Below are 54086 nucleotides of genomic sequence, written 5' to 3'. Positions count from 1 at the left end.
TCCGGCGGCATCCTGGTCGCCGGCAACATCCACGGCACGCCGCTGGTCAATTCCGGCCTGCTGCTGATCGGCGCAATCCTTGCCTCGGTCATCGGCACGACGGGCGCCTCGATGATCCTGATCCGGTGGGGAATGTTATGCCTTCGCCATGCTAGCGGCGGGCCGGATCGATCTGGCGGTTGAACCTTCCCTGCAGCCCTACGACATCGTCGCGCTGATCCCGATCATTGAGAAGGCAGGTGGTGTGATCACTCGTCTCGACGGCGGCCGAGCTGAGGAAGGAGGCCCCGTCCTTGCCGCCGCGACGCCGTCGCTGCATCGGTTGGCACTGAATGAACTCGTCCTGAACACCTAAACTGCAAGACATTCAAGCGATTGAACGGGTAGCGTGAAAGTCGGGTTCGTCAAAGCCGAATATAGGGCCGACGAGTAATGCTCTTAGTCGGTTCGCATTTCACATCTGGATCATGTCCGAACCGTCGCCCAGATATTGCAGCACTTCCCTCGGGATGCCTGGGTCGCTCCTGTCAATCACGGTAAGTTCCTTGAGGTGACTGCGTTGGAGCAGGCCCGGCCCCTTGTAGTGCAAGGCGACCTTCGTCGAATAGGGCTGTCGGAAGGCATTGGCGGCAATGCCACTGGCGATGCCGAACATGAAACGCTTCGCATTTCGCTTGACCTGGGCATAGACACCGAAGGTGAGCTCATTGCTCTGGATGCCTTCGAAATCGGCCGTAAACAGCCGGTCCGCAACTGGGAAGCTGAACCCGTAGTACTTGAAGACGTATTCCGTTCTTCCCGGCCGGTCGAAGCTCGGGAACCGCTCGATATAGTAATGCTGGAGAAAATTATTATTTCGATAGAGGCAGAATGCCGATTTTAGAATGAAACCTTTATAGATCGATGAAAACTGATATCGGTCATAGACACCCAGGATCTCCGAATCCTGCACACTACCGTCGAAGACAATATTCGAGAGGAAGTTGACAAACTCCGGCAGATGGCGCGCAGTTGACATCGCATGAAAAAAGTTGCCGTCAATCAGCGTCCTGAACTCCTCGGGGTCGGAGAAGAGGATCGGAACGCTCAATCCGAAGAAGTTAGCGATCGTACGCAGGTTGGCGCTGGACGGCACATGGGCGCCAGAAAGATATTTGTTAAATTGTTGCCGATTGACGTTTAATTTGCGACAAACAGCGGCGACAGACCCGTGGCGATCGCACAAGGTCCTCAAATTTGCCGCGAGCGCGGCGGTATCCCCCGCGATGTGGTTCACCTCGATCGCCTCCCCTATGACGCGAACAGACGCTATCTGTACGTCAGTTTAATGCAGACTTCAACGAGATGCGAAGTTGGCTGCCAGAGGCGAATGCGCCCATACTTGGGGCCAGATCAGGAGCGCCCGGCATGGCAATTCACGGCAAGACTGGGTGGTCAGTTATGGGGACCGGCACCATTGCCACGGAGCAGATGGTCGCGGGCATCAGAGCGCAGGGGCATACTCCGTTGTGGGTGGTCAGCCGCCGAAAGATGGATGCAGCTCATTTCGCTCAGGATCTCGACATTCCGCAATGGACGACCAACCTGTCGGATGCCCTCGGCGATCCTAGGGTCGAGTTCACCTATGTCAGTGCACGTCTGAGGCGGCGGGCCCATTACATCACCGCCGCGGCCAAAGCTCGCAAGAACGTCCTTTGTGACGGACCGATCTCCGAAAACAGCAAAGTGGCCGCTGAGCTTGTGCGTCTGTGCGACAGCGCCGGGATTGTGCTTGCGGTACATCAACCATTCCGTGCGTCGGCCATCCACCAGACGATGCGCAGACTGATCCTGGATGGTGACATCGGGAAGGTGCAATCGATCCTTCTTACCCGCGAAGGACCGTACAAGCCCGCAGCCAAGCGCAGAAAGGACGATCTCGACAACGAGGGCGACATCTATCTCGACATGTCCGTCGACGACATCGACCTTGCCAGGTTCCTGACGGGTGGAGAACCGCGCGAAGTCTCGGCCATTTGCACTGTTGCCGATGGCAGACCCAACCAGATTTCCTATTCCTTCCAACTCGACGATGGCAGTCTGTTTCATGCATTCGAAAGTTTTGCGATCGCCGACCTGGAAAGCACGGTTGTGGTGGCTGGAGATCGCGGCACGCTGATCGCCCACGGTACGCTGAATGGCAAGGCTTCGGGTACGCTCATGCGTCGGCACGCAGCCAAGAACGAGCTCGTGCCGGTTCGCGACGGGGACTCGCATGTTGCTGCAGTCGAGGACTTTGTCAGCGCCGGGGAGCGCAGGCTGACCTGGCTGGCACGGGGGTCAGATAATGTCGCCGCCCTGCGCGCCGCGGAGGCTTTGGCTAAGGCCGCCTCGAAGCGCCGCACCGCCACAGTTCAAGGAGGGCAGCCAACGAGGGGCCTTCAATCTGCACAGGATGCTGCGGGCCAGTGACCCGCACCAGAAAGCGAGGAGCAAGAGCGGCCTAGACGCGCCTGGTGTCACGGGATGGCTTCCCCGAATACCCCATTGCACGGGAGATCTGCCCTGCGATCTCTGCAATTCGCCCTCCAGTCGAGGGGACATCCTCGTCGGTAACACGCGCGATTGGCCCACTGATGCTGATGGCGCCGAGCGGGCGTCCCGATTGATCGAAAACAGGCGCGCCGATGCAGCGACCTCCTATGGCGGACTCCTCGTTGTCGATCGCATAGCCCCGCTCCCGGATAAGTGGGAATTCGGCACGCAATTGGTCCACGGTGGTGAGGGTGTTATGCGTGTAGCGGGGCAGCCCCGGCTGCTTCAGCAGCACGTCCACTTCATGCGGATCAAGCCAGGCGAGAATGGACTTTCCGAGAGAAGTGGCGTGCCATGGATTGACTACGCCCACGGACGCTCCCTGACGCAACGTCTGCATGGCCTCGATACAGTCCACGACAATGACCTCGTGACGCAGCCAAAGGGCGAAGCTGACCGTCTCGTTGAACTGTTCATGCAAGGTTTCCAGATAGGGATGGGCTACCGTTCGAACATCTCTGCGATGCAGTGATTTCTGCCCAAGAATATAAAGCCCAATGCCCAGCACATAGCGATTTCCATTCACCTTTTCGATCAGCCCATGCCCGACGAGACTGGCCACATAACGTGACGTGGTTGGCTGTCCCAGCCCGACCTCGCGCGCGATCATCGACAGCGACATGGGCTGATCAGAGCGCTCAAGAACGCGCAAGACTGCAACCGCCCGATCGACAGCGTCGAAGCGGGCACTTTTTTCCTCGTCGGTGAACAGGTCGTTTGGCAAGATCGTTCCAGCGAATCCCGTAGCAATCGCCCCTTGGTGCTCCAAGTCGAGCCGGTCGTCAATTAAGTCGCGGCGCGGCGTCCAACAACATTCTTGTGTAAGAGTGCTTTGGCGAACGCAGGACGTCATTCGTTCGTCCCGCCTCAACGATGCTCCCATCCTTCATGATTATGATGGATTGTGCAATTTCGGAGACCAGCGGCAAGTTGTGGGTTATGAAAAGCATCGCAAGGCCGTCCTTCTTCAGATCGAGCAGAAGCTCGACCACGGCCGCCTGCACAGACACGTCGAGAGCCGAAGTGATTTCGTCGCACACCAGAAGCTTAGGTTTGACCGCGAGCGCGCGGGCCACGGCCACGCGTTGACGCTCACCTCCCGATAGATCGCCCGGGTAAAGATTGCCAACCCGTTGCGGTAATCGAACCCGGTCAAGAAGCGACCGCACTTCGGCACCGACCCTTGCTTTGTCAGCCAGCCCCGTCAGGCGAACGGCGCGGGCGATGCTTTGCGCGATCGATTCCTTTGGGTTGAGCGAGCGGTCAGGATTTTGGAAGACGATCTGCATGGCGCTCAAATCTGCCTTGGAGCGACTTGAGACGGCGAACGGCATCAAATGCCCCTCGAACAACAAGCCGCCCGAAGCGTTGCTGTGCAAACCGGTCACGCATCGGCCCGTAGTGGTTTTGCCGCTGCCGCTGCCGCCGACAAGGCCGACGCACTCGCCTTTGCCGACCGAGAATGAAACGCCGTGCACGACCTCGACGTGGCCATGAGCCGCGCGCAGGTTCTTCACCTCGAGGACGCTCTGGATTTTGGCACCGTCGGCCTCGGACGCCCCCGCAGGACCATCGGTTACCAGTCGTGGAATAGCGTCGAGCAGCATGCGCGTATAGTCGTCGCTCGGTGCTGCGAAGACCTGCCTGCGGCTCCCCTGCTCGACGATCCTTCCAGAAAGCATGACGGCCACCCTGTCGGCCACGACGTTCACGACCGCAAGGTCATGGGTGACGTAGACCACGCTGGCGCTGCTGGACTTGACCAGCCTCGCTATCAACTCAAGGATCGTTTGCTGGGTGGATACGTCCAGGCCCGTGGTGGGCTCATCCATCACGATGACCTGCGGAGCCGTGACGAAGGCCATGGCAATTGCGATGCGTTGCAGTTGACCGCCGCTGAGCTCGAAGGGATAGCGTCTCAAAAACTTTTCATCGTCTGGGAGATCGACGCTCCGCAACGCGTCACGCATCAGTTGCTTCATGCCGGTGCCCGAATGGCCGTGCGCCGCAAGAAGCTCGGCCATTTGCTTGCCGACTGACATGCGGGGGCTGAAGCTCGTGGTCGGATTCTGTGGAACCAGCGATACTTTGCCGCCCTGGAAGGCACGTTTCCTCCGGCCCGAGAGTGAGAGGATGTCGGTGCCGCCAATCAAAATGTTGCCGGAGGAAATGCGCATTCCCGGCCGCGCAAAGCCTAGCAAACTCAAGGCGACTGACGTCTTTCCAGATCCCGATTCACCGATGATGGCCAGGACTTCACCCCGCTTCACATGAAGGGAGACGTCGCTGACGATTTCGCGGCCGTTGAGGTCATGCATGAAAAGCGATTGCACAACGAGCGGGATTGCTTCGGTCATTTCAAATCTCTTTCGACCGACCGACCGAGCGCGCAAAGCTGTCGGCAAGTACGTTGACGGCAACGGAGAAGGCAGCAATTGCCAGAGCTGGCGCGATTGCGATCCATGGCGAGATCGTGATGCCAATCCGGTTTTCGCTGATTATCAGACCCCAGTCGGCCGCCGGCGGTGGCAGGCCCAGGCCCAGGTAGCTTAGCGAAGCGTAGAGGATGATCGACCCGCAAAGTCGGACCCCGAAGTCGGCCAGGACCGGTGTCAGCACGTTGGGCAGGATGTCAAGGAAGCAGATTGCGGCCCAGCTTTCCCCGCGCGCGAAGGCAGCTTCGACGTACTCGTTCTTTGATATGTCCATCGTGATCAGTCGCACGATACGGAAGATGCGGGGTGAATGCAGGATCACAATCCCTATGATGACTGTGGGCAGGCTTGGCCCGGTCGAGGCGAGAAGGACGAGAAGAAAGATGGCCGGCGGGAGCGCGTAGATCACGTCGGAAATGGCAATCAGAAAAATATCCAGCGGGCCTCGCCGCAGGCCCGAGTAGATGCCAAGCGGCACCGCGACTACATAGGCCGCCACGGTCGCGCAAAGCGCGACGACGAGCACAGTCCTCCCGCCATAGAGAAAGCGACTGAAAGTGTCGCGCCCCAGGAAGTCGGTTCCGAGCCAATGCGCGTGGGTTATGGGCGCGAAGGGAGCCCCGACGATTTCATCGAAGGCGTACGGACTGAACAATGGTCCGAACGAGGCGAGGGCAACGATGATGATGACCAGGACCAGAGCGATGCGAGCTGCTGGGCTCGCCAGGGTCAGGCGCAGGACGGAGCGGCGCATACGGTCAATCTCTCCGGCTAGGTCGTGCCGCGCGCCACGCGCAGCCTTGGATTAAGAAGAAGGATCAGCGCTTCGGACACCAGGTTGATAAGCACATAGGTCGCCGTGATGATCAGCGTGATGGCCAGCACTGTCGGCATGTCTCGGTTGATAACCGCTTCCGAGAGCGCGCTGCCGATGCCCGGCAGTTGAAAGACGGACTCGGTGACCACCACTCCGCCGGCCAACCAGGCCGCATTCAACGCGATCGTCTGGATGCTGGGTGTGATGGTGTTGGGAAGAACATGACGTAATAGCACCCGCGCGGGGCTTATGCCCCTCAGCCGTACCATATAGATGTATTCGGCGTTCAACACTTCGAGTGCCACCGCCCGCACCATGCGTACGACCTGGGCCAGCGTTGTGCCGAGCAGGGTCAGGACCGGCAAAATGAAAAGGGTCGATTGAGATGAAAGCGGAAGGCTGTCGTTGATCAGCGAAACCGGCGGCAACCAACGAAGATAAACCGCGAAAAGCACAATCAATACCGTGCCGATTACGAACTCAGGCAGGGCAACGGTCACGATTGTCGGAACTGATATCAGGTGGTCGGCCAATCTGTCTTTGTAGATCGCCGCGGCAACGCCGAGCACGAAGGAGAGCGGTATCAGCAGGAGCAGCGATGTGACCGTCAGTATCAGGGTGTTGACGGCCCTCGGCCCAATCGTCTCCCAGACTGGCCGGCCGGACGGAATTGACCGGCCGAAGTCGCCGGTGAGCGCGCCCCCGATCCAGCTGGCATATTGCACGACGGCCGGCCGATCCATGCCAAACTCGCGCCTGAGCGCCTCCACCGCCGAAGGGTCCGCCTTGGCACCGAGCGCTGCCCGGGCCGGATCTCCCGGCAGATATTGGGTCGCGGCAAAGACGACAATGGAGACGGCAAAAAGAGTGACGACAGCCAGGACTATTCTTGTCAACAGAAGCTGCAGCAAGGGTTTATTCAAGGGGTCTCACCTTCAGAGAAAGGGAGCCGCCGCGGCTTGGCTGGCCACGGCGGCTGCAGTTTACCCGAGATAGACGCTTTCGAACTGATAATAGCCGAGATTTCTCTGGGTGGAGGGAACGATATTCTTGACTTTGGCGCTGGCGGCGTCGAGAAGATCACGGAAGCCCCAGATGATGTAAGCTCCCTCGTTCCACAGGACCTTCTGAGCCTCCACATAATATTCGCGGCGCTTGGGGCCATCGAACGTGGTTCTTGCCTTGCTTACCCACTTGTCGAACTCGTCACTGGTCCAATCCGGTTCGTTCCAGTAGGCACCCCGGGCATAGCCTTGGCCGAACTGGGATTCGAGAGTGTGCTGTCCCCAATCCGAACTGCCCATCTGCGTCTTTTTGAAGTTCGGACCGGAATAGTAGCTGTCGGGCGGCACGACCAGAAGTTCGATATTGACGCCGATCTTCTTGCCCTGGTTGGCGATGAGCGTAGCCGACGCCTGCATGCCTGGAGCGGCATCCGAGGTGTAGAGGGTGATCGCTTGGCTATTGTCAAAGCCCGCCTGCTTGAGCAGCGATTTCGCCTGATCCGGGTCGTAAGCGCGTTGCGGCAATTCGGAGGCGTAGTCTGGATCCGTGATGCAATGCAGGTCGTTGCCAATCCTGCCATATCCCGATAAGGCGTTGTCGAGCAGTTGCTGGCGGTCGATCATGAGCCGGAACGCCTGGCGGACGCGCACGTCCGTAAAGGGCTTCAGGTTCGTCATCATGAATTGGTCGGTCGTGGCACCGCTCTTCGAGCGCAGCAGGGTGAGTGCGGGATTTGCTTCAATCAGGCGCGCAAGACTTCCATCGAGCTGAGCCACGGCATCGACTTGGTTGGCCACCAGCGCATTCATGCGCGCGGTCGGGTCGTTGATCGCGATGAATTCGACGCCATCGACATATGGCTGGCCGGGCGTGCGATAGTTATCGCTGCGTGCCAGCGTCACCCGCTGACCGCGGGACCATGACACAAACTTGAAGGGCCCGGTCCCGATCGGCTTGTCGAAGTCGGTCGTGCCGTCCTTCATGAGGAACATGACCTTGCTGCCCAGCACTTGCGGCAGCAGCGCATAGGGCTGCTTCAATTCGACTTCGACCGTATTGGCGTCGAGCGCGCGTACCCCTTTCGGCTCCATGAGCGGCGCCAGGTTGGGGTAGGCATCGGCCTTGTTGTCGGAATTGAGGATGTACTGGATGGTGTAGACGACGTCCTTGGCCGTGAAAGGCGCGCCGTCATGCCAGACCACACCTTTCTTGAGCTTGATTTTCCAGACGTTGCCCTCGGCGTTGTGAGTGAAGTCATCCGCCAGCTTGTTGTAGAGATTGCCATCCTTATCGAAGTCGGTGAGCCGGTCGAAGATCGACTGGGCGACCGCGAAATCCATATCGCCTGTCGAGATGAAGGGGTTGAGCGACGATTTCGCCCCGGCTGCGCCTAGACCGACGCGGAGCGTCCCTCCCCGCTTCGGTTCATCGGCCAGGGCCGGGCGAAGGCCCGCCCCGGCAAGCATTATACCGGTGCCCAACATCAAGCCTGTCTTCAGCACATCGCGCCGCCTGATAAGCGTCGAACGTGCCTTTGGGCGATTTATGTCCTTGCTCATTCCACATTCCCTCCTGTTTAGATGGTTTTCTTCGGCTTATTCATTCAACCAATGGACGGAGCGCCCGCGCTGGCCACGGCTTAGGCAAGCAGTCCTGCAAGCTTGAGGGCCTTCAGGATCTTTTCCTGATCCTCCTTGGCCAGGTTGCCATTGGGCTTGCGCGGTTCACCAACCCTGCGGCCTTGAGCGTTGATGGCAAACTTGATGCGGGCGGGGAAATTCACGCTCTTGGTCATCTCCCGTGCGAGCGGCGCGATCTTGTCCGTCAGCTTCCGGCCAAGGACGTAGTCGCCCGCCGCGTGGGCGGCGAAGATCTCCCCGTACTGTTTCGGGATGACGGTGTTGATGCCGGAAATCGAGGCCTGCGCCCCAAACAGAAAGCTCGCAATGTTCACGCTGTCCGCGCCAGCGGCAATGGCGACCCGATCGCCGACGGTCTGGACGAGTTCCGTCACCGGCTCCAGCGCCACTTCCTTCACGCAGATGACTTCGGGCAGCTGGGCTACGCGCTGCATGACGGCAGGGGGGTTGAAGAAGTGGTTATAGTAGATGATGGGTAGAGAGGTCGCCGCCCCAACATCCTGGATGAACTTCTCCAGCCCCTCCCCCGATGGGGTATTATAGATTGGCGGCCCAAGCATCAGCGCACAGGCGCCGGCCTGCTTGGCTAGCAGACCACGCTTGATGGCGTCGCGGGTTGTGGTTGTGATTATCCCTGCGATTACGCGCAGCTTGCTGTTGGCCGTGGCTGTTTCCACCAAGAGCTCGAGTTCTTCTGCGGAAAGCTCATCCCCCGAACCTGTGCTTCCGCCGACCACGGCAAGGCGAATGCCGGCGCTTTCCATGAACCGAAGCTCACCCTTGAAGAGCTCCAGGTCGAGATCACCATCAGGTCCAAAGGTCGAGACGAGCGGCGGAATAATCCCCTTGATCTCGTCCTTTTGAAGCACAGTCGCCATTGCCAATCCTTATTTCACTCAGTGAAAGTAACTATTACTGAATGAACATCCCGCGAAGTGCCGAGGTTGTCAAGAGCGTTTCGCGGCGGTGGCTCCGAATGCACAGGATCGGCCACTCGCTCCTGGTTTCGGTCGGCCGGACCCGTTCGCCTGTCAGAACGCATCTCGTTGTGTAGGGTCAAAAGCCGTCTCGGCGACAAGCGCGGCCGGATGCCGATCGTTGTGGCGAAGCCCGCAACTCGTGGCGCGAGTTGGCATCAAGCAGGTGCGCGGCCAAGGCGCCAAGACCTTGCATCTTGGGGTGGCGACCGCGCTTGTACTCGATGCGGGCCAACACCTCAGTCGATCCGTAAAGATCGCTGTTCTTGGGAACTGGAACGGACCATCTCCAAACGCGATGCGTAACATCCGTCACTCGGATCGTGATTTCCGGTGTCCTGCCACGTCGCATCACTGGCGCCTTGGCAGGGAACGCGTAGGCCATGAAGTCGGTCGCCGTTGCGCCAATCGAAATCGCGATGATGAGGGATCAAGCGGGCTGAGCCGCTGTCGTCAACGGCCAATTGCGGTCAGCTATTGTCCGTTGCGCAGATCGCTGATCTTGGCCACAGAAAGCTGGACGTCAGAGAAAACAGCCGTCGTCCCCTCGCCCGTCGGCGATTGAACGCCCAACCCTATGCGCACCGGCCGCCTTTCGACGCCGGGCAGAGTGAACCAGCGCAGGAAATTCCAGTATTTGCCGTCTTCCGAAAAATGGAACGCGATCGTCTCGCCATCGCAATAAGCACGCAGCCACACGTGGGCGCCCGAATGACGAGGACCGTCCGAGTCGTCGGATGTGCCGCGCGTCACCACGCTCACGATGGTCGGCTTACGCGCGGCAGAAAATTCGAAGGCGATCTTTGCCCAATTGTTGTCGTCGCACTCGATGAAGATCGCGCCGGCGTCGTAAGCGGAGGCGAAGTCGACGGAGACCCTGGCAGACAGCGCAAAATGCTGCTCGTCGATCTCGCGCACCAATCGCGTGACATTCGCGGCCCGGCTTTTGCCGCTCGGGGCGAAGAACCAGTCCGTGTTCGCGTTGGCCCGCAGCAGCACCAAGGCGTTCTCGATTGCCGCGGAGCCGTTGTCAGCCCCCTCAACGCGCATGCTGTCGAGCTTCATGTTGTTTCCTTCACTTCAACAAATTCCTCCGAGAGCCGGCCGGTTTTGACCGGCTTAAACTGCGCTGAGAACGGACCTCGGCGCCAATGCTTGATACCGCCCGCGAAGCGCGCCAAGGATCGCCGAATTCAGGGGTGGAGTTCTATGGCGAGCCACACCGAATCGGTATCCGCGTAGTAGCGGTGCCATGGGTAGGTCCACTCATTCTTGCCGGTAACCCTGCAAAACGGGTCATGCGAATAACCGACGGGCATCACAACGTCTTCATAAATTGTCGTTTCGTCACGAATTCGAAATTTCTGCATCCGGCCGGAGCCGTGGATTTGCGTGTGTGTTTCAAGGAAGCGATGCTCATTGTGAATGAAGCAGTCAGTGTCTCCCGGCGACCACCAAAGGTTCAGCTTGAGCGTGAACGTCTGCGGGGAGCCGGGTGCTGCGCGCTCGTTGGTGAATACCAAAGGATCGGTGCTGACCGTGCCGATCTCATCCTGCGGGGAAATGAACAGCGGCGTGTCGCGTGGGAAGCTCTTGATTCGATTGCCAAGCCAGTCCCAGCCACGAAACATGCAGCCGCCGAGATTGGTGGCTTTTCGCACCTTCAGAAGCGCCGCCCGTTCCGCGGATTTGATTTGCCCGCCCTTCAGCCATGTCGATTTCCAGGCAGGCACGATCGCCGGATGCTCATCTCCGGTGATCATCGCGCTGGGGCTGACATTCACAACGACAGCGTCTTCAACGGGATAGTCGTGGACATCTTCGACGAGCTTGGCGAAGATGAAGTCGTCGGCAAACGAAAGGTCTCTCGTCTGGTTCGGCACGGTTTTGTCGTCCATCATCAGGGTAACCTGAGCCCGACCACACCACAATGCGGACGCCAAAAGAAGTGCGCGTCTGGACGATTCTTGTCGTAACTTGACGTCAATTCTGCGCCATATTGCGAAGTGCGCCGGTCCCGGTGGGTAAGCCGGCAATCGGGTGTCTTCGAAAGACTGGCTCTCAGGGCGCCAGCGATGCCAGGCAAAGAGTGACCTCACCACAGCGAACTTTCTCGCTCGGCGCGTCACATTGCTTCCATGTTCCATGCGTTGCGAACTTGTCATGAGCTCTCGATGTTTGCCTACTGGGCGAGATTGGCAGAGGCAGCTTCGACATTGCGTCGTATCGATGATCGAACAGGAGATCTGCCGCGCCAAAATCCGGCATGAAACCCGACCTCAGGCTGGAGCTCGATCAGAGGATCTCGACCCCATGACAAAGTATGGCTCGGCCCTCTTGGGCATCCGACCGCGGGATGAAATTGTGCAGACCAACTGTGACTACATAGTCGTTGGCGGCGGCTCGACTGGATGCGTGGTTGCCGCGCGGCTTTCGGAAGATCCTGATGCCTCGGTCTTCCTGCTGGAGGAAGGCCCACGCGACTTCAATCCCTACATCCATATCCCGGGTGCCTACTATAAGACCGCACAAGGGCCCCTATTGAAAAGGATTCCCTGGGAACCAACCGCAGCCCAATCCCGTGTCGAGCAGCCGACGATGGTCCAGGCCCGGGTGCTGGGCGGCGGCAGTTCCGTCAACGCGATGATCTATATCCGCGGCGCGCCATCCGACTATGCGCGGTGGGAAGCGCTCGGCGCGGATGGCTGGAATTATGATGATGTGTTGCCCTACTTTCGGCGGTCGGAAGACAACAACCGGTTCTGCAACCAGGCCCACGCCGTAGGGGGACCGCTAGGCGTTTCCGACATCGACCATATCCACCCCCTCACACGCGCCTGGCTGCAGGCGTGCCAGCAGGCTGGGCTGCCCTATAATCCTGATTTCAATTCCGGCGATCAGGCCGGCTGCGGTCTTTACCAGATCACCGCCAAAAACAGGCGGCGCAGCAGCGCCGCAACGGCCTTCATCAAACCCGCCCGCCACCGACCTAATCTCCAGGTTCGAACGGGTTCCACGGTCACGCGGATAATTGTCGAAAAGGGGCGGGCCGTCGGGGTCGAGTATGTAGCGAAGGGCCGCAAATGGGCCCTCATGGCCAGTCGCGAAGTAATCTTGTCGGCAGGTGCGATTGCCTCGCCGAAATTGCTGATGTTATCAGGGATCGGTCCGGCCGACGCTTTGCGCGGACATGGCATTCCTGTCGTTGCCGATCTGCCCGGGGTCGGACAGAACCTGCAGGACCATATCGAGATATCGCTCGTCTATCAGTTGAACGGGCCCCACAGCTACGACAAATACAAGAAGCCGCACTGGAAAGCCGCGGCTGGCCTGAACTATCTACTGTTCAGGGATGGCCCGGCTTCTTCGAACCTGATCGAAGGAGGGGCGTTCTGGTGGGGCAACACAAGCGAAGCCATCCCTGATGTGCAATATTTCATGGTCGTGGGTGCGGGCATTGAGGAAGGGGTCGACGCCGTCCCGGGCGGAAACGGCTGCACGATAAACCTAGGACAGATCCGGCCTCGGTCTCGAGGGGAAGTGACACTGAAAAGTGCCGATCCTTACGCCAACCCACGCGTGGCGCCGCGGTATTTTTCCGATCCCTATGATCTCGATGCGGTGGTTGAAGGAACGATGGGGGTGTTCGACATCATGGAACAGCCGGCCATCGGGCGCTACATAGCATCGAGGCAGGTCCCTTCCGCCGCAACAGCGACGCCGATCCAAGTAAGAAGGTTCTGCCAAGAGACCGCGCATGCAGCGCTTCATCCCGCCGGCACCTGCCGCATAGGCCATGACGATATGGCGGTCGTCGACCCCAGGCTCCGCGTTCACGGTCTCGAGGGTCTTCGCGTGGCGGACGCATCGGTCATGCCAACCCTCATTTCGGGCAACCCCAACGCTGTTTGCATCATGATCGGCGAAAGAACAGCGGATTTCATCAAACACGGAGAGTAGGATGGCCCGATCTCCCTCCAACCCGCCCTGAAGATTTGTCCGATGCCCGTCGGCCAGTAGGTCCCTATTTGGCACTATTGCACCGAACTTGGCTCCAATCACAAGCTGCATTCCGTTGCCAACGGCTGGTATTGCGAAGCTTCAAAGCCGTTGAGTTGTGTCCAAGGGATGGCCAGGGCCGGATTCGGCCATTCCATCCTCGCGGAGCCGCCGGGACGACAATGAGTGGCCCGCGATCGGCATCGGCAAGCCATGCATTCCGCGTCGGTCTGCGTCGGTTATCGGCGAATTGCGAAATTGCACAGTATCCGCGCCGGCCAATAACTGTGACATTTGAGCGAAATGATGCACCTCATTGGTGAGGTCTCCAAGAATGGGAAATCGCTTCCTTGCGGGCATGGCCAGTGGCCTGGACGAAGACGACGATGACCAGGCGGAGGTCGACGACAGTGAAGGAAAGCTCGACGCCCCCGTTAGCGATCCAAAACAGCCGTTTGTTTTGCAGCCTCTTCTTTTTGGGTGGCGGCGTCGGCATTGGGGCGTGGGCGTCCTCCCTTCCAGTTCTCAGCGTTCAGATGAACCTGGACAAAGGGCAGCTTGGACTGGTCTTGATTTGCTTCGCTCTCGGCGCGATCGCGATGATGACCAATGTCGGCCGCTTGGTGGCAATTGTCCCAAGCAATGTGCTCAGCCTATCGGGTTCGGTCACATTCGGCGCCGCGCTGTTGGCTCTGCCTTATGCCGGGGGAGCCCGTTCGCTGGCGCTGATTGTCTTCTTTGGCGGCGCCGGGTTTGGAACGCTCGACGTGTCGATGAACACTGACGCCTCGGCATTGGAGCGTCTCATGCGTCGTCAGGTGATGTCCTCATTCCATGCCGCGTTCAGTTTCGGAAGCTTGGCCGGCGCTTTTGTCGTGGGCAAAATACTGTCGCGCGGCGGCGCTCTGAACCTTTGCCTCGGGGTGACGGGAATTTGTGTTGCGCTGGTTGCGCTCGTCGCCTGGTCTGGATGGAATAGGTCGAGCTGGATCCACAGCCCTCCCGCCGCAGCCGAGACGGGGGATGCTCAATTCCATAGCACCTTCAGAACCCATCTCTTCCTGCTCGGCGGCCTGGCATTTCTAGGAATGCTGGCCGAGGGCGGAATGATGGACTGGAGCGCGATCTACATCGTGACGCGCAGCGGTGGGGCAGAAAGCACGGGAGCCTACGGCTTTGCTGCATTCGCGACGATGATGGCTTTGGGACGGTTGTTTGGTGACGCCATCGTCAACAGAATCGGCCAGATGCGAATGTTGCGATACTGCGCAGCGGTTTGCGCAGGCTCGGTGGTCGCAATGATCCTGATGGGCGGCAATCTTGCCGTCGTTCTCGCGGCGCTCACTATATGTGGTCTGGGCCTTGCTAATATAGTGCCCCACTCTTTTTGCAGCCGCCGGCCGTGTGGGCGGCCCGTCTGTTGCTCGTGCCATGTCAACCGTGACGACGATGGGATATGCTGGACTGCTGCTGGGGCCGGGATTGCTGGGGCTGATCGCTCAAATCTTCTCGCTCGCCGCCAGCTTCGCCGTCATCGCGCTGGCATTCGTTTCCGTTTCTTTTTCGGCGCGGTCCCTGATGCGGTGACGAAGTCTTTAGGCCGAAGACGCCAACCGCCACTTGGCAGGCTCCTCCGAGGCGGCGAGTGCTGCAAAGTTGACAGCGCGACCTCGACGCCAACGAATGGGCAGATCAAGTGGGATGGCGACCAGTAATGATTGATCGAGGCGCCTACCGTGTGCGATAACCGTTTCGGTCGTGGGCGTCAGCCGACTGCAAAAGCCAATCGAGGGCGTCGGCCAAGCCGCCCTCGTCGCAGTTGCCGCCACAAAAGTGCGCAATGGTGCGGATTGGAGCAATCGCGTTGGCAACGGTCAGCCGCGTTTTCGACCAGCGCAGAAGAGGCAGGTCATTGGCGGCATCACCTGCAGCGGCACAGAGCTCGGCAGGCACATCGTCGGCAACCAGTTCCGCGGCTAGAACTTGTCGGCGGCATCTCGCGATTTCGTGGCTTGGCGGCGCGACGGCGCATCATTGAGGAGCCGTTGACAGGTTCATGTAAGCGTTTACTATTCTGGGGCGTTGGTCGCTACATGTGAGCTCGCGAGTCGACCGCTTGTTAGAGATCTTCGAAGGGACACCATGAACTCTCAGGATCAAACGCCCGCTGTCTTGTCGCGGATCTTGAAATTTTCCTGCGCTTTCTTGGCTCTTCTCATCTTTGCAGAACTCTTTCCACCCGCTATGTCCATGCTGGCCGAACAAAGTGCTGAACGCGGCATGATTGCCCAGGCGCAGTCTTCAGCGGCTGAACACTACCTATCAGCCCTGCTCGACAAGACGCGGTAGCGCAAGGCGATCCCGATTTTCGACGCTTTCGCCGGCACGTTTTCCAGGTAGCTCCTTCCCTCGACTGGCACCGGCGACAGAGGTCCCCAGCTTTGGCAGGGCGGCCTGCGCAGCAAACGACTATCATCCAGACTCATTTCCCTGACGCAGCCCGTTCCCGGCATCCAAAGCATGAAAGACCTCAGCGACTTGGCAGACGAAGCGCTGCTGGAAATTGTCCAGCGTCAGACGTTCAGGTACTTCTGGGATGGCGCGCACCCGGCAAGCGGCATGGCGCGCGACCGACAGCGGCTTGCGCCCCGGGCCGACAATGATCTCATCGCCATAGGCGGCACGGGTTTCGCGGTAATGGCCATCATCGTGGCCGTCGAACGCGGCTGGATCGCTCGCGATGACGCGATCGAGCATCTGAGCCGCATAACCCTTTTCCTGGAAAAGGTCAGCCGATATCACGGCATGTTTCCGCACTTCGTCGATGGCCGGAGCGGGAAGACCATCCGCTTCGCTCGCAACGACGACGGTGGTGATTGCGTGGAGACTGCCCTGTTGTTCCAGGGCCTCTTTTGCGCGCGCCAGTACTTTTGCCGGAAATCTATTGCCGAGATGCGCTTGCGAGAGCGGATCGACCGGTTGTGGCGAGCAATCGAATGGAAGTGGTACTGCCGCGACGAGCAAACGCTCTACTGGCACTGGAGTCCTGGCTGCGGATGGGCGATGAATTGCCCCGTGTCGGGATGGAACGAAGGACTGCTGCCTTATGTGCTGGCAGCTGGCTCTGACACCCATCCGATCAGGGCCGGCGCCTATCACAGGGGGTTCGCCCGCGACGGCCGGATGTGCAACGGGAAGAGTTTCTACGGCACAGTCCTTCCACTTGGGCCGGACTATGGAGGGCCCCTGTTTTTGGCCCAGTATTCATTCTGCGGGCTGGACCCTCGGCGCCTGAGGGACCGATATGCGTATTACTGGCAACAGAATGTGGCCCATACGCGCATCAACTACGAACATTGCGCTCGCAACCCGCACGGGCATTCCGGCTATGGCGCCGATTGCTGGGGACTAACCTCGGGCCACGGCCCATACGGCTACGTTGCGCACGCGCCGGACCATGACAGGGGCGTTATTACCCCAAGCGCAGCCTTGTCTAGTCTTCCCTACACGCCGGTGGAATCCATGCGGGCGTTGAGAGGCTTCCTCACAAAACCGCTTCATCGCATCTGGGGAAGTTTTGGATTTGTCGACAGCTTCAGCGAGAACCTGAGTTGGTTCGCTCGAACCTATCTGGCGATAAATCAGGGGCCGATCATAGCGATGATCGAGAACCACCGCAGCGGGCTGATCTGGGAACTCTTCATGAGCGCGCCTGAGGTGCGCGAAGGGTTGAGCGTGTTGGGCTTCGTCGAGATCTAGGCCGGCTGACTGCGACATCCACAATGACTGGCGAACTCTGCGCCAGAACCCAATGGGGTGTCGGTTCAAGGCGATAGCAACGGCCGTGCCCGTAGCAGGGCCTAGAGCGACTGAGAGGATTTCAGCAGTTCAAAAAATCATAATCCCATTGAGCTAAAGAATGTAAACGTTTACAAGACTCCTATGCTGGAACGGGCTCGCCGATCATGAATGGAAGTCATTCCTCACCCTCCGGGCAAGGAATTCAAGGCCTGGTCAACCAGGCCGAGATGGTCGTCGATCTTGAGGCTGTGCGGGAGAACTACAGGCGCTTGTGCGCCATCGCTGGAGGGGTCGATTGCGCGGCTGTCGTGAAGGGCGACGCCTATGGGCATGGCATGATCGCGTGTGCGATCGCGCTGCGGCAAGCGGGCGCCAAAACCTTTTTTGTGGCAACTGCCAATGACGGCGTGGCGCTTCGAACCGTGCTCCAGGGGGCAACGATCTGTGTGCTGGGCGGTTTTCTGCCCGGGGAAACGGAGGCATTTGTCGTTTCGAACCTCCTTCCCGTCCTCAACAGCCGCAACCAGATCGAGGAATGGCACAAGGCAGCGCATAGGATTGGGCGCCCCCTCGACTCGATCATCCATTTCGACACCGGCATGAACCGGCTTGGGCTGCTTGCGGACGATGCCGCATGGCTTCGCGAGAACTTGTCTCTCCTGTCGCGAATTCCGCCCATCCTCTATATGTCGCACCTCTCGGCTGCCGACGATCTCGATTTCGAGCGGTGCGAATTCCAGCGCAAGGCTTTCCTGAAAGCAGTCAGTGGGCTGCCTGCCGCGAAGCTGTCGCTGGCCAATTCGGCTGGCGTCTATCTGGGAGAAAACTATCTGTTCGGCATGGTGCGACCCGGCAAGGCGACATTCGGGATCAATCCGCTGACGGGCCGTAAAAACCCAATGTTGCAACCGGCCAGCGTCATGGCGCCGATCATCCAGGTCAAGACGATCAAGCGCGGTTCGCCGGTCGGTTACAGCTCGACATATCGGCTGGTCGAGCAGGCTAAGATCGCTACTGTCGCGATCGGCTATGCCAACGGCTACTCCCGAGGCGGTTCAAGCCGTGCCACGGTCTATGTTCAAGGTTTCGCAGCCCAGGTTGTCGGCCGCGTCTCGATGGATCTTCTGACTGTGGATGTCTCGGCCGTTCCAGACTGGGCGCTGGCGCCAGGGAGCCCGGTTGAAATTCTTGGCCCCAATGTTCGCGACCACGATCTCGCGAAGGCCTGCGGGACGATTGAGCACGAGGTCTTGATTTCACTTGGCCATGGTTGCGCACGCCGTTACGTCAATGAATAGCTCGCGCCATCGTGTTGGCTGCCCGAGCATGGACCCGCTCCCAGGCTGTGCCAGGCACTCGGCCGCCAATGGGCACCTGACGTGCTCGTTGGCAGCCCCGAAATCACAGGCAGCGGGGCGGGTTGCTGGCAACTCGCGGTCATCGTGACAGACCCGCCCTCAGACGAACTCGCTATCTACCGCAGCTTCCCCGATCTTGTCGCTACGCTCGAATCCATTCTGCTGCGCAACGGAACGTCGGATGACGTCGCTCGCGTGCTGGCTACGAACTGTGCGAGCGCCGAACGCGATGGCTCGCAAAGCCACGGCCTGTTCAGGATGACCGGTTATGTGAAGAATCTCAGGAGCGGCTTTGTCAATGACCGCGCCGTCCCGCACATCCGCGACGCGGGGAGTGCCTTTCTCTACGTCGACGCCGGCAACGGCTATGCCAGACCGGCGCTGGAGTCGGCCATGCCGCGAGCTATCGACAGGGCCCGATCGGCCGGCGCGTGCGTGCTAGCGATCGGCAATGCCCACCATAACGGGCCACTTTGGCTTGATGTCGAGCCATTCGCCGAAGCCGGACTGGTCGCGCTCGGCGTGGTCAACAGCGTCACTTATGTCGTCCCTCATGGCGGCCGCAAGCGGCTCTATGGCACAAATCCAATGGCCTTTGCCGTGCCGCGCCTGGATGGCCAAGTGCTGCTGTTCGACCAGGCGACAGCAGCCATGGCTCATGGCGAGGTGGCGGTCGCGGCGCGCGAAAACAAGCTCCTTCCGGACGGGATTGGCCTCGACGCCTCAGGGCTGCCGACCCGCAGCCCAAAGGCGATACTGGAGGGCGGAGCGCTGCTGCCCTTCGGCGGGCACAAGGGCTCGTCCATCGCCATGATGATCGACATTCTTGCTGGAGCGTTGACCGGTAGCAACTTTTCCCATCAGGTCGACTGGTCGGCCCATCCCGGCGCGGAATCGGCTCATACGGGCGAAACCATTATCCTGATCGATCCGACTAGGGGAAATGACTCACCGAGGATGTTCACGCAGCGGATCGAGGAACTGGTCGCAGCGATGGTTGGCGCCGGACAGACGCGCCTGCCGGGCGAACGTAGACTCGCTGCCCGCAAGTTGGCAGCCGAGCGCGGCATCGCCATTGCGGCCGCGACGTGGAAGCAGCTGATGGCCCTGTGAGCGTGCGGCTGATCGCCCGATAGCCGTTCCGGTTACCGGGTTACCCAGACAAGGAGATACAAAGCCGCTGTCGCGACAGCCACCCAGCACCAGCCCCACAGGCGGGATCGTCCCTCGGTACCGTTGTCATCGCTTTTTCTTGGGACTTTGTCCTTGCCGCACATCCCCAAATCTGGCGGCTGTCGTTCAGATGTCATTGAGCACCCGCAGCGCTGCCTCATGCAGGATGGCGTTTGCCGATGCCAGGATGTTTCCACCTCGCTCCGCGCGGCCCCCGTCGAAGCGGGTGACGACACCGCCGGCGGCCTCGATGACCGGGATCAGCGCTGCGATGTTGCAGGCTTGCAAGGAAAGTTCCACGCAGAGGTCGATCTGGCCGGCCGCCAGCATGGCGAATGCGTAACAGTCGCCGCCGTACCTCGTGAATTTGACCGACGACGCGAGCCGCGCAAAGCCCCTGCCCGGACGGCGTGCGAAGGGTTCAGGAGAATTCGTGTGGCAAATCGACTCCGAGAGAAGCTGGACGCCACTCGTTTTCAACACCGTCTCGCCCTGGGCAGAGCGACACACCGATCTCGTGCCATCAGACCAGAAGCATTCCCCGGTATCGGGCTGGCTCATCATGCCCATCGTGGCGCGGCCATTTATCGTGAGGCCTATCAGGGTCCCCCAGACCGGAATGCCACACAGGAAAGCTTTTGCACCATTGATCGGATCGATGATCCACTGGATCGGCCCTGATCCTGACGGCCCGAATTGGTCACCCAGCATTGCATCCATTGGATAGTCGGCGGCTATGATCCCCCGAATGGCTTTTTCGGCCGCGCGAGCCGCCTCGCTCACAGGCTCATATATGACGCCGATCTTGTTCTTGGCATTCGCCGACCCTCTCGTGCGAAATCTCGGCAGCGTCTCGGCAGCAGCCGCATCGGCCAGCCTGCGGAAGAATTCGAAGTCCGGCAGCGCCTCGTCGTCCCCTCGACGGGCGACGCCAAGCGAGAGGCGCGCCTGCGTCAGAGCCCCCTCTCCTCAAGAAGACTATTAAGGCGCGCGCCGGTTTCCGCCAGCTGATTGCCATATTGCGTGAGAAGGGATTGCTGCGCTTCTGTCCCGGCAGATGACAAGGCACCGAAGATCGCGGCAAGCCTCTCGCTCAGAGCCCTGCCTTCCTCCAGGGCGGGCCGGTCGGCAATGAGCGCGGCAAGTTGATCGCGCGAAGGCTTTCCGATGCCGGGGACCGTGCGGGATCCACCGTCCACGTAGCCTGCGGGGAGCTCGCCCTTGCGGTTGACGATCCGACGGTTGAGAATTGCCTCGATAATTTGGTCGACGGCATGTTTCGCCCCGGCCACACGAGAGGGGTGATCGGTGTCGGCGGCCGCGTGCGGCAGAAGCTCGAGCCTGCCGGGAAACTTGAGAGCAAGCTGACGATACGGGACCAGCGGGCCGACGAAGGAGGATGTCTGGCCGTCGAAGAAGATGTCGGCGTCGACCGCGACATGGCGGACTTTTCCGCATTCAAGGGCGACTGCCAGCGCCGAAGCATCGATGATCTCGCCGCGGTCGTAATTTATGACCACCGCACCGTCGTTGAGAAGCGAGAGTATCTCGCCGTCGATCAGTCCCACATTTGCGAAGCATCCCCGAGCCTGCTCAAATGCGCCGAGCCCGGTGTGGGGGCTGATGAAGTCGGCGCCACGCGCGGCATCCTGAAGCGTCGCTGCATATTTGAGGCCCTCGGCCTCAATCCATTCGCGATGATTTGCTCGGGAATGCACACAAACGCGCATGCGCAGCGCCTTGCAAAGCTTGGCCAGCTCACGGCCGATATTGCCATATCCAATGATGGCGATCTTCTTGCCTTCGATCTTTTCGGTGGGGAAATCGCGGAGGTTCCTCGCGGTGTCGAAATGCCCGTCGACCACCCTTTGATGCAATTCATCGACCGGGAGATCCGGAACCACCTTTAGCATCGCCTTGAGCGCCATCTGCGCCGTAGCACGGCTGTTGAAGCTTGGCGTGTTCATCAACGGAGCAGGGCCGCCGCCGTTCGGCCCTCCCCAGGACCTGGACTGCATGTTGCCGGTGCCGGCACCGATGCGCACGCCTCCCTCTGAAAAGACCGCTCCTTCCGGGATTGCCGTAGCTGCCACAATGACAGCATCGCACTGACCTTTGTCGGTCTGCCGCAGGATCTCGGCGGCGCTGCTCAGGTCCGGCTGATAGGAGAAATGGACGCGGCCCGGCTCAAGCGCTTCACGGCAGAGAGGCCCATGGTGGAACACGCCCCCCCTTGCCTCGATGTGCGCGAGCACCTCGCTATGGTCCGGCGTGCCCTCTGGTCCAAATCGCAATCCGATCGGATCAGCGACAAGCACGGTATAGGCTCGACTGGCATCGCCGTTGCGGTCGCTCTCGATCCTACTCAGTGACTGAGGAAAGTGTTCTCCGAGCTTGGCGAGTTCCTCCTCGATGACCGCAACCTTGGCCCTGAGATAGGCATATTGCAGATTGTCCAGAAGCGCGACGACGTCGTCGGGGGCGCGAACCCCGCCGATCCAGGCCCGATAGTCGCCCGGCGTGCCCGGGAAGGCGTTGACGTAACGGGCCACGTCCAGCCCCGGCTCGTGATTTCCGTCAGGGTGGGTTGTCCCTTCATAGCCAAGCAGTTGCTTGGAGCGCGCGATGATGCGGGCGTGCAGACCCGAGCTCTCCAGGGCTGGGTCCACCACCTTCAACAGCGTTACCGCGGCGCCGCGTCGTTCAGGATCGGTGACGCTGAGCCGAAGCACCGCACTGCGCGACACCCAGTCGTTGATGGCGTCCCGATTGGCTGTTGAGCGTCGGTTGAGCGTCTCCACCGAGCCGAGCCGCCTCTCGGACCGCAGCAGGCCGAAAGTCGTCTCTGCGAAGGCGAGCGCGGAGTAGGTATTGATAACACCGCCCAGCATCTTGTCGCCTTGCGGATCATAAAGCGGTCCGACCGCGACGGAGCGATCGCCGCTCAGGGGCCGTTTGGGATCTGCCGGCACAGCGATCTTGAGCTGGCGGGGAATTGCCCAGGAAGGATCCCGCTGGTTGCGCTCGATGAGCCGCAGCGCCTGCGGCGTAAACGTCGCGACGAAGTAACCGGAGACGCCGCCGATAGCCTTCTGGAACGGCATGAACATGCAGGTCCTTGCCAGCAGTTCCCGCACGACGTGGTCACCCCAAGGCATCGCCCCGAGCAGCGACGTCGCGTCCAGAACGGCGTGATGGTTGTCAGGGTCGCTGCGAAGCCACTCCAGGAGGTTGGAGATATCCTGCGACGTATAGGTGGTGGCGCCAGTCGTTTCATGACCGACGCCGACGAAGAGTGCGATCCCCAAGCCGCGCAGGTAGTCGGGGGATGGGATGATCCCTTCTCTTGGCGAGAAGTGAACGCGCCGTTCGTCGCCTCGCTTCGAATAGCGATGCAGTTCGACAAGCTGGGCACCCCAAGACTGGCGGAAGAAGCCGCCGGAGCCGGCCGCTTCCGATTCCGGCGCTGGCGTGTCGACATAGACCCTTTGCTTGTCGTCGTTTGCGTTCATCAGGTGCATGACGCAAGCGGTGAAGCCGCTATGCCCTCCCCCAAGACCAACCGCCATCTGGTTCGACTTGGGGAAGCCGAAGTAGCGATGGATCTCGCGCATCATGTCGAGCAGGATCTTGTCGGCCGGATAGCCGCGATGCATGCCGCGGCCGATCTCCGCGGTGGTGAAGGGGCCGATATCGTGGCCCCTGTCGTCGAATTTCCTGTAGTTGCGTTCCAGCCAGGAATCGAACTCGAAGCGCAGGAGGCGCGCATCGACCTCGTCGGTGGTGAGGTCGGTGATGGGGCCGACGCCAAAAAATGGGTTGGCGGTCCGCCTTGGGCGCCCGGCGGCCGTCAGGCGCAGCGCGGCAAGTCGCTCTGCCCTTAGCGTTTCCATCGATGTCATCAGCCTACCTCAACTCAATGGGTGCACCTGCGAAGCCGCAGGCGCCTTCCGTTCCCGACCGGGAATGTGCTGGCCAGCTCAGACGCTGGCCAAGTGATGTCATCAGCGCAGTTGGATCCACACGGCTTTCGTCTCCGTGTATTGGTCGTGCGCGGCCAGGCCCTTATCCTTGCCGCCGAAGCCGGACTCCTTGTGGCCGCCAAACGGCACGGCGAAGTCGCCTTCCGAATAGCAGTTCACCGAAACAGTTCCCGCGCGGATCTGCTTGGCGACACGGTGGGCGGTGTTGAGATCGTCGGTGTAGAGGGACGCGGCGAGGCCGTAGTTGGTGTCGTTTGCCAGGCGGACTGCTTCGACCTCATCCTTGAAAGTGATCACCGACAGCACCGGGCCGAAGATTTCCTCCCGGGCGATCTTCATGTTGTTCGAAACGCCATCGAAGATGGTCGGCTGGATGAAGCTGCCGCCCGTGCCCGCCAGTATCTGGCTTCCGCCCAAGGCGATCCTGGCGCCTTCCTTGCGTCCGGTTTCGATGTAGGAGAGCACCTTGGCAAGATGCTCCTGCTCGATCATCGCTCCGATGCGCGTCGTGCGCTCGAGCGGGTCGCCGACAGTCCAGGATTCGAAGACTGGCTTCAATTGATCGAGCAGTTGGTCCTTGATGCTCTCATGGACGATGAGACGCGAGCCAGCCGAGCAGTTCTCGCCCTGGCAGAAAAGAATACCAGTCGCGACATTCTCGACGATCGGAGCGAAATTCCTGATGTCGCCCATCACGATGGCCGGGCTCTTGCCGCCGCATTCGAGGATGATGCGCTTCATGTTTGAGTCTGCCGAATACTTTAGGAATAGCCGACCCACCTCTCCCGATCCCGTGAAGCTGACGCAATCGATGTCTCTGTGGAGGCCTATGGCCTGACCGGCAGTCGGCCCCAGGCCAGGTACGACATTGAACACCCCATCAGGTATGCCTGCCTCGGATGCCAGCGCCGCCAGCCTGATCAATGACAGGGATGTCTGCTCAGCCGGCTTCAGGACGATGGAGTTGCCCCCAGCCAGGGCGGGCGCCAGCTTCCACATGGCGACGAACAGCGGGAAGTTCCACGGGATCACGCCACCGACAACGCCGATCGGCTCGCGCACGATCATCGACACGACGTCGCGTGGCGCTGGAGACACCTGATCGTAGATCTTGTCGGTCGCTTCCGCATGCCAGCGCAATGTCTCGATGGAGTCGGGCAAGTCGACATTGATGGAATCGTTGATTGGCTTGCCGCAGTCGAGCGTTTCGATGAGCGCCAGCTCGGCACTGTGTTTCTCGATCAGATCCGCAAAGCGCAGCAGAACTTTCTTGCGTTCCCGCGGAGGCAGGCCCGACCAGCTGCCGGCCTCGAAGCTGCGTCGCGCAGCCTTGACCGCGACATCGACGTCCGCCGCGCCGCCGGCAGCCACGTTGGCCAGCAACTTGCCTGTGGCCGGATTCACGGTCTCGAAGGTCTCGCCCGATTGGGCCGCGACATAGGCGCCATCAATAAAGGCCCTGGTCTCGAATTTCAGCGTCTTGGCTTGGGCGTGGAAGTCTGTGTGGAGGTTCATGTTAAACTCCTGCGGATCGCATTGAAGGGTCTTGGTCAGGCGTTGGGCCAGGTGTCGGAAAGCGTGTATCCGGTGGGGAACGGATCGCTCGGATCGAGCACGAACTGGTGGAAGCCAGTGATCCAGGCCCGCCCGCTGATCGCGACGGAGACGGCATCGACGTCGCCCACTTTGGAAGTCTGGAGTATCTCGCCCTCGAACTTTGTCCCGATGATCGATTCGTGGATGAATTTTTCGCCGGGCGCGATCTCGCCGCGGGCATGGAGCAGCGCCAGTCGCGCGCAAGTTCCGGTGCCACAGGGCGAGCGATCGAGGCGGCCAGGCGAGACGATCACGCCGTTGCGCGATGACTTTACCCCGTCGCAGACCGTGAGCGGACCGGCGAAAAGCGTCTGGTTTATGGTATGAATTGCCGGGTTTTCAGGATGGATCGACGGCAGTTGCTCGGCCGCCGCGCGCTTGATCTTTTCCCCGACGTCGGACAGGTCGCGCGCTTCCGACGGCTCAATTGCGAAGCCGCAGTCGCGGGCATCGACGATCACGTAGATCATCCCGCCATAGGAGACGTCGACGCGAAGAGATCCAATGCCAGGGACCTCGATCATCCGGTCGCGATGCATGACGAAGGACGGCTGGTTCCGGAACTTCACGCTTTCGCATTTTCCGTTGCGGCATCGCGCTTCGACCTCGATCAGCCCCGCCGGGGCCTCGAGTGTCAATTTGGTGACGGGCTCCTGCATGGCGATGACACCCGTCTCAAGCAGCACGGTGACCGTGCAGATGGTGTTTGTCCCCGACATCGGCGGATACGAAGCCGGCTCGATGATCACGTAGCCCATCTGGGCGTCGGGGTGGGACGAGGGCAGGACCAGGTTGGTGCACAGTGTGACTTTGCCGCGCGGCTCGTGGAGAAGGAACGCGCGAAGATCGTCGCCCTTTGTCTCCAGCCAGCGCGCCTTTTCGAACATCGTCTTGCCAGGGACGTCGATGACGCCGCCGGTGATGACGTCGTTGGGCTCGCCTTCAGCATGGGCGCCGACAACGTTGATCATCCGCGATAACCGCATGTGTCGTCCTCCTTGTTCAGTCGCGTGCGAGGCGTTCCGAGGGATGCGGCCGAATGACGACCGGTGAATTGCCAAGCATGCCGCAGCGGACCGGCGCTTCCAGGCCTGCCCCGGGGAGACGGTGTCCCCGGGGACAAGGGACACTCGCTCAGGCGGCGGCCGCGAGGGCTTCGTCGACCAGCTTCACCTCCGCCTCGGTCAGCGGCAGGACGGGAAGCCGGCACTCGCCGACGGGACGTCCCGTCTTGGTGCTCGCGGCCTTGGCGACGGGGTTGAACGGAGACGTCCAAAGCAGCAGCGACAGCGGGCGCAGCTTGAGCCAAAGAGCGGCCGCCTCGGCCAGGTTCTTGCCTTGAATGAGATCATAGAGCTTCACGAGCTGCTTCGGGACGGCATTGCCGGATCCGGTGAAGACGCCGGGCGCGCCGCTGACAAGGCTGTAGAAATTCAGATAGTCGCAGCCGTTGAACACCTTGGCGCCTTGGGCCGAGAGCTGATCGATGCGCATCATGTTCGACGTGCTGTCCTTGATGTACTTGACGTTGTCGATCTCGCTGAAGCGCCTGAAGACGTCAGGCGTGATGTCAAAGCCGGTGTACTGGGGAATGTTGTAGACCATGATAGGGGTCGCGACGGCCCTGGAAATCTGCTCGTAGTGGTAGCGCACTCCCGGTTCGCCCGGGCCCTCGAAGAAGGGCGGCAGGATGAGCAGCGCGTCCGCGCCAGCGTCCCGCGCGTGCTTTGAGTTGTCGATCGCGTCTTCGGTGCGCAGGGCAGACGTCTGGACAATAAGCTTGGCCCGGCCATTGATTCGCTTGCCCGCGATCTCGGCGATGCGCCGCTTCTCGGGCTCGGTGAGGAAAGGAAACTCTCCGGTCCCGCCATTCACGGCGATGATGTGAATTCCCGCCTCGATCAGCGAGTCGATGTTTGCCGCCAATGCACCCTCGTCGAGCGCAGCACCATTGTCCTTGAATGGCGTGCAGATCGGCACGCAGATGCCTTTTAATTCACTCACGTCTTTGCTCCTTTTGCGCGACTGATTTGACCGTTGAGCCTGCGGCGCGACCTCATTCCGCATGGAATGACTGGATGCCGTAAGCTATAGATTTCGCTGTATACTTCCTGCTAGCAACCAGCGGTCCGGAACCATATTGCTAATCATGAATTTACATAGTTGTAATCGTTTTCATGCTATAGATCAAGCGCTTGCTGCATTTGATGCTCGCGCTCCTTAGCCGGTGTGGTAAGGCTGCGGGTCGGCGGTCAACGGCGCTATCCCGCGAATGGCGTCCGCGACTTTTTCAGCCATCATGATGACCGGGGCGTTGAGGTTGCCGCTGACGATCTCAGGCATGATCGAGGCATCGACGACCCTCAGGCCCTCAATGCCATGCACCTTTGCTTCCCGATCGACGACCGCATCATCCCCCTCGCCCATTCTGCAGGTGCAGCATGGATGGTAGTTGGTGCCGGCAATACCGCGCAACCAATTGGCGATATCGTCGTCGGTGGCGATCGAAGGGCCAGGCATTTCTTCCACGCCGCGAAACTCGTCCCATGCCTTCTGACGGACCACGTTGCGGATCGCCTTCACGGCCTGAACCGCCTGCAGCATGTCGTCAGGGTGCTCGAGATAGTTGAACACGAATTTCGGCGCCGCCATTGGATTGGCCGACTCCACCCAGACACGACCCTCGCTCTTTGGCCTCATCAGGCTCAGGAAGTACTGGAAGCCGTTCTCGAGCTTGACATTGCCGTGCTGGAATTCACCGAGCATCGGCACGAACTCGAACTGCACGTTCGGTATGGCCTCTTCTTCCCTCGTGCGCATGAAGGTGCCGACTTCGAAGAAATTGGTCGCGCCAAGCCCCCTCTTGAAGAGGAGCCACTGAAGTCCGAGCTTCGCCTTGCCGAAGGTTGAGAGTTCCTTGGCAGCCGATACGTCCTTGGTCGCGCGATACATGACAGGGGCCGCGACATGATCCTTCAACCCTCGTCCGACGCCAGGCAGGTGGTGTTTCAGCGCAATCCCGGCCTTTCTCAAGTCATCGGCAGGGCCAATGCCGGATAGCAGCAGCAGTTGCGGGGAATTCAGCGCTCCGCCGCACAGGATCGTTTCCCGCTCCGGCTCAAACTGTTGGGCGCCGGCTTTTGTGGTCACAGCAACCCGAACTACGCGCTTGTTGCTGGTCTCTATGCCCGTGACCCTCGCACCGGTGAGCACGGTGAGGTTCGGCTTGCGGGGCTGGGCATGGATATAGGCCTGCGAGGTGCTCCAACGAATGCCGTCATGGACGTTGCGCTGGGTGATATGAACACCTTCCTGCTGATATGCATTGTGATCAGCAACATGCTTCAGCCCGCTCTCCACCCCGGCCCTCAGGAAGGCGTGGTAGAGCGGATTTTCGGCCTTGCAGGTCTCGATCCGCATCGGCCCGGAGCCGCCACGATACGCGTTCGCTCCTTTGTCGAATGTCTCGGCTTTCCTGAAATAGGGCAGACATTGCGCATAGGACCATCCGTCAGCTCCGATGCTTGCCCAGTTGTCATAGTCCCAAGGATTGCCGCGGACCCAATTCATGCCATTGATGGAAGACGAGCCGCCCAGCACGCGCCCTCTCGCCTCATGTATGACCCGCCCCTGCAAGTGCGGTTCCGGCTCCGAATTGTAGAACCAGTTGAAGCGGTCGTTCATCAGCGGAAAGCCAAGGGCCGCCGGCATCCGGATATAGATATGCTGATCGGACGGCCCCGCTTCCAGGAGCAGAACCGTGGTCGATGGGTCCTCGGCCAGCCGGGACGCGATCACGGAGCCTGCCGAGCCGGAACCTATGACGATATAGTCGAACGTCTTCTTGTCGGTCACCTTGGGAGCACTCCTTACGATCTTGCTGTCATGCCACGGTGTGCGGCAGGGCGTGCGGACGCTTCCCAAGCTTGATGAAGGTCGACTTCACCTCGGTGAACTCGAGCAACCCGTCCATGCCGTTTTCACGACCAATCCCACTCTGCTTGAAGCCGCCGAACGGCATCTGGACTGCGGTCTCGAGAAATGTGTTGACGTAGACCGTCCCGCTGCGAAGTTCGCGCGAAACGCGTATCGCCTTGTCGATGTCCTTAGTCCACAGCCCGTTGCCCAGACCATAGTTCGTGTCATTGGCGAGCGCGATTGCTTCCTCGACGCTGCTGAAACGCGTGACCGCAAGCACCGGACCGAAAATCTCTTCGCGAAAGATGGTCATGTCGGGGGTGACGTCGGAAAAGATGGTAGGGGCAACATAATAGCCCATGCCGAGGCCGTTTTCGGTGACACGGTTGCCACCGAGCAGAAGCGTCGCGCCCTCGTCTATGCCGCTCTTGATGTATGCCAGCACCTGATCCATGTGTTTTTCATGGATCAGCGCTCCGACGTCTGCCTGCTCATCGGCCGGCAAGCCGAGGCGAATCTCCTTCGAGCGCTCTACAAGCTTCTCCAGGAAGCTCTCCGCGACGCTATCCTCAACAAGGAGCCTGGTTCCCTGGACGCACTCTTCACCCTGGTTGAGGATGTAGCCGAGCAGGATGCCATCCAGCGCCGCATCGATGTCGGCATCGGCAAAGACGATATTTGCCGCCTTTCCGCCTAGCTCGAGGCCAACGCGCTTGACTTGCTCGGCCGCGCGCTGCGCGATCCTGATCCCGACCGCGGTCGATCCGGTAAACGAGATCATGTCGACATCTCGATGCCCAGTCAGGATCTCGCCGACCGTTCGGCCCGAGCCGGTTACCACATTGATGACGCCATTTGGAATGCCGGCCTCTGTCGCCAGCTTGGCGATTTCCAGCGTCGAACCAGAGGTCAGCTCCGATGGCTTGACCACAACCGTACAGCCGGCCGCGAGCGCGAAGGGCAGCTTCTGGAACAGGGTGACCATAGGGAAATTCCATGGCGTGATCATTGCGATCACCCCGCGCGGCTCACGGGTGACAAGACCCAGATTTGCGTCCCCGATGTTGGAGACCAGGTCCCCTGGGAGTTGCCAGGCAAGCGCTGCCGCATAGCGCGCCAGCTCAATTGACCACTCAATCTCTGCCCTGGCGAAGCGGATCGGCTTGCCAACCTCTTCTGCCTCAATCAGGGCCAACCTATCCAGGTCACGGGTCATCAAATCGACCCAACGCCCAAGTGCCTTGGCTCTGTCGGCGCCAGGCAGGGATGACCAGACAGATCTCATGTCGAAGGCTTTGCGGGCGGCCCCGACAGCAGCCTTCACCGCGTGCTCGTCGCTTTGCGCGAAACGGGCAAGCAGCCTCCCATGCGCGGGCGATTTGCGTTCCACCTTTCGATCGGCGCCTGCCCAACCGCCGTCGATCCAATTGTCGTATTCGCGGACGTCCATCGATCCATTTTCCTCGGTCAGTTTGGCGCGACGAGCCGGGTCTTGCCTGGCGCAACGAGCACGCCGACCACGTCGCCAACCCTCGCCTCTGTTCGATCGGTGACGACGATGAACTTGTGACCACCGCAGTCGACATAGACATTGGTGGTTTGCCCAAGCGGCTCGACGAAATCGACGCTCGCGGACGCGGCGCCTTCGACGCCGTCACCAACGATCAAGAGATGCTCGGGGCGGACCCCGACGAAGAATTGTCCCTGGGCGTCGGCAAAGCTGCTTGCCTTGTCGGCGACGTCCCCGGACAGACTGTCGGCAAAGGGCTGGATGGAGGCGGCAATTCCCTTCTTGGGGTCAAAATGGGCGGGGAACAGATTCATAGGCGGAGAACCGATGAAGTCGGCCACAAACTCGGTTCTTGGCCTGTCGTAGATCTCCAGCGGCGTTGCCACCTGGACCATGTCACCCTTACGCATGACGGCGATCCGGTCGGCCATCGACATTGCTTCGATCTGGTCATGGGTCACGTAGACCGTGGTGATGCCGAGGCTGGTAACCAGCTTCTTGATCTCGGTGCGCATTGTGGCGCGCAGCTTCGCATCGAGGTTCGAAAGCGGCTCGTCCATCAGGAAGACGCGGGGATTGCGCACCAACGCCCGCGCCAGGGAGACGCGCTGCCGTTGCCCGCCGGAGATCTGCCCCGGTTTGCGATCCAGATACTCGGCAATTCCGAGTTTTTCCGCGGTCGCATGCACTTTCTTTTTGCGCTCGCCCTCGGCCATCTTGCGCACCTTCAAAGGAAACTCGATGTTCTGGAATACGGAAAGGTGCGGATAGAGACCGTAGTCCTGGAACGCCATCGCGATATCGCGGTGGCGGGGCTCTTCGTATGTCACGTCTCGGCCATTGATCTTGATCTGGCCGTCGCTGGGAAGCTCCAGTCCGGCGATCATGCGCAATGTCGTGGTCTTGCCGCAACCGGAGGGGCCGAGCATGACAAAGAATTCGCCGTCCTTGATGTCGACCGACACGCCATTCACGGCAGTGAAGGCGCCAAAGCGCTTGTAGACTGATCTGACTTCAATACCCATTGTCGTTCCTCATCCCTTCACGGCGCCAAGTGTCAGACCCCTGACCAGATATTTTTGCATCAACAGGACGAGCACGACGACCGGCAACGACATCAGCACGCCGGCGGCCGAGCCCAATCCCCAGGAGATCGCCTTGGCCTTGATCGAGCTCGCCGCGATCACTGGCAGCGTGCGGGCCTCGGAAGACGTCAGGATGCTGGCCAGCAGGAACTCGTTCCAAGCAAACATGAATATGATGACCATCGTCGCCGCGAGCCCGGGCAAGAGGAGGGGCAAGGTCACGCGCCAGAAGCATTCGAAGCGGCTGCAGCCGTCGATCAGGGCAGCCTCTTCGATCGACTGCGGAATCTCCTGGATGAAGACCCGCATCACCCAGACCACGAAGGGCAATCCATTCAGCGTGTAGACGGCGATGAGGAGCCATGGCGTGTCGAAGATGCCCAGCTGCTTGGCGATGATGAACAGCGGGATGACGCTCACCATCGGCGGCAGCATGCGGATCGACAGAACCTCGAAGGCGATGAAGTTCTTGTTCTTGACGTCGAAACGCGCCAGCCCATAGGCGGCAAGCGTGCCGGCGATCATCGCAAATAGCGTAGCCAGGCAGACGATGAATGCGCTGTTGATCAAGGCATCCATCGCATTCAGCTCCGTGAAAAGCTTGCGATAGCTCTCCAACGTCGGAGCAAAAACCCACTTCGGCGGATAGGCCGATATGTCGACATCCGATTTCAGCGAAGAAAGCGTCATCCACACGATGGGAAAGGCAAAGAAGGCGGTCGCGATCAGGGCAAGGAGATAATAGCCGATGCCGCTGAGCATGCGTTCGCGTGGCGCCGTCGAACTCGACATCAGCGGGCCTCCTTTTCGTTCACCATGCGCATGAAGCCCGTGTATTTCACGAAGATGAGAACCACGGCGAGGATGATGAGGAGCGTCAGCCAGGATAGCGCAGCACCATAGCCGAGGCTGAAGAAGCGAAAATTGACCCTTGCCAGATAGATGCTGAGCAGGTCGGTGGCGAAATCGGGGCCGCCGCGCGTGATGATGTAGACCGTGTCGTAGGTGCGGATGGCATCGACGATCCTGAGCAGGCTCGCGATCACGATCACCGGTTTCAGCATCGGCAGCGTGACCATGAAAAAGGTCTGGATCGGCGATGCGCCGTCGATCGCCGCCGCCTCGAAGGGGCTCTTGGGCAGGGCCGAGAGGCCAGCGAAGATGATCAGGAACATGAACGGGGTCCATTGCCAGACATCGACCAGCAGCATCGAGGCCATGGCGCTGGCCTTCTCGCCGGCCCATGGCTGCGGCGGAATGCCTGCGAGGCTCAGCACGTAATTGAGGACGCCGAGGTCTGGCATCATCATGATGCGCCAGGTGATGCCGACGGCAATCGGCGTGATCAGCATGGGGACGATGATTATGGTCCTTAGCAGCGTGAAACCGCGGAGCCTGACGTTGAAGAGGAGGGCCAGCAGCACGGCCAAGGTTAGGGAGAGCCCCACGGACAAGACGGTAAACAGCAACGTCAGCAGGATCGAATGCAGGAACTGGGCGTCCGACAGCGCATCGGCGTAGTTGGCGAGGCCGACAAATCCCTGGAACTTGTCCGGATCCGAGGGGCGATAGCCGGTGAGGCTCATGTAGAGCGAGTGCAAGAGCGGAAAGAGCCCGACAACCGTCATGATGATCATGGTCGGCGCGAGCAGGATCATGCCGGTGTATCGCTCTCCGGCACGCTTGGCCCGGTCGGTCGCGACGGGCAAACCCTCTAAGCTGACTGTCATGGTCCTTGATCCCGAAGGTGCCGAGCGGGCACCTGCCCGCCCAGCGCGTTCCTGTTCGACGAGCGCCGGAATATCCCGGCGCTTGCGGGCGGCGGCTTCAGCCCTTGACGAGCTTTCCCACGCGATCGACGGCATCGACCATCGCGGTCTTGGGGGTCTTTCGCCCAGTCACGCCGGCGAGGACTTCCTCATAGATTGCCCGCTGCACTTCCACTGCATTGGTCAGGCGATAAGGCGGGATCGCAATCGGCTGGGTCCCGCGGGTCTTGAAATCCTCGAAGACATGAAGCCCCGGAATCTTCTTGATCATGTCCGGATTTTCGAGATCAGGCTTGTAGCAGATCGAGGTTTCACCCGCTTCCGAGAAGTACTTGTAACCGCCATCGGCAAGCCAGGCCAAAAACCTGTAGCCGTCGGCCTGCTTTTTGCTGGCGGCGTTAAGCACCACCGTCCAGCCACCAATCATCGACTGCTGGAACTTCTCGGTCGGCGCCACCGCATAGCCGAACTTGCCGGCATGCGGTCCGCTCTCAATGCCGGAGAGCGCGTCCGACCAGGAAATGATCATAGCCGCGGTCCCCTGCCCGATCGCCGACTGGCCTTCCGGGTAGTCGAACCCGGACACGCCTTGCGGGCAATACTGCAAGACCTCCTTCAGCCTTTCGATGGCATGCTCGCCCTGTCCTTCCGAATTGAAGACGGGCTCATTGGCATCGTTGAAGCAGCCGTCGTCGGTCGGCGCAAGCTTCGTCATGCCCATGACGCGCGTCATCCAGTCGCCGGACATGTGGGCGTCCTGCCCTCCCAGGCAAAGCGTGTTTCCGGCGACGGCTGAGCTGTGCAGTTTCTTGGCGGCCGCGACATACTCGTCCCAGGTGACGGGCACCTTGTCGATACCGGCTTTCTCGAACAGATCCTTGCGATAGATGAACACCGGAATGGTCATGGCGAGCGGCAGGCCGTAGTGCTTGCCCTGGTAGATGGAATATTGCAGCGATCCCTCTGTGACGTTCCCGTACTTGATCTCGGGAAGATCCGGGTTGGCGGCTTTGATGTCCTCCATCGTGGGCGCCCACTTGTTCCGCTGCGGCTGCCGGACCCAGAGGCTGTCGGTGGTGATGATGTCGAACGTTTCCGAACCCTGTGAGAGTTCGATCAGCATCTTTTCGTAATGAGATTCGTAAGGGTTGGATTCCCCGGTGATCTTCGCGGCTGTATATGCCTTCGCCACCTGATCGGTGAGAGCCCCTGCCCAGACTGAATTGCTATTGAGGATATTGAGCGTCACTTCCTCCGCATATGCTGAAGAGGCGCGATAGGCGGCCAAGGCGGCAGCAAGGCCGGCAGAGGCCTTCAGAAAGTTGCGACGAGACACTGGCAGTCTGATCGACGCGGTCAATTGTTGATCCTCCGTTTTTATGCGAGGCGCGGCAAAAGCCGGCCTTGGCGCTCCCAACTCATGTAAACGTTTTCATTCTTTGCGAGCCAAACGGTGATGTCAAGCCCAAACCCGCATCAACATAGAAATTTCTGTAAACGATTACATATTGGAGCGTTTTATGGCTTGTCAAGCGAGGTGAAGTCGAGGACAAAAGCCATAGGTGAACAAAAGCCAACGAAGATGGTGCGGCTTATGCCGGGCAAAAGAGCCAAACAGCCCAAGCTGAAGAAAAAGGCAGGCGTCTTCGACGTTGCCCGCGAGGCCGGGGTTTCGGTAGCCACTGTATCGCGGGCGTTCAATCTGCCTGACCTTGTCAGCGACGATGTTCGCCGACGGGTCCTGGCCACTGCCCAGAATCTCGGCTACGCGGCCAACCCGGCAGCAAAAGCACTGCGCTCTCGCAAGACCCATATCGTCGGAGCGGCGATCCCGACGCTCGACTATGCGATCTTTGCGAAGATGATAAATCATTTTCAGGATAGCTTCGCGCAGCACGGCTACATGACGATCGTTGCCACAACTGGCTTCGAACACGCCAATGTTTTCGAGAAGGTCAAAACATTGGTGGATCGCGGCGCCGAGGCGCTTCTTCTGGTTGGCGCGATCGAGGACCCGGCGCTCGTGAGCTATCTCAAGCAACCGCATATCCCGGCGGTGACGACCTATTCATATTTACCCGACGAGATTGTACCCTGCATTGGGTTCGACAATTACGCGGCTACGCAAAGCGCGATGGAATACCTTGCCGATCTGGGGCACAGAAATTTCGCCATGATTGCCGGCAGCCCGAAGGGTAGCGATCGCCAGCGCTCTCGGATCGCCGCCTACAAGGATTTTGTCGGGTCGAGAAGTCTCCATGGGGCAGCGAACATAATCATTCGCAATTTCACCATCCGGGACGGAACCGAGGCGATACGCGCTATCCTGGATAAATACCCGGAGACCACGGCGGTGGTCTGCAACACCGACGTCATGGCGTTTGGAGCCTTGAGCGAAAGTCGGCGGCTCGGAATCCGGGTTCCTCAGGACATCTCGATCGTCGGATTCGATGATGCAGAATATGCAGCGCAGCTGGAGCCCCCGTTGACGACCATAGCCGTGCCTGCCGAGGAAATGGGCAGGTTGGCGGCCGAAATGCTCCACAGCTCGCTGTCGAACGGTGAGCCCCCTCGCTTTGTCAGGCTCGATTCGCACCTGATCGTAAGAAAATCCGCGTGCCCGCCGCGTGCTTTGAAGCAGTTGCGCTTGGCCGCGGCCGTCTGACTATCCAGATCCGCGGGCACCTCACACCTCAATTGTCGAGTGTGCACACAGGCACCGTCATGTCCCATAAGCCGCTTCTTCCCTCTCGACCCGCTGCTATCATATTCGATTTCGATGGCGTCATCCTTGACTCTGCCGAGATCAAAGCAGAGGCATTCGCTGAAATCTATTCCGGCTATGGGCAGCAGTGGAGGGAACCCATCCTCCGCTACCAGCGGCTGCATGGCGGTATTTCACGCCGGGAGAAGTTCGACCATTTCGACAAACAGATAGTGGGTCGCGCCCCGACCGAGGAGCGATTGGCGTTGCTGTCGAAGAGGTTCACCGAAATCGTTTTTGAGAAGATCCTCGTCGCGCCTTTCATTCGCGGCGCGCGGGAACTGCTTGAAAACGCGTCTGGTCGTTCCAGGCTTTTCGTCGTTTCCGGAACCCCCCAGCAAGAACTGATCGAGGTCATCCGTCAGCGAACCCTTGATCACTATTTCGAGCTGGTTATTGGCGCGCCGACGAAGAAACGCGAGGCCTTCGCGCGGATCTTGCACATGGAGCTTTCGCGTGAAACCGTGGTGGCGGTCGGCGATTCAACCACGGAATGTTCTGCTGCCTGTGAGCTGGGGATCGCATTCCTCGGAATTCAAGGCGGGCCCTCGCCGACCGCCTTTCCGGAAGGTATCGTAACGCTCCCGGACCTGCGCGATGCAAGCAACCTGCTCGGCTTCGGCACCCTGCCGCAGGCTGACCACCGTCCGCGTGCCTGATTTCTGCCGCCCAGAAAGGGGCACCGGCACCGGGAGGAGCACATGCATTCCCGAATCAACAACCTTAAATCGCCTCGTCTGAACTCGTTTAGGGCGGGCGCGCTTTGGTCCGAACGGACGATCGCCGGCAATCCAGAAATGGGGTCTCGGCAGAGAGGTCCGCATTGACTCAATTCGCAATAGTGTAAACGTTTATACGGCCAAGCATCCACCGGGTGAGCTGCTGGCCAGTACAGGCCGCCCACCCCGGGGCGGCTGTCGGCCGGCTAATGCTGATAAAGCAGTTGCCTGATCTCATGATAGATGTCGCGTGCCGTCCGGTCCGCCGTGATATCGACGAGGTCCCGAGGTCGAGCGAAAGGGACCGAGAATTCCTTGGCGACCTTGCCGTCTTTGAAGACAAGGATACGGTCGGCCAAGGTGATCGCCTCGTTCAGATCGTGAGTGACGAAGACAACGCTCTTCTTGTCAGCGGCCCACATGCGCAAGAACTCCTCGTGAAGCGATTCACGCGTCTGTGCGTCGAGCGCCGAAAAAGGCTCGTCCATCAACAGTATCTTCGGCGAAGGCGCCCAGGTGCGTGCGAGCGCCACACGCTGCCGCTGGCCTTGGGAGAGCTGACTCGGATAATTATCGGCAAAGCGCTTCAAACTGACGAGGTCGAGATAATCTCGGGCCAAGGCCCGTCTTTCGCTTTTTGCGAAACCGCGCACTTCCAGCCCGAACTCTATATTCTTGAGTGCGGTTCGCCATGGCAGCAAAGCGTCGCGCGCGAACATGTAGCCGAGCTGTGGACGCGCGGCGACAGGCGGTTGGCCAAGCACGCTCACCTCGCCGCTCGTGGCAGTATGGAGCCCGGCCAGGACATTGAGCGCTGTGGTCTTGCCGGAGCCGCTACGTCCGACCAGAACCAGGAACTCCCCCTCTCGCAGTTCCAACGACACATCATCCAGCCCGCGCACTAGTCCCGACGTGGTCTGGAACTCCATGACGACGTCGGAAATCCTGGCGGCGACACCGTCGGTTCCCGCGGCAGGCGATATGCTTGGTGCCATCGTCCTTTGTCCTCGCGGTTTAGAGCGCTCGCGCACCTAGCAGATAGCGTTCGAGCAGAGCCATCCCGGCGTTGAGCAACGAAGCGATCACCGCCAGCACGATGCAGACAGCGTAGACCCCTTCGAGCTGAAAAGTGCCGGCATATCCCGCGATAAGCTGGCCGAGCCCTACCCGCGACGCCAATATCTCGGAGGTGACGACGCCGAGAAGCGAATAGATGATGCCAAGACGCAGTCCGGCGAAAATCGAGGGCACGGCGCTGGGCAGCAGGATTTTCATGAACATATCACGCTTGGAAATATTCATGACCGTAACCATCAGCCTGATATCACGGTCGACGGTGCGAATGCCGGCGCGCGCGTTGACCATCAAGATGAAAACCACGACGCTGAAGGCAAGCGCGATCTTGGCTGCCTGGCTGACGCCGAAAAGCAATATGAAGACCGGCGCGAAGGCGATCCGCGGCATGGCGTTGAACGCGCTGATATAGGGGTCCAGAAGTTCCTCGACCCTGGGAAACAGACCAAGGCCGATGCCGATGACAACCCCAACGAATGAGGCCAGCACGAAAGCGACCACTGTCGCCTCGACCGTGGAATAGAGCGCTGGCAGCAACGTGCCATCGGTAGCAATCTGGAAGAAAAACCAGAACACCTGGCCGGGACTTCGCGAAATCAGTGGCTTGACGACGCCGAACATGTAGACGAGTTGCCAGAACGCCAGAAAGGCCATGCCGACGCCGATTTGTCCCGCAAGTCGCTTGAGCCGCGCGACATACCGATGGATAGGCGCACCGGCCTTCCCTTTTGAGCCCGATGAACCAGCCGCGGCCACCAACTCCGGACCTTTCAGCCCGAGGTCAGACTAGCGCAGGGCTCATACGCGTTCGTTGCCCAATCGGGAACAAAAGTGGCGTATTTCTTCATGCCTTCCCAGCGCTCCTTGGTGAGCTTGGCGTTGAAGCCCGACTTGTAGACGTCGATCAACTCCTTGGCCTTGCCCACATCGAGCTTGAGCGTCCTTGCGGTGAAATCGACCAGTTTCTGTTCGTTAGCCGGGTCTTTCATGTAGCTGATCGTCTCGATCACCGCCTTGCAGAAGTTCTGTGCAACCTGCGGGTGGTTTTTGATGAAATCCGAATTGGCGGTGAAAACCGTGAAGAGATACTCGGGATCGAATACCTTGTTGCGCGTGGCATTGAGATCGACCAGCACATCGAGATTGTCCATACCGATCAACGTCGAGCTCGGCGGAATGCTGGCCATCGCATCGACCTGGCGGTTGGTGAAGGCGCCCGCCGCGCCATAGCCCGTGCCGATCGCGATGAAGCTGATGTCCTTGTCAGGATTCATGCCCGCGTCCGTGAACATCTTGCGGACGTAGAGCTCGGTTGCGCCCCCGCGACCGGCGACGCCGATCAGCTTGCCCTTGAGATCGTTCAGGAAAGCCGGATAGCCCTTCTTGACGTCGACTCCGGCGTCCTTGCGCGCGATGAAGGTGTAGTCGATGTCATAATTGCCCAACAGGACCGTCAGCGCCGCACCCTTTTGGATGGCCGGAAAGATCAGGGCCGCGCCGACATGCGTGATGTCGGCCGAGCCTCCAACCACCGCGGCTACCATGGCTGACCCGTTGGCGCCCTTGACGTAGTTGATATCGAGGTCATGCTTGGCGAAAATGCCGACCTGCGAGCCGAACTGAGGCACGAAAGCGTCGAGTGTTTCGATGGATGTGGCGATGGTCACGGTATCTTTGGCGTGCGCAGTTCCGGTCGATGACGCCATCCCCATCAAGGCCGCGACCAAGGCGGCGAGCGAATGCAATTTCAGTCCGTTTCGAAATCCACCCATTTGCTGCTCCCTTTTTTACTGGCGGCCTGCAAGCCGCGCCTTACCCAACCTTGAAAGACAGACGCTTCCTTCTACCGGCCTCACACCCTGATCGCTGCCTTCGCGAAGGCGACGAGGCGCCTCTCGACGGCGAAGTGGGGCGCATCGTTGATGATGTCGTGAAACCCGTCTTTCACGATGAGCGCCGTGGCGTTCTTGAGTTTCGAGCGGACCGCGCGCGCATGCCTGGCGGGAGCAATCACATCCTGGTCGCCATTGATCAGCAGCACGGGAAGGTCGACCTCGGGGAGAGTCGCGATAAGCTCTCCGCGCGCCCTGTTCATGGCCGCCCGCCGAGCCGCCGTGCTTTCCGGCGTTACGCTGAAGGCGAATGGATCGGTCGCCAGCATGTCTAAATAGAATGGGTCGCGAGTGACTTCCGGCGCCGCCGGTATGGCAACGGTCTCCGGCTGGATCAGCGTGCCCGTGACGGCCAGCCCCAGGCACCGGCGCTCGCCGCGAGCGATCGACAGCGCAGCGGCAATGCCGCCGAGAGAATGGCCGACGAGAACCAGCGGCAGGCCGGGAGCTTCGCTGGCGGCGATCGAGATCAGACGCCCGGCATTGTCGACTAGCGAATCCATCGACGCCACCGCGCCACGTTCGCCATAGGAAAGGCCGTGTCCCTGCTGGTCAAGCGCCCACATGGCAAGGCCACTGGCGTTGAAGGCGCCCGCAAGCCGATGATAGTGGCCGCTGTGCTCGCCAAAACCATGGAGAAACACGACACCGCCGACCGGCCTCCGCGCATCCCAGCGCCGGTAGTAGCTTTTTCCATGCGCGGTTTCGAAGAACGGCATCTGGACGGCCCTTCGGCAAACTTCTGACCCGAAAGGGTCACTCAACTGGAGAGCCGACGCTCGAGAGCATCGGCCGTGTGTCATATCAGTCCGGCAAGATCCGGATATCCCCGACTTCCGTGTTCCGAATGAACTTGACGTCGGCACTGGCATAGCCTCCGACCAGAGCGACATTGCCGTGGACGCTGTAATCTCCTGTGCGGATGATCAACTTGCTGGCGTTGCGGATCGCGTACATCGACGGCCGGTATGGCACGGTAGTGACCCGCTCCTTCCCGAAAGTGTCGACGACGAATTTGTACTTCTGGGGACTCTGCGCCTCCATCGGCTCGGCAACGATAGCCCGCTCGATGTCACCATTGTCGCGCAGCAGCGGCAGCAGCTGCTCGATCGAGACCAGACCTGGGGCAATTCCAAGGTCTACGATCGGCACCTGCACGGAGGAAGCGATGACGCCGCCCGCATCGGCAATGAAGATCACCTCACCATGGTGGAGCGTGGCCAGAGCCGCTGCGATCGTGCCGTTGATGATGCGGTTGTCCGCGCCGTATTGCATTTCGCGTTCTCTCCCGTATACCTCTTTATCGATAATATTATCCGTCAGTTTTATCGATAATGTCAACGGATAAACTCCAGCTGTTGCAAGGTCCGGTCCGGCCGGCGCGCTACGGCGCGGCGATGCATGTTGCGGAAAAGTGTGCAGGCGAACGACGTGGGTTGGATTTAAAAGCCCGTCGCTTGAAGCTGCTTCATCGCGATCGGCTTTAGGAGGTCAGGTGCTGAAGGTAATAGTCCCGGAAGGTCCGGATATGGTTTCGAAGGGTTCTAGCCAGGGTTTTCTGGTCGCCCTTCTCTATCGCCTGAATCATAGTCAAGTGATCCCTGGCGCCTTTGGAGCGCAAATCCTTGCTCTGCACCGAATTGGTGTGAATCAGGTGCGAGAGAAGCGAATGATGCTTAATGGCGTCGAGTAGGAACTCGTTCTCGCACCGTTGATATATAGCCTCGTGCAAAAGATTGTTCTGCAGATACATTTCAGCAAGATCGTTGTTCGCGATCGCCCTCTCGTGATCCGAGACAATGGCCTTCAATTTTCGCACGAGTTCCTTTGCCGCCGGCTCGATATAGTAGCTTATTGCCTTCAGCTCGAGGCACTCACGGACTTCATAGATTTGCCATATCTCGGATGCCGTGAAGCTCCGCACCTGCACGCCGCGGTGCGGGTAGCGAACGGCGAGGCCGAGGCGAACAAGTTCGTCGAATGCCTTGCGGACTGCATGGCGAGTTGCCCCGGTGGCTTCAATAATGTCGTCTTCGATGAGGCGCACGCCGGAACGATACTTTCCGGAGATAATGCCCTTTTGAAGCCCCTCATAGACGACCTGCCATTGGCCGCCGCGGCCGCCTGGTTCCGTGAGATCTTCATTCTTTGCAGTTCTCATGACAATCCATCAGAGTTGCGGGCGATGCGACATAACGTGACATTGTCATAGCGTCGAGCCGGCAAGATCGCCAGATTCGACGGCATCTTGCATGTAAGATCGATGAGACCGCAATCTTCTCTCAAGGCATCCATGCGGTCCGGTTCAAGCTGGCGGCGGCGCGGATCGCCACCGGGAAATCACAGGATTGCTTACCAAGGATATCGACAAAACCGAATTTTTGTGTAAACGATTTCAGGAACAGCTGACGATCGAACCTGCGAGAGCGCACGATGACCACGAAGCTTCTGAGGCCGAGAATACTGAACCAAAGGTTGGCAGCTGCGCTGGCCGACTTGCGCCATGGCGAGTTGATATTCATTGCCGATGCCGGCAGTGGCACGTCAGCCAAGGCGCTACGTTCGTTGGCCCCCGATGTGGAGATCCTCGACCTAGAGGTCGTCACTGGCGTCCCATCGATCGACGATCTCGTTCCCGTGATCTGCGACGTCGGCGACATCGAGGCGTGCATTGTTACCAAGGACATGCGCGGCGCAAATCCTGATGGCTTCGCCATGCTGTCCAGGCTCTTCGACGAGAAGCACATCTACGAAGTGCCTTATATCCCGGATTATTACGACCTTCGCGACCGGTGCAAGCTGTTCGTCCAGACGGGCGACTATCGCGTGCATGCCAATGTGATCCTTGTCGGAGGCTATCCGAGTGCCGACATTCCGATGGACATGATCCTCAACGGGCTTGGCCCGAAAACGAAGTAACCCGCCACAGGTGGTCGATGCCGAGGTTTGAGGGCGCTTCCGGACAGGTCTACTACCGTCACTGGGCTCCCCTGAGGCCCGCAGCGCAGATCGTCTTTCTGCATGGATATGGCGAACATAGCGGCCTCTACCACCGCTTCGCGAACTCCTTGAATGCACAGGGAATCGGCGTCTGGGCGCTTGATGCGATCGGACACGGACTCTCGGATGGCGAGCGGGGCAATCCCGGCTCCATAGCTGATTTGAGAAGGAATGCCGAACGCCTCACAGGGATAGCGCAGCGGGAAGATCCCGGGCTTCCAATGGCGCTGGTCGGACATTCGATGGGCGCGATGACGGCGGCTGCGGTGGTCATCGCAGGCGCCGATCCCTTCCGTGGGGTGGTGCTCGGCGGCATGCCTGTCGAGGGGATCAGCCAAGAGCAAGAGCGCCAGGCTGAGCAAGGCGTGATGTCGCTTGACCCCTTCTATCTCGACGAACTGGAATTCGACCCGCTCAAGTTCGATGCAACGACGGCCTTCGTCCATCTACGAAGCGTCCTCTCGGCGCCGGTCTGTGAGCAGATACAGGCCGGATTGCTTGAACTCAGCCTTCCCGCGCTCATGATCAGCGGGGACAATGACATCTTTTGCCCTCCTGATCTCGCGCGGCGCTGGGCGTCACGCATTCCAGGCGCAAGGCATCACCTGTTCGCCAATACCCATCACGATCTCATCAACGATACGAGCCATGCCGACGTTGCGAACGTTATTGCGCAAGCCGTGATCGGATGGACGAGTACGCGGGCCGGCTGATCCGCCGGACGGCGCGCGCTGATACGCCAGTCGGCGCTGCGGCACATGTGCGATCGTTGTTCGCCGACCGCCATGTCGCGTCGCGGACGAGGCCCACATGCACTGAAACCCTCCTACCTCTTTGCGCTTGACACCTTTGCCTTCGCACGTCATTCTGAAAACGTTTACACGCATTCACGGAAGACCGTCGCTGAAACGGCCCGATATCGATGCGTAAGGCGATGGGAGCGCGTCCAAGGGCGGAGGCCGGAACTTTCAAAATAGCAATCTCCCAAAATGACGGAGCACGGCCGAAGCCATGCTCCCAGCCCTGTGATGTTCCGAAACTCGGATGATGCGGCGGACCAGAGAGAACAGCGAAAATGGAAGGATCTCGTAATGCTTAGGAAATTCGTTGGGAAGATTCGCATGTCAGCGCTGATGTGCGGGTTCGCGGCATGCATGGCACTCACGCCTCCCGCCGCCGCAGAAGATCTCACCGGCAAGATCTACTTTATCATGCCGGACTTCACGACTGTCCGCTTCGAACAGTTCGACAAGCCGGCCTTCTTGAAGGCCGCCAAGGAGCTGGTGCCGAACATGACAGTCGAGATTCTCAACTCCGAAAACAACGTGCAGCAACAGACCTCGCAGGTTCAGGCCGCTATTGCCAACGATGCCAAAGCAATCGTCATGGTTGCCGTCGATCCAATGCAGACCGCGGGCACCTTGGCTCTGGCCGAGCAAGCCGGGATCCCGCTTATCTGCACCATCCACGCGTGCACTGGCGGGCCTGCCTACGCCTACCTGACCGCCCCGTTCGTTGAAATCGGCCAGAAGCAGGCGCAGGCGGCGGCCAAGGTAATCGAGGAGATGAACGCCAAGACCGGCAAGCCTGTCCGGCTGGCGAAGATTTACGGCGACCCCAAGTTTCCCTTCTACGGCGACCAGGTGAAGGGCATTGGCGAATATCTCGATCCGCTGATCAAGGCCGGCAAATTGGAGGTCGTTTGTCAGGCGGACGCCCTGCTTTGGCTCCCGGCCAATGCTCAGACTGCAATGGATCAGTGCCTGACCAAGACCCACAATGGCGTCGATGCGATCTTCTCCATGAATGACGACACCGGCGGTGCGGCGCTGGCTGCGGTGGAAGCCGCCGGGCTCAAGGGGATCAAGCTGTTTGGCGGGTATGATGCCACTCTTGCCGGCGTGCAGCGCGTTGCTGCCGGCTTGCAGGAGATGGACATGACGGTGGACTATGTCGCGATGAACAAGCTGGCTGTTCAGTTGGCCGTGCACGCGATCAAGGGCGAAAAGATACCGGCTGATCTCGTCGCGACCACGTTCGACAACGGCTACAAGGGGGGCATTCCCGAGGTTGACGCGCCAAATAGCGTGATCACCAAGGATAACATCCAGCAGTCGGTGGTTGATACCGGTCTTTATACCAAGGAGCAGATCTGCGCCAAAGGCATGGCCGCAGATTCCGCCTTCTGTCGCGGTTGATGCAGAGAAGCGGTGACAACAAAATGGCCGCCATGAACGACGACGCTCCAATTCTGTCTCTGGCGGGAATTGGCAAGCACTATGGCGGCATCACCGCCCTTTCGGGCGTCGATTTCGACGTCCGGGAGGGAGAGGTCGTGGCGCTAGCCGGGGACAACGGCGCCGGAAAGTCGACCCTCGTCAAGATCATCAGCGGGATCGTTTCCGCCGACGAGGGCAGGATTCTGTTCAATGGGCAAGAGGTATCGCTGAGGAAGCCGCAGGATGCGGCGGAACTGGGCATCCAGACGGTCTATCAGGACCTCGCGCTTTGCGACAATCTTGATACCGTGCAGAACCTCTTCCTGGGAAGGGAAATGCATTCAGGGCTGCTTCGGGGTGCAAAGCTCTCGCGACCGCTGATGGAATCTCGTGCCCATGCGGCCTTGTCCAGTCTCAACGTGAAGATCAGGGACTACAGTGTGTCCGTGGGACGGCTTTCTGGCGGCCAGCGCCAGTCTGTGGCCATCGCGCGCGCGGTTCTGTCGAAACCGCGAGTTATCCTGCTCGACGAGCCAACCGCCGCACTTGGCGTGGCGCAGCGGGAGGAGGTGATGGCACTGATCGGTCGCCTTCGCGAGCAGGGTCTGGGCGTGATCCTCGTCTCTCACGATCTGGGCGATGTGTTGGACATTGCCGACAGGATCGTCGTCCTGCGCCTGGGGCGCAAAGCCGCCGAGCGGCCAGTCGCGGAATGGACGAGGAGCAGCCTGGTCGCAGCCATAACCGGCACGGACCATTGAACGGATGCAGGCTATGAACCCCACCAGACAACAAGTTTCCGCCGCATCGGCGCCTGCGAAAATCAGTTTCAGACAGAACCTGCTCGAGGCGCTATCGACAAAATGGCGTGTCGTCCCGGTCCTGCTGTCGCTGGCTCTTATCTGGGCGATCTTCGCCTCGCAATCTCCAGTGTTTCTGTCGGCGCGCAACCTGACCAACCTCGCCGATCAGATCGCGACCACCAGCATCGTGGCGCTCGGGCTTGTCCTGGTACTGGTCGTTGCCGAGATCGATCTTTCGGTTGCCGGTCTCGCGGCCGTGTGCGCAGGCATTGTCGGCGTGCTCGTCGTCAACATGGACGTGGGTCTTTCGATCGCGCTGATCATCGCGATTGCGGTCGGCGGCCTCTACGGTTTGCTGCAGGGTTCGATGATCGTCTATAGCGGCGCACCGGCCTTCATCGTCACACTCGGCTTCTCGCTTATGCTGCAAGGTGTCCTGCTCATTTTGCTTCCGGCAGAAAGCGGCCTTGTTCCTCTCGCCGGGACCGACTTGCAGTTCCTGGCCGCGTACCGCCTGCCAACGACCGTCAGCTATGCCTTGCCCGCGGCGGTCGGGCTGATAGGCCTGGCCATGCGATGGAACGATCACCGCCAAAGAGTGGCCTACGGTTTGTCATCGAACCTGATGCGCTCCATGGCCTTTGGCGTCGCCATCATTGTTGCCAGCATGGCGGTTGTCGCCATTTTCAATGCCTATCGAGGCGTTCCTCTGACCGTTGCCGTTCTTGCGGGCCTGATCGCTATCTTGTCCTACGCCACCACCCAAACTCCATTCGGCATTTGGCTATACGCCATCGGCGGCAACCGCGAGGCGGCACGCCGCGCCGGCATACCCGTGAACTGGATGAAGATGGCGGCTTTTTCAATTCTTGGGATGCTGACGGCGCTCGGCGGAGTGGTGGCTGCTGCCCGGGTGCTGGGCGTCTCCCCGGCATCGGCTGACCAAAGTCTCTTGCTGGAGGCAATTGCGGCGGCGGTCATCGGTGGGACGAGCCTTTTTGGCGGTCGCGGCAGCGTCTGGGCAGCTATTCTTGGCGCCCTCGTCATCGGCTCGATAGCAAACGGCATGTTCCTGATCAACGCCAGCACCCAGTTGCGCTTGCTGGTGCAAGGCGGCGTGCTCGTAGCCGCGGTCATAGCGGACGCGCTCATTGCCAGGAGCGGATCTTCGTCGTCGCGCTAGACTGGGCCGCCCGCCTGCCGTAACCACGTTGGGAGATCATCAAGATGTTGATCGGCTATGCCGATAAACTTTCCGTCGATGCTGGCGACCATGTCGAAATCAAAGTCAGCGCTCCCGGCGTCTACAGGTCGCAACTGGTGCGCCTGCGAGGCATGACAGAAGGTGCCACCGGTCTCTCGGTTGCAGAAGTACCAGTGTCATCTAACAGCAATGGTCAGCACACCGGCCGAGTGCAGGCACTTCATCCGGGATCGCTGGTCGATGTTGCCTTGCCGAAGGTCGATTTCGCCAAGGGGGTCGGGGTGAGCCTGTGGGTGAAACCGACCGCCCCAGGTCGTCTTTGCCAGACGCTGTTCAGCCTCTCGGACGATAGCTCTGTCACTCGCATCATGCTTGAACTCGATCGGACCGGCCGGCCGGCGCTGTATCTGCGATCCTCGAACGGCGCGGTCACGACGGTGTCCTCACCCGATCCGCTGCCGAAGGGGCGTTGGGTGTTCTTGAAGGCTGTCTACAACCCCGGCGAAGCGGAACTGCGCCTGATCGCGGAGGAACAGACCGGCACGCACTGCTGGTCCACGCCGGTCGTGGTAGCAGAAGGATCTGCTGCAGGTTTTCGTGTCGGCGCGTCGCATGCCGAAGACGGGCGTGCGACGGACTGCTTCAACGGATGCGTATCCGACGTCACTGTATTTGGAGCGTCGCCGAAGCAGCCTATCCTGCAATGGGACTTCTCCAGGCAAATGGACAGCGACATCGCGGTGGACGTCTCTGGGGCCGGGCGGCACGGACGGCTACTCAACCGGCCGGCTCGAGCGGTTCTCGGTCCTGCATGGGATAAGAAAACCATCCGCTGGACCGACGACCCGGCGCAGTGGAATGCATTGCATCTGCATGATGACGATCTCGATGACGCGCAATGGAGAACGGACTTCGAGGTCGAAGCTCCCGCCGAAAGCGGGATATATGCCGTTCGCCTGAACCAGGGTGAAACGAGCTACTACATTCCCTTCTATGTTCGCCCGGGCGCGGCCAGGAAGCGGGTCTTGTTCGTCGCCCCGACGAACACCTATCTCGCCTATGGCAACGAGCATCTTTGGGAGGGCGAGCGCGGAATTGCCCATCAGAAGATGATGAGTTTTCCGATCGTGCTGGACAAGGCGGAGACCATTCTTCAGCAGATGCCTTCACTCGGCAGGTCGCTTTACGATCGGCATTCGGACGGTAGCGGGGTGATTTATGCTTCGCGGTTGCGCCCCCTGACCAACATGCAGCCGAACTACATCAACTGGCTGGCCGGTGGTCCAAGACATTTCTCCGGCGACTTCTTCATCACCGGTTGGCTGGACAGCATCGGCATCGAATTCGACGTGGCGACTGATGAGGACGTCGACAGCCTGGGCAAGGGCCTGCTCGACAGCTATGACGTGGTCCTCACCGGGAGCCATCCGGAATACCCCGCTGCAGCCGAATTCGACGCTTTCGAAGATTACGTCAAGGGCGGCGGCAAACTGATGTATCTCGGGGCCAACGGATTTTTCTGGGTCACGAGTTACGTTAACAAGCTGCGCACCGCCATCGAGGTGCGGCGGGGCTATGCGGCCCAGCGCAACTGGACCTCCCATGCGGCTGAGCTTTATCACAGTTCGACCGGCGAGATCGGTGGCGCCTACAGGCATCGCGGCCGTGACCAAAATCCTTTCCTCGGGGTTGGCATGGCCGCCGCCGGATGGGGACCCGCCTCGGGCTTCACGCGCACGCCGGAAAGCTATGGCGAAACGGTGGCGTGGGTCTTCGAGGGCATTGCGAGCGAAACGGTGGGCGAGCACGGCTATTTGCTGGGTGGCGCAGCCGGCGATGAGCTCGATCACGCAGATCCAGCGCGCGGAACGCCCGACAGCACGGTCGTGTTGATGTCGTCCAGACATAACGATCTCTTCTTCCCCAGCCTCGACAGCGTCACAGAAGTCGCGCCGAACCAGCAGGGTTCCAAAAACCCGCACGTGCGTGCCGACGTGGTTCTTGTTGAACATCCCGGAGGGGGTAAGGTATTCTCAACGGGCTCTATCTGCTGGGCAGGCAGCCTGGGGACAAACAGCTATGACAACGATATCGCGAGATTGACCACCAACGTGCTGCGCAACTTCTTGGCAAAGTGAGCGCGACCCCCGAGATCATCCGTCCAAACGTTGCACGCGCGCCCGTGCGGGCGCAACTACGATTAGCTCGGCGCCGGACTATCGACAAGTTACCAGACGGTGTCCCTTCCGTCAGCGAATGCGGCTACCTTCTCTATCAAAGACGCGGGCCCGCGTCGGTTGGAAGCGCAGCGTGATGGTCTCGCCAAAGCGCGGCTGATCCTCGCGGCGCTCGGCAACCACGGTCTCGCCGCGCAGCGCGCCGTGTACATAAGAGGTCAACCCGAGGCGCTCGCTCACGTCCACGGAAAGCGAGAGCGCGACGCCCTGCTTCTCGTCGAGATGTTCCGGCCTGATGCCCAGTGTCACCGTTTTGCCGTTCTCCAGCCTTGTCTTGAGATGCGAGATGTCACCCTCGCCTCGCCGAGCCGTCAGCGCCTTGCCATCATCGCAGACCTCCCGGCCATGTGCGAGATCAACGTGGTCATCAGTGAGGCCGCTTCGAGGATCGACGTGGTTGGCCGACATGGCAGAAAGCTGCCCCATCGGCCTATACATGCGAAGCAAGTTCGCAGGCTGGTTTCTTGAATCAACTTTGGAGAGCCGCCTCGCAACTCATTGGAGAACCACAACTATGTTCGTCGCCGATGGCCAAGCTTTTGTATAGCAAATCAACATATTATCGAGCGGTTCGCCAACCCGTTCCCCGCGTACTCTCATATCGTCGGGCGAAACCTAAGGATCAGCAGGTTCTAGTTCCGTTTATCGCACGCACAAATCATCGATGAACGCATGTCGATCTGCCCAACAGATTCCCCAATACCGTGCCCGCCGAGCAGCTCGATCGCCTTTTGGAGGTTCTGGAACCGGCGCCGGTTACACAAGCGGTCCCAGATTGCATATTACGCGACTTTGACAACGTCCATGCTCTAGCTGGCCCGGCCTGCGGGCCTTGACTTCCCTCGAAAAGCAAGGGCTTTGCCGGGGTGCGTTAAAGGGCTCTGCGGCGTCGCCGGAATACAGGAACCATCCGCAGCGCCTTGATATATGGTTGGCATCGGGTTCAGTCAGTCGATATCGCCTTGAAAGTCGCAGAGGGCCAGCAACCCGACACCAGAACGAACATGGCGATGAACGACGGCGACAAATGCGGTAACTGCCGGCATCTAGTATGGTTGGTGGCGTTGGGACTCGGCGCAAGATGCGCCCATCCTGCAAACCATGGCCGGCCTCTGGTTCCCGCCGGCTATGACCCCGCTGGCAAAGAATTTGATCTACCTTGCGTGCCTTCACGAGATTTCGTGTGCAACCGCCACGAACGCCGGCTTCGGCTGGATACAGCGTGAAACTAAGGCCCACGCCTCGGCACGCGCTCGGATTATTGGGCCAAGCTGATGGACAGCTGGCGCCCGATCGGGTGCTCCGATCGAAGTCGACACCACCGGTATTGGTAACAAGTCGACATTCGAACTTGGTTGCAACTTGGCCCAGTCGGCGTCGGCCCAGACCAGTACTCGGCCTGCAGACGTTGACTTCCCTCGAAAAGCAAGCGGTTTGCCAAGACGCGTTGAAAGGCGCGGCGGCGCCGGCGGAATAATGCCGACTGCCGCAGCCGCAGCACAGGTGAGATCGGGGCCAAGTCCGTTGACATCGAGTCACAGCACTACCGGTGGCCGCCAAAGCGGCTCAGTCGGCAAAGTGGGGTATTTCTGGATCGTTGCCGACCGGGCGGGTCGCGACGCTATCCTGGGCGAGGCACTCGATCTTGCCGATGCCGAAACCTACGGCGAGCTGCTGACGCACCCAGGCGGCCATTATGACTATTGGGAAAAGATGAAACGCCGCGGTGCGGCATGGTTGCGCGCCAGAAACCTTAGTGCCGTGCTGCTATCCACCGAATACGAGGATTGGCCACGCGGTCGGGTTGTTTACTGGCCAAGCCAGGACCGCTTTATCGCCTACACCGACCCCAGAATTCAAACGCCGTCGCGCATCGCGCTGATACGAGAGATGTTTCAACTTTCTGGCATAGACCTTTCAGGGGACAGTCATTATCGCCCGCCGCCGGCATCTATCATCGAAGGCAACGAAATCTGACGCCATCTCGAAGCCTCGTCGGCCGCATGGGTTTCCACCGTTGCCTCGATCCTGATATCATTCGAGCAGGCTATCGCATTGGCCGCATGATCGGCCGCGGGCTCCAAAACGGACCGGTTTGTTGCACTTCTGCAACATGCCCAGAAATCCCATCTTAGAAACGCAAAATTCTGCTCCGAAACGGGGGTTGAGCGCGATCACTTCGCCCGCTGCTCATTATACAGTCCAGCCATGGACTCCTCCATGCGCAATGGAGGTACTGTCCGTGAAAAATCATCTCGAAGTGCAGCTCACCGCGATCTCTGAGCTGAAGGTTTCACCGTTCGCCTCGCGCAATCACCCGCGCGAAAAGCGCCGCAAGTTGGCGGCTCATATAAGAAAGTACGGTGTGCTTGTTCCACTGCTCATTGAGCAAGGCGGCTTCATCATCGACGGGCATGCGAGGTTGGAAGCCGCTCGCGACGCCGAGCTCACGCATGTGTTGACGATCGACGTCTCTCATCTTGCGGAATCCGATAGGCGGGCCGTTCGCCTGGCGATGAACCGTCTGGCTGAAGGCGGCAAGTGGGACAAGGAGGCTCTCGCACGAGAGCTCAACTATCTAATCGAAGTCGGCTACGACGTCGAGCTCACCGGCTTCGATAGCTTGGAGATCGAAAACGTCATCGAGGTCGCCGATGACCCGTCGGGCGCCGAGGAACATATCGACGCCAGGATGGTCTCCAACCTTCCTGTGTCGCGGCATGGCGACCTGTGGGTCCTTGGTGAGGCTGAAAGAGCGCACCGGATCGCTTGCGGCGATTGTCGCGATGAAGCACTCTTAGGCACGTTGTTCCAGTCTCGCACTGCTGCGATCAGTTTTACCGATCCGCCATATAACGTCCCGATTCAAGGCTTTGTGTCAGGGCTGGGCCAGGCCATACACAATGAGTTTGCAATGGCCTCCGGGGAGATGAGCAGAGCCGAGTTCCAGGTTTTCCTCTGCTCCACGCTGTCCGCACTCTTTGCCCGCATGTCCACAAGTGCGCTGGCGTATGTCTGCATGGACTGGCGCTCGATCGCTGCCTTGATCGATGCGGGCGAGTCGCTTGGCCTCGAACTTCTCAATCTTGCCATTTGGGTCAAGACCAATGCGGGCATGGGTAGTTTCCTGCGCTCGCAGCATGAGCTGGTCGCAATCTTCAAACGTCCAGGCGTGCCCCACCGCAACAATGTCGAACTTGGCAAACACGGCCGCTCTCGCTCGAACGTGTGGCACTATAGAGGTGTCAACGTCATGGGGCCGGAACGGCATCTGCTTGCCGAGCATCCGACGGTAAAACCCTCGGCAATGGTTGCCGATGCGATCCGTGACGCCAGCATGCCAGGCGATGTCGTCTTCGATCCATTTCTGGGCTCGGGAACGACGCTGATCGCCGCGGAACGTACGCGTCGGATCTGCCATGGGATCGAGATCGAACCGACTTTTGTCGATCTCGCTATCCGCCGCTGGCAGGCCGAAACCGGCAAGGACGCCATTCGTCTCAGTGACGGCATGATCTTCAGCGCGGCCGAAAAGGCAGCCAAGGCAGCCTGGAAGGATGGCGGCGGCTCGCAAGCGCCTTTGCTCCTGGAGGGCATAAATGCGCCAACGCCACCCGAGGTCTCGTAGGGCGTCGCTCTTCGGCGCTTGGCGATCGACCTTGGGACGACAGCCCCTGGGTTCGTCCACCCACATGATGCCCCGGCCGGTTAGCCGGGGCACAAAAATTCATCAGCCAGCCTGACTAGCGCCCATCGATCCGACTTGGCGGGTGGGTCGCTGCAGCTTGCATCTTAGCAATTTCATACTGAGAGAAGGCCAAATCCGTGTCTAATCGGAACAGCATTCCGGGGGAGCACCATGCTTCGCAAATTTTGCAAAGCCGCCCCACCGGGCGCGTGATCGTCGCTCCGCCAAACAGCTTAAACTTATCTTATAAAGCCGCCAGGGCGCGAGATTTGCGCGCCCTTCCCTTTCGTCTCGCGGGATTTTTTAGGGCGCTTCTAAGGGGAGAAACCCCAGTGCATCCCACGACTAACCCGGGTCCGTCTGCGGCCCAGCTCCGCTCTGTCTGTAAGACATCCGCTCGCCCAGCGCCATCGAAAGCGGTCACGCCGGCGGTGCCGTCATGAGCGACCACAAGGATGACGAGGAGGGCGTCGGCTATGGCAAGCCGCCCAAACATTCTCGATTTCGCGCAGGCCAGTCCGGGAATCCAAAAGGTCGGCCGAAGATCAAATCAAAGAGCTTTGCCAGCGGCATTCTGGCCGAACTCGAACAGTCGATCGTGATCCGCGAGAACGGACGCGAGCTCAAACTCACCAAGCGCGCCGTTATCGTCAAGACGCTCGTCGCCAAAGCCATGAAAGGCGACGTCCGGGCCTTGAAAGAGATCAAGGAGCTATTGCCGCAGCAGTTCCAACACGACGGCGATGCCAAGCCAAATGAGGCGGTCAGCGCCGAGGAAGCCGAACTCCTCGAACGCTTCGTCGAAAGACGGCTGTTTGGACGCACCAATGCTGAACCATCCCACAC

At 60.0% G+C, this 54086-nt stretch carries 47 protein-coding genes and 2 pseudogenes; 20 read left to right on the top strand and 29 right to left on the bottom strand.

The features are described 5' to 3' along the window. Both EOA32_RS02745 and EOA32_RS02740 read left to right on the top strand, forming a co-directional pair. A pseudogene (locus EOA32_RS02745) lies at nucleotides 1-126 on the top strand (sodium:proton antiporter); the annotation flags it as partial. Then, nucleotides 125-355, top strand: a pseudogene (locus EOA32_RS02740) (inositol monophosphatase family protein); the annotation flags it as partial. The pseudogenes EOA32_RS02745 and EOA32_RS02740, both read left to right, overlap by 2 nt. 99 nt (nucleotides 356-454) lie before the next feature. Here the strand turns inward: EOA32_RS02740 and EOA32_RS02735 are convergent. Continuing rightward, a complete protein-coding gene (locus EOA32_RS02735) occupies nucleotides 455-1276 on the bottom strand; it encodes a helix-turn-helix transcriptional regulator (RefSeq protein WP_067330581.1) in 822 nt (273 codons plus the stop codon). Nucleotides 1277-1407: 131 nt separating this feature from the next. On the opposite strand from EOA32_RS02735, the gene EOA32_RS02730 reads away from it, so the two are divergent. Next, nucleotides 1408-2451 carry a Gfo/Idh/MocA family oxidoreductase gene (locus tag EOA32_RS02730; RefSeq protein ID WP_095832821.1) on the top strand — a complete coding sequence of 348 codons (1044 nt, stop codon included), beginning with the start codon at nucleotides 1408-1410 and terminating at the stop codon, nucleotides 2449-2451. 31 nt (nucleotides 2452-2482) lie between these two features. Here the strand turns inward: EOA32_RS02730 and EOA32_RS02725 are convergent, their stop codons facing one another. From EOA32_RS02725 to EOA32_RS02690, 8 genes are all read right to left on the bottom strand, one after another. Continuing rightward, a complete protein-coding gene (locus EOA32_RS02725; RefSeq protein ID WP_245499130.1) occupies nucleotides 2483-3298 on the bottom strand; it encodes an IclR family transcriptional regulator in 816 nt (271 codons plus the stop codon). A 58-nt stretch (nucleotides 3299-3356) separates the two neighbouring features. Beyond that, nucleotides 3357-4931, bottom strand: a complete 1575-nt coding sequence (locus EOA32_RS02720) for an ABC transporter ATP-binding protein (RefSeq protein ID WP_245499129.1) — start codon at nucleotides 4929-4931, stop codon at nucleotides 3357-3359. Between the two features lies 1 nt (nucleotide 4932). After that, on the bottom strand, nucleotides 4933-5763 hold the full coding sequence (locus EOA32_RS02715; protein WP_095832819.1) for an ABC transporter permease: 831 nt from the start codon (nucleotides 5761-5763) through the stop codon (nucleotides 4933-4935). 17 nt (nucleotides 5764-5780) lie between these two features. Continuing rightward, on the bottom strand, nucleotides 5781-6737 hold the full coding sequence (locus EOA32_RS02710) for an ABC transporter permease (RefSeq protein ID WP_245418846.1): 957 nt from the start codon (nucleotides 6735-6737) through the stop codon (nucleotides 5781-5783). A gap of 72 nt (nucleotides 6738-6809) precedes the next feature. Beyond that, a complete protein-coding gene (locus tag EOA32_RS02705; protein ID WP_128370789.1) occupies nucleotides 6810-8390 on the bottom strand; it encodes an ABC transporter substrate-binding protein in 1581 nt (526 codons plus the stop codon). An 80-nt stretch (nucleotides 8391-8470) separates the two neighbouring features. Continuing rightward, nucleotides 8471-9349, bottom strand: a complete 879-nt coding sequence (locus EOA32_RS02700; RefSeq protein ID WP_128370788.1) for a dihydrodipicolinate synthase family protein — start codon at nucleotides 9347-9349, stop codon at nucleotides 8471-8473. A gap of 573 nt (nucleotides 9350-9922) precedes the next feature. Next, the gene (locus EOA32_RS02695; protein WP_245418845.1) at nucleotides 9923-10513 is read right to left on the bottom strand and encodes a DUF1349 domain-containing protein; all 591 of its coding nucleotides are present in this window, start codon (nucleotides 10511-10513) and stop codon (nucleotides 9923-9925) included. 128 nt (nucleotides 10514-10641) lie between these two features. Beyond that, complete coding sequence (locus EOA32_RS02690) at nucleotides 10642-11349, bottom strand: hypothetical protein (protein WP_245499128.1); 708 nt, start codon at nucleotides 11347-11349, stop codon at nucleotides 10642-10644. Nucleotides 11350-11761: 412 nt separating this feature from the next. Between EOA32_RS02690 and EOA32_RS02685 the strand changes: the two genes are divergently transcribed. Together EOA32_RS02685 and EOA32_RS02680 are read left to right on the top strand one after the other, a co-directional pair. Continuing rightward, on the top strand, nucleotides 11762-13408 hold the full coding sequence (locus EOA32_RS02685; protein WP_095832832.1) for a GMC family oxidoreductase N-terminal domain-containing protein: 1647 nt from the start codon (nucleotides 11762-11764) through the stop codon (nucleotides 13406-13408). Nucleotides 13409-13857: 449 nt separating this feature from the next. Then, nucleotides 13858-15162, top strand: coding sequence for an MFS transporter (locus tag EOA32_RS02680; RefSeq protein WP_189406853.1), 1305 nt, complete (start codon nucleotides 13858-13860; stop codon nucleotides 15160-15162). Nucleotides 15163-15178: 16 nt separating this feature from the next. On the opposite strand, the gene EOA32_RS02675 is transcribed toward EOA32_RS02680, so the two are convergent. Then, nucleotides 15179-15400 carry an HAD hydrolase family protein gene (locus EOA32_RS02675; protein ID WP_245418843.1) on the bottom strand — a complete coding sequence of 74 codons (222 nt, stop codon included), beginning with the start codon at nucleotides 15398-15400 and terminating at the stop codon, nucleotides 15179-15181. 189 nt (nucleotides 15401-15589) lie between these two features. Between EOA32_RS02675 and EOA32_RS02670 the strand changes: the two genes are divergently transcribed. The 4 genes from EOA32_RS02670 (at nucleotide 15590) to EOA32_RS02655 (ending at nucleotide 19719) form a co-directional block, all read left to right on the top strand. Next, nucleotides 15590-15796, top strand: a complete 207-nt coding sequence (locus EOA32_RS02670; RefSeq protein WP_095832814.1) for a hypothetical protein — start codon at nucleotides 15590-15592, stop codon at nucleotides 15794-15796. 171 nt (nucleotides 15797-15967) lie between these two features. Continuing rightward, the gene (locus EOA32_RS02665; RefSeq protein WP_128370786.1) at nucleotides 15968-17206 is read left to right on the top strand and encodes a glucoamylase family protein; all 1239 of its coding nucleotides are present in this window, start codon (nucleotides 15968-15970) and stop codon (nucleotides 17204-17206) included. 206 nt (nucleotides 17207-17412) lie between these two features. Then, a complete protein-coding gene (gene alr / locus EOA32_RS02660; protein WP_128370785.1) occupies nucleotides 17413-18546 on the top strand; it encodes an alanine racemase in 1134 nt (377 codons plus the stop codon). Nucleotides 18547-18690: 144 nt separating this feature from the next. Then, nucleotides 18691-19719, top strand: a complete 1029-nt coding sequence (locus tag EOA32_RS02655) for an Ldh family oxidoreductase (protein ID WP_128370784.1) — start codon at nucleotides 18691-18693, stop codon at nucleotides 19717-19719. A 186-nt stretch (nucleotides 19720-19905) separates the two neighbouring features. On the opposite strand, the gene EOA32_RS02650 is transcribed toward EOA32_RS02655, so the two are convergent. The 11 genes from EOA32_RS02650 to EOA32_RS02600 form a co-directional block, all read right to left on the bottom strand. Next, nucleotides 19906-20655, bottom strand: coding sequence for an inositol monophosphatase family protein (locus EOA32_RS02650; protein ID WP_348632182.1), 750 nt, complete (start codon nucleotides 20653-20655; stop codon nucleotides 19906-19908). A 77-nt stretch (nucleotides 20656-20732) separates the two neighbouring features. After that, entirely contained in the window at nucleotides 20733-23681 is a 2949-nt protein-coding gene (locus EOA32_RS02645; RefSeq protein WP_128370782.1) for an NAD(P)-dependent oxidoreductase, read from the bottom strand. A gap of 102 nt (nucleotides 23682-23783) precedes the next feature. Further along, nucleotides 23784-25277 carry an aldehyde dehydrogenase gene (locus EOA32_RS02640; RefSeq protein WP_128370781.1) on the bottom strand — a complete coding sequence of 498 codons (1494 nt, stop codon included), beginning with the start codon at nucleotides 25275-25277 and terminating at the stop codon, nucleotides 23784-23786. A gap of 35 nt (nucleotides 25278-25312) precedes the next feature. Beyond that, entirely contained in the window at nucleotides 25313-26344 is a 1032-nt protein-coding gene (locus tag EOA32_RS02635) for a proline racemase family protein (protein WP_095832808.1), read from the bottom strand. Nucleotides 26345-26492: 148 nt separating this feature from the next. Beyond that, nucleotides 26493-27362 carry a dihydrodipicolinate synthase family protein gene (locus tag EOA32_RS02630; protein WP_170950416.1) on the bottom strand — a complete coding sequence of 290 codons (870 nt, stop codon included), beginning with the start codon at nucleotides 27360-27362 and terminating at the stop codon, nucleotides 26493-26495. A 216-nt stretch (nucleotides 27363-27578) separates the two neighbouring features. Further along, nucleotides 27579-29213, bottom strand: a complete 1635-nt coding sequence (locus EOA32_RS02625) for a choline dehydrogenase (RefSeq protein WP_210214802.1) — start codon at nucleotides 29211-29213, stop codon at nucleotides 27579-27581. A 28-nt stretch (nucleotides 29214-29241) separates the two neighbouring features. Continuing rightward, nucleotides 29242-30726 carry an aldehyde dehydrogenase family protein gene (locus EOA32_RS02620; protein ID WP_128370780.1) on the bottom strand — a complete coding sequence of 495 codons (1485 nt, stop codon included), beginning with the start codon at nucleotides 30724-30726 and terminating at the stop codon, nucleotides 29242-29244. Between the two features lie 17 nt (nucleotides 30727-30743). Further along, nucleotides 30744-31811, bottom strand: coding sequence for an ABC transporter ATP-binding protein (locus EOA32_RS02615; protein ID WP_128370779.1), 1068 nt, complete (start codon nucleotides 31809-31811; stop codon nucleotides 30744-30746). Nucleotides 31812-31820: 9 nt separating this feature from the next. Continuing rightward, a complete protein-coding gene (locus EOA32_RS02610) occupies nucleotides 31821-32663 on the bottom strand; it encodes a carbohydrate ABC transporter permease (RefSeq protein WP_128370778.1) in 843 nt (280 codons plus the stop codon). Further along, a complete protein-coding gene (locus tag EOA32_RS02605; protein ID WP_189406850.1) occupies nucleotides 32663-33601 on the bottom strand; it encodes a sugar ABC transporter permease in 939 nt (312 codons plus the stop codon). Before EOA32_RS02605 ends, EOA32_RS02610 begins: the two co-directional genes overlap by 1 nt. A gap of 97 nt (nucleotides 33602-33698) precedes the next feature. Then, entirely contained in the window at nucleotides 33699-35000 is a 1302-nt protein-coding gene (locus EOA32_RS02600; RefSeq protein ID WP_189406848.1) for an extracellular solute-binding protein, read from the bottom strand. Between the two features lie 234 nt (nucleotides 35001-35234). Here EOA32_RS02600 and EOA32_RS02595 point away from each other — a divergent pair, with 234 nt between their 5' ends. Beyond that, a complete protein-coding gene (locus EOA32_RS02595; RefSeq protein ID WP_189406844.1) occupies nucleotides 35235-36305 on the top strand; it encodes a substrate-binding domain-containing protein in 1071 nt (356 codons plus the stop codon). A gap of 59 nt (nucleotides 36306-36364) precedes the next feature. After that, nucleotides 36365-37063 (top strand): HAD hydrolase-like protein, encoded by a 699-nt coding sequence (locus EOA32_RS02590; protein ID WP_128370774.1) that lies wholly within the window; start codon nucleotides 36365-36367, stop codon nucleotides 37061-37063. Nucleotides 37064-37329: 266 nt separating this feature from the next. Here the strand turns inward: EOA32_RS02590 and EOA32_RS02585 are convergent, their stop codons facing one another. The 7 genes from EOA32_RS02585 to EOA32_RS38340 all read right to left on the bottom strand — a co-directional run bounded on the left by EOA32_RS02585 (nucleotide 37330) and on the right by EOA32_RS38340 (nucleotide 42641). Continuing rightward, nucleotides 37330-38118, bottom strand: a complete 789-nt coding sequence (locus EOA32_RS02585) for an ABC transporter ATP-binding protein (protein ID WP_128370773.1) — start codon at nucleotides 38116-38118, stop codon at nucleotides 37330-37332. 19 nt (nucleotides 38119-38137) lie between these two features. Further along, nucleotides 38138-38851, bottom strand: coding sequence for an ABC transporter permease (locus tag EOA32_RS02580; RefSeq protein WP_128370772.1), 714 nt, complete (start codon nucleotides 38849-38851; stop codon nucleotides 38138-38140). 116 nt (nucleotides 38852-38967) lie between these two features. After that, nucleotides 38968-39969: an ABC transporter substrate-binding protein gene (locus tag EOA32_RS02575; protein ID WP_128370771.1), complete on the bottom strand. Its 1002-nt coding sequence runs from the start codon at nucleotides 39967-39969 to the stop codon at nucleotides 38968-38970. A gap of 80 nt (nucleotides 39970-40049) precedes the next feature. Beyond that, complete coding sequence (locus EOA32_RS02570) at nucleotides 40050-40808, bottom strand: alpha/beta hydrolase (RefSeq protein WP_189406842.1); 759 nt, start codon at nucleotides 40806-40808, stop codon at nucleotides 40050-40052. 85 nt (nucleotides 40809-40893) lie between these two features. Continuing rightward, nucleotides 40894-41364: an RbsD/FucU domain-containing protein gene (locus EOA32_RS02565; protein WP_128370769.1), complete on the bottom strand. Its 471-nt coding sequence runs from the start codon at nucleotides 41362-41364 to the stop codon at nucleotides 40894-40896. Between the two features lie 208 nt (nucleotides 41365-41572). Continuing rightward, nucleotides 41573-42250 (bottom strand): GntR family transcriptional regulator, encoded by a 678-nt coding sequence (locus EOA32_RS02560; RefSeq protein WP_128370768.1) that lies wholly within the window; start codon nucleotides 42248-42250, stop codon nucleotides 41573-41575. 121 nt (nucleotides 42251-42371) lie between these two features. Next, on the bottom strand, nucleotides 42372-42641 hold the full coding sequence (locus tag EOA32_RS38340; RefSeq protein ID WP_189406860.1) for a hypothetical protein: 270 nt from the start codon (nucleotides 42639-42641) through the stop codon (nucleotides 42372-42374). On the opposite strand from EOA32_RS38340, the gene EOA32_RS02555 reads away from it, so the two are divergent. From EOA32_RS02555 to EOA32_RS02530, 6 genes are all read left to right on the top strand, one after another. Continuing rightward, the gene (locus EOA32_RS02555; protein ID WP_210214801.1) at nucleotides 42523-43008 is read left to right on the top strand and encodes an RbsD/FucU domain-containing protein; all 486 of its coding nucleotides are present in this window, start codon (nucleotides 42523-42525) and stop codon (nucleotides 43006-43008) included. The two genes, EOA32_RS38340 and EOA32_RS02555, sit on opposite strands and share 119 nt — an antisense overlap. A gap of 17 nt (nucleotides 43009-43025) precedes the next feature. Then, nucleotides 43026-43802: an alpha/beta fold hydrolase gene (locus tag EOA32_RS02550; RefSeq protein WP_128370767.1), complete on the top strand. Its 777-nt coding sequence runs from the start codon at nucleotides 43026-43028 to the stop codon at nucleotides 43800-43802. 408 nt (nucleotides 43803-44210) lie between these two features. Further along, the gene (locus tag EOA32_RS02545; RefSeq protein WP_189406838.1) at nucleotides 44211-45287 is read left to right on the top strand and encodes a sugar ABC transporter substrate-binding protein; all 1077 of its coding nucleotides are present in this window, start codon (nucleotides 44211-44213) and stop codon (nucleotides 45285-45287) included. Nucleotides 45288-45310: 23 nt separating this feature from the next. Then, the gene (locus tag EOA32_RS02540) at nucleotides 45311-46069 is read left to right on the top strand and encodes an ATP-binding cassette domain-containing protein (protein ID WP_210214800.1); all 759 of its coding nucleotides are present in this window, start codon (nucleotides 45311-45313) and stop codon (nucleotides 46067-46069) included. 13 nt (nucleotides 46070-46082) lie between these two features. Then, complete coding sequence (locus tag EOA32_RS02535) at nucleotides 46083-47294, top strand: ABC transporter permease (protein ID WP_210214799.1); 1212 nt, start codon at nucleotides 46083-46085, stop codon at nucleotides 47292-47294. 44 nt (nucleotides 47295-47338) lie between these two features. After that, nucleotides 47339-49453, top strand: coding sequence for a N,N-dimethylformamidase beta subunit family domain-containing protein (locus tag EOA32_RS02530; protein WP_128370764.1), 2115 nt, complete (start codon nucleotides 47339-47341; stop codon nucleotides 49451-49453). Between the two features lie 111 nt (nucleotides 49454-49564). On the opposite strand, the gene EOA32_RS02525 is transcribed toward EOA32_RS02530, so the two are convergent. Then, entirely contained in the window at nucleotides 49565-49978 is a 414-nt protein-coding gene (locus EOA32_RS02525) for a TOBE domain-containing protein (RefSeq protein WP_245499127.1), read from the bottom strand. Between the two features lie 1050 nt (nucleotides 49979-51028). Between EOA32_RS02525 and EOA32_RS02520 the strand changes: the two genes are divergently transcribed. From EOA32_RS02520 to EOA32_RS02510, 3 genes are all read left to right on the top strand, one after another. Beyond that, nucleotides 51029-51529, top strand: coding sequence for a hypothetical protein (locus EOA32_RS02520; protein ID WP_128370763.1), 501 nt, complete (start codon nucleotides 51029-51031; stop codon nucleotides 51527-51529). Nucleotides 51530-51812: 283 nt separating this feature from the next. Continuing rightward, nucleotides 51813-53180: a DNA methyltransferase gene (locus tag EOA32_RS02515; RefSeq protein ID WP_189406836.1), complete on the top strand. Its 1368-nt coding sequence runs from the start codon at nucleotides 51813-51815 to the stop codon at nucleotides 53178-53180. Nucleotides 53181-53679: 499 nt separating this feature from the next. Next, nucleotides 53680-54086 (top strand): DUF5681 domain-containing protein (locus EOA32_RS02510; RefSeq protein ID WP_128370761.1); only part of this gene is annotated, 407 nt, incomplete at its 3' end.

It is taken from the genome of Mesorhizobium sp. M1A.F.Ca.ET.072.01.1.1 (genome assembly GCF_004023325.1).
GTDB lineage: Bacteria > Pseudomonadota > Alphaproteobacteria > Rhizobiales > Rhizobiaceae > Mesorhizobium.
Note: the sequence above shows the minus strand (reverse complement) of the source record. Positions and strands in the feature narration are given on the sequence as shown.

Coding starts and splice junctions, on each gene's coding strand:
- EOA32_RS02535 (WP_210214799.1), top strand. CDS start 46,083: ATGAACCCCACCAGACAACAAGTTTCCGCCGCATCGGCGCCTGCGAAA.
- EOA32_RS02615 (WP_128370779.1), bottom strand. CDS start 31,811: ATGGGTATTGAAGTCAGATCAGTCTACAAGCGCTTTGGCGCCTTCACT.
- EOA32_RS02545 (WP_189406838.1), top strand. CDS start 44,211: ATGTCAGCGCTGATGTGCGGGTTCGCGGCATGCATGGCACTCACGCCT.
- EOA32_RS02610 (WP_128370778.1), bottom strand. CDS start 32,663: ATGTCGAGTTCGACGGCGCCACGCGAACGCATGCTCAGCGGCATCGGC.
- alr (WP_128370785.1), top strand. CDS start 17,413: ATGAATGGAAGTCATTCCTCACCCTCCGGGCAAGGAATTCAAGGCCTG.
- EOA32_RS02550 (WP_128370767.1), top strand. CDS start 43,026: ATGCCGAGGTTTGAGGGCGCTTCCGGACAGGTCTACTACCGTCACTGG.
- EOA32_RS02705 (WP_128370789.1), bottom strand. CDS start 8,390: ATGAGCAAGGACATAAATCGCCCAAAGGCACGTTCGACGCTTATCAGG.
- EOA32_RS02635 (WP_095832808.1), bottom strand. CDS start 26,344: ATGCGGTTATCGCGGATGATCAACGTTGTCGGCGCCCATGCTGAAGGC.
- EOA32_RS02695 (WP_245418845.1), bottom strand. CDS start 10,513: ATGAAGCTCGACAGCATGCGCGTTGAGGGGGCTGACAACGGCTCCGCG.
- EOA32_RS02565 (WP_128370769.1), bottom strand. CDS start 41,364: ATGCAATACGGCGCGGACAACCGCATCATCAACGGCACGATCGCAGCG.
- EOA32_RS02555 (WP_210214801.1), top strand. CDS start 42,523: ATGACCACGAAGCTTCTGAGGCCGAGAATACTGAACCAAAGGTTGGCA.
- EOA32_RS02530 (WP_128370764.1), top strand. CDS start 47,339: ATGTTGATCGGCTATGCCGATAAACTTTCCGTCGATGCTGGCGACCAT.
- EOA32_RS02690 (WP_245499128.1), bottom strand. CDS start 11,349: ATGATGGACGACAAAACCGTGCCGAACCAGACGAGAGACCTTTCGTTT.
- EOA32_RS02730 (WP_095832821.1), top strand. CDS start 1,408: ATGGCAATTCACGGCAAGACTGGGTGGTCAGTTATGGGGACCGGCACC.
- EOA32_RS02520 (WP_128370763.1), top strand. CDS start 51,029: ATGCCGACTGCCGCAGCCGCAGCACAGGTGAGATCGGGGCCAAGTCCG.
- EOA32_RS02670 (WP_095832814.1), top strand. CDS start 15,590: ATGAACTCTCAGGATCAAACGCCCGCTGTCTTGTCGCGGATCTTGAAA.
- EOA32_RS02715 (WP_095832819.1), bottom strand. CDS start 5,763: ATGCGCCGCTCCGTCCTGCGCCTGACCCTGGCGAGCCCAGCAGCTCGC.
- EOA32_RS02525 (WP_245499127.1), bottom strand. CDS start 49,978: ATGGGGCAGCTTTCTGCCATGTCGGCCAACCACGTCGATCCTCGAAGC.
- EOA32_RS02685 (WP_095832832.1), top strand. CDS start 11,762: ATGACAAAGTATGGCTCGGCCCTCTTGGGCATCCGACCGCGGGATGAA.
- EOA32_RS02575 (WP_128370771.1), bottom strand. CDS start 39,969: ATGGGTGGATTTCGAAACGGACTGAAATTGCATTCGCTCGCCGCCTTG.
- EOA32_RS02620 (WP_128370780.1), bottom strand. CDS start 30,726: ATGGACGTCCGCGAATACGACAATTGGATCGACGGCGGTTGGGCAGGC.
- EOA32_RS02645 (WP_128370782.1), bottom strand. CDS start 23,681: ATGACATCGATGGAAACGCTAAGGGCAGAGCGACTTGCCGCGCTGCGC.
- EOA32_RS02570 (WP_189406842.1), bottom strand. CDS start 40,808: ATGCCGTTCTTCGAAACCGCGCATGGAAAAAGCTACTACCGGCGCTGG.
- EOA32_RS02595 (WP_189406844.1), top strand. CDS start 35,235: ATGCCGGGCAAAAGAGCCAAACAGCCCAAGCTGAAGAAAAAGGCAGGC.
- EOA32_RS02540 (WP_210214800.1), top strand. CDS start 45,311: ATGGCCGCCATGAACGACGACGCTCCAATTCTGTCTCTGGCGGGAATT.
- EOA32_RS02580 (WP_128370772.1), bottom strand. CDS start 38,851: ATGGCCTTTCTGGCGTTCTGGCAACTCGTCTACATGTTCGGCGTCGTC.
- EOA32_RS02605 (WP_189406850.1), bottom strand. CDS start 33,601: ATGACAGTCAGCTTAGAGGGTTTGCCCGTCGCGACCGACCGGGCCAAG.
- EOA32_RS02665 (WP_128370786.1), top strand. CDS start 15,968: ATGAAAGACCTCAGCGACTTGGCAGACGAAGCGCTGCTGGAAATTGTC.
- EOA32_RS02590 (WP_128370774.1), top strand. CDS start 36,365: ATGTCCCATAAGCCGCTTCTTCCCTCTCGACCCGCTGCTATCATATTC.
- EOA32_RS02640 (WP_128370781.1), bottom strand. CDS start 25,277: ATGAACCTCCACACAGACTTCCACGCCCAAGCCAAGACGCTGAAATTC.
- EOA32_RS02560 (WP_128370768.1), bottom strand. CDS start 42,250: ATGAGAACTGCAAAGAATGAAGATCTCACGGAACCAGGCGGCCGCGGC.
- EOA32_RS02720 (WP_245499129.1), bottom strand. CDS start 4,931: ATGACCGAAGCAATCCCGCTCGTTGTGCAATCGCTTTTCATGCATGAC.
- EOA32_RS02585 (WP_128370773.1), bottom strand. CDS start 38,118: ATGGCACCAAGCATATCGCCTGCCGCGGGAACCGACGGTGTCGCCGCC.
- EOA32_RS02700 (WP_128370788.1), bottom strand. CDS start 9,349: ATGGCGACTGTGCTTCAAAAGGACGAGATCAAGGGGATTATTCCGCCG.